The sequence below is a fragment of the Pseudomonas sp. NPDC008258 genome, from assembly GCF_042956345.1.
GTDB lineage: Bacteria > Pseudomonadota > Gammaproteobacteria > Pseudomonadales > Pseudomonadaceae > Aquipseudomonas.
In genome coordinates this window covers 115,344-171,121 of record NZ_JBIBGE010000005.1, presented here as the reverse complement: position 1 = coordinate 171,121, position 55,778 = coordinate 115,344, and the positions used below count along the sequence as shown (strand labels likewise).

Below are 55,778 nucleotides of genomic sequence, written 5' to 3'. Positions count from 1 at the left end.
CGGTGGTGGTGCATCCAATGCCGCCCCCGATGCAGCAGCAGGTGCTGCTGCGCAACAACCGGCCGCCAGTAGCGAGCCCGGTGATCCGGCGAAAGAAAAGCTCTACTACGATGCTGCTTTCGACCTGATCAAGCAGAAAGACTTCGACAAGGCCAGCCAGGCGTTCAACGCCTTCCTGCGCAAGTACCCCAACAGCCAGTACGCCGGCAATGCCCAGTACTGGTTGGGTGAGGTGAACCTGGCCAAGGGTGACCTGCCAGGCGCCAGCCAGGCCTTTGCCCAGGTCAGCCAGAAGTATCCGAAGCACAGCAAGGTGCCTGATTCGCTGTACAAGCTGGCCGACGTCGAGCGCCGCATGGGCCACACCGACAAGGTCAAGGGCATCCTGCAGCAGGTCATTACCCAGTACCCCGGCACCTCCGCCGCGCAACTGGCACAGCGCGACTTGCAGAAGCTCTGAGCCTTGTAGCAGCACCGTTCGAAAGAAACCCGCGCCAGCCGCGGGTTTTTTCGTTAGAATCATCGCCCTTTTTTCGTAAACACGCTGCTGCGGATAACGCTATGTCGAGTCCGCGACAGTGCCTGACGGAGGCGGGCAGCCTGTTTAGCTGTCACGCCCGTGGCGAGCATGCAAGACACATTACGCATCACCGAAGTCTTTTACTCTTTGCAGGGTGAAACGCGAACGGCTGGGCTGCCCACGGTTTTCGTGCGCCTCACCGGTTGCCCCCTGCGCTGCCAGTACTGCGACAGTGCCTATGCCTTCACTGGCGGCACCATTCGTACCCTTGATTCGATCCTTGAGCAGGTTGCCGGCTTCAAGCCCCGGTACGTTTGCGTCACCGGTGGCGAGCCACTGGCCCAGCCCAACGCCTTGCCGTTGCTACAGCGGCTGTGTGACGCCGGTTACGAGGTATCACTGGAGACCAGTGGCGCACTCGATATCTCTGGCACCGACACCCGTGTCAGCCGCGTGGTCGACCTGAAGACTCCGGGCTCCGAAGAGTCGCACCGTAACCGTTACGAGAACATCGAGCACCTGACCCGCAACGACCAGGTCAAGTTTGTCATCTGTTCCCGTGAGGACTACGACTGGGCCGTATCCAAGCTGATCCAGTACAACCTGGCCGAGCGTGCCGGCGAGGTGTTGTTCTCGCCTAGCCACCATCAGGTAAATGCCAGTGACCTGGCGGACTGGATCATTGCCGACAACCTGCCTGTGCGTTTCCAGCTGCAGCTGCACAAGCTGTTGTGGAACGACGAACCCGGACGCTGATTGAGGAGCAAGCACACATGACAGAAAAACGCGCAGTAATCCTGTTGTCCGGTGGCCTGGACTCGGCCACCGTGGTTGCCATGGCCAAGGCCCAAGGCTACAGCTGCTACACCATGAGCTTCGACTATGGCCAGCGCCATCGTGCCGAACTGAATGCTGCCGCCCGCGTTGCCCGTGACCTGGGCGTAGTCGAGCACAAGGTGATCGGCCTGAACCTCGACGGCATTGGCGGCTCGGCGTTGACCGACAGCAGCATTGACGTGCCAGAAGCCCCAAGTGAAGGCATACCGGTCACCTACGTGCCGGCGCGTAATACCGTATTCTTGTCCTTGGCCCTGGGTTGGGCAGAAGTGCTGGAGGCGCGGGACATCTTCATTGGTGTGAACGCCGTGGACTACTCAGGCTACCCGGATTGCCGCCCCGAGTTCGTCGAATCCTTCGAGCGCGTGGCCAACCTGGCGACCAAGGCGGGTGTTGAAGGGCAGGGTTTCCGCATCCAGGCACCCCTGCAGAACATGAGCAAGGCGCAGATCGTGCAGGCCGGCATGGCCCGTGGCGTGGATTACAGCCTCACGGTTTCCTGCTACCAGGCCGACGATGACGGCCGTGCCTGTGGCAAGTGCGACAGCTGCCGCCTGCGCGCCGACGGCTTCAAGGCGGCCGGTGTAGAAGACCCGACGCGGTATTATTGAAAATTTTTGATGGGCTATTGATTTTTCGTTAGAAATCAGTATTATACGCGCCATCAAATGGGTCGTTAGCTCAGTTGGTAGAGCAGTTGGCTTTTAACCAATTGGTCGTAGGTTCGAATCCTACACGACCCACCATATGCAGTACGTCAAAGCCCGCGACCAGCAATGGTCGCGGGCTTTTTCGTTGTGTGCCCTATGCGATGGTGGCATCACCGCTGGTGCTCTACAACCGCGTCACATAGCACTGGGAAATTTACCGAGTTGGCAATGAAGCATTCATGGTGGGCCTGCTCGTGTAGGCGCATGGCAAGGTCGATGTCCGACCCGCTTGCTACGACGACTCTTGGGCACAAGGTCACCTGCCTGAAATGCCCCTTGCGCTGATTGTCGCCCTCAGACATAAAACCCAGCGGCTGATCGACATACTCCAGCACGTTCACGTCATTGACCGCACACAGGTGCAAGTACCACAGCTTATGGCAGGCCGAGAGCGAAGCGACCAGTAGATCCTCAGGGTTCCAGCGCGAGGAATCGCCGCGAAACGCGGGGTCCGCAGAGCCGGCAATGGGGCGTTTGTTGCCTGCTGTTATATCGAAATCGCGTTGGTAGGACGTGTAATGGGTTGTTCCTTCACCGCTGTTGCCGACCCAGTTCACGGTAACGCTATAGGTATGTTCCTTCATATTTGATCCTTTGTAGCCAATTCGGCAGTGCCGAAGTCCACGCTTTGCGGATTTTAATTAGTTCTACTGAAGGTCTATTCAGCCCATTCAGTATCCCCGGTAAACACCACAGTAATCCAGCGGTCCGGCCCTTCACCCCCAACGGCATCGCCCACTTCGTTACGCAGCGCGTCCCACTCATCGATTGTTTTCGCCCCCATGTCTGGTGGCACGATGAAATACAATTCGATCTCCCGTGAGCGTCCTACCTTGGCCACGTAAGCCCGATACGACTGCAAACCGTGCTTGCTGACGAACGCCTTTGCCACGTCATCTACGTGTTCCTTCAGGTCACCCGGCGTGACCAGGAATATTTCCGACAGTGCCTGGCGCACCACCGACATCGGCAGAGGCACGATTACCAGGCAGACCAGTGCCAGTACCGCAGGGTCGATGTACGGCGATACCCACTCCAGTGATGTGCCCTGCACCGCGTAACCAAAGCAGAACGCGATCAGCAGTGCAGCGGTGATGCTGGCCGACATCACCCAGCCCTTGACGTCCATGCGCACGAAATCCGAGCCCAGCTTGCGGTTGGCGCGGGCTTCGACGATAGCGATGGTGACGCAAGCGATCACGGTGAGTACGGCATAGACCATGGCAATGCCGAACTCCAGGTGACGGCCGCCTTGCAGCAGGCTGCTGACCGCGTTGATCAGCGCATAGATGGCCACGCCGCTGAGCAGGATGCCATTGAGCGCCAGTACCATGGGTTCCAGGTGCCAGAAACCCATGGTGAAACGCTCACGTAGTTTGCGTGACATCTGCACGCTGGTGGTGTGCGAGGTAATCAGCTTGACCACCACCAGCGACAGCCCGCTCATGCTGGCGTCGACCAGTGAGTACACGCCGTCGAACATGATGGAAAACGAGCCAGAGGCGATGCCAAAGGCGATGCCGATGGTGGCGATGAACAGGGTGACGGCGATTGAGGTGCGTAACAGGCCCTGTTCGCTGGTGATGTCGAAGAAGGTGGATCTGTTTGGGTTGTGCATGGGTTGTGCTCAGAATTAACAATGGTGCGGTGCCTTTGAGGGCCTCTTCGCGGGCTTGCCCGCTCCCACAGGTATGGCGCCACCCTGAAGGGCAGTGCAGTTCCTGTGGGAGCGGGCAAGCCCGCGAAGCAGGCGCATTGGCCCTTACAGGCTAGACGCGAAACTGCTCCATCAGCGCCTGCTGCTGGTTGGCCAGCCGGTTCAAGGCCAGGCTGATGCGTGCCGACTCATCCGCCTGGCCCGCCAGCGACTCGGTGACATCACGAATTCCTGCCACATTGCGATTCACTTCCTCGGCCACTGCGCTCTGTTCTTCCGCCGCCGAGGCAATCTGCAGGTTCATGTCGCTGATCACGGTCACCGCTTCGCCAATACGCTGCAGGGCTGGCAGCGCCTGTTCCATACGTGCCGCGCTGTCCTGAGCCTGGCGCTGGCTTTCGTGCATCGCGCCCACCACATCCTGGGTGCCTTGCTGCAGGCCTTCGATGACCTGGCGGATTTCCTCCACCGACACCTGCGTGCGCTGCGCCAGCCCACGTACTTCATCGGCGACCACGGCAAAACCGCGCCCGGCCTCGCCAGCGCGGGCGGCTTCGATGGCGGCATTGAGCGCCAGCAGGTTGGTCTGCTCGGCGATGGTACGAATCACTTCCAGCACCGAGCCGATCTGCCCGCTGCGTCCTTCCAGTGCACGCGCCTCGTCCATGGCGGTGTTCATGCCGGCTGCCAGGCGGTCGATGCCCTGGCGGGTGCTGTCGATCAGTTGCAGGCCTTCGCGGCTGGCCTGGTCGGCGGCGCGTGCGGCCTGGGCGGCCTGCGAGGCGTTGTGGGCTACATCCAGGGCGGTGGCGCTCATTTCGTTGGCCGCAGTGGCTACTTGCTCGATTTCGCGGTGCTGCTGCTGCATGCCACTGCTGGTCTGGCTAGCGATGGCGGCTGACTGGTCGGCAGTGCTGCGGGCTTCCTGCAGCGAGCCTTTGACTTGGGCAATGATCGGCTGCAGCTTGTCGAGGAAGCGGTTGAACCACCCCGTGAGCTGGCCCAGTTCGTCCTCGCGGGCGTAGTCCAGGCGGCGGGTAAGGTCGCCTTCACCGCTGGCGATGTCTTCCAGGCGTGCGGCCACGGCCAGGATGGGGCGGGTAACACCACGTGCGGTCAGCCACACCAGCAGCAAACCCACCACTGCGGCGCCCAGGCCGATCAACAAGCTGGTGAGATTGGCACGCTGGTTGTGCGCGTCCAGGCGCTGGTTGAGGGCCACGGCCGGCTCCTGCAGCACGCTTTCAGGTAGCTCAAGTAATACCTGCCAGGGAGCGGCGTCCGGGATTGGTGTAAAGGGGTGGGCCACTCGCAACAGGCCGTCGGCTACCGCCTTGTCCATTGGCTTGCCAAGCGTGCCGGCGTCGCGGCTGTTGCCAGCCAGCAGGCCGGCGGCGCTGGCAATACTCACCTGGCCCTGGCCGTCGAACAGCTCGCGGCGGCCGTCCACGCTCAGTTGCTGCAGGTTGGCCAGGCCGATGTCCAGGCCAACAACGCCCACTACCTTGCCGTGCTCGAGCAGTGGCACGGCAATGCTGGTCATCAGCACCTGGCGGCCGTTGACCTCGTCCAGGTACGGTTCGAGCATGCAGGTTCTGGCCGTGTCCTGCGGGCAGGTCAGCCAGCGGTTTTTCGCCGCGCCGTTGCTGCCGATGCTGGCGTCACCGAGCATCGATTCCGGCATGGCCTCAAGCTCCAGTGTGCCGGGGCTTGGCTGCGACCAATACAGCGAGAAGCGCCCACTTTCGTTGCTGCCAGCGGCATCCTGGCCGATGAACTGGCTGTCCTGCTGGTCCAGGGCGTTGGGCTGGAACACCAGGTACAAGCCGATCACATCCGGGTTGCCGGCCAGGCTGGCACGGGCCTGGCGGGTCAGTTCGGCGCGCAGGTCGCTGCCGCCACGAGCCTTGAGCACCTGCACCAGGCGGGCAAAGCCATTGCCGTACTGGTAGGCGTCCATGAAGTAACGCTGGATTCGCAGGGCCTGGGTTTCGGCGTGGGCCTGCAGGCGATGGCGTGCGCTGGTGTCGAGCATGGCGGTGTTGGCCTGGTTGACCAGCGCAGCGCTGCGCTGCGCTTGGGCCAACGACGTGGCCACCAGCAAGGCGACGATGGCCAGCAGGCACAGGCCGGCGAGCAGGGTGATCTTCCACTGGATGGAGAGGCGACGCAGCGGCATGAGGGCATTCCTTTTCGAACAAGTACAACGCCCGCGGTCAGGCGCGGGCGTTGTTGGCAGCGTGGGTCATTCGGCGACGTAGTTGGGTGGTGCTGCCCGGAAGGCTTTGGTCAGCCAGCCCAGGTAGACCAACCCGAGCGCAGCCCAGATGCCGCCAAACATCAGCGAGTGTGCGTTCAGGTCCAGCCACAGCGAGACAATGATGCAGAAGCCGATGGTAGGCAGCACCAGGTACTTCAGCTGGTTGGCCAGGCCTTTGCGGTTGCCTTCGCGCAGGTAGCAGTGGTTGATCACCGACAGGTTGACGAAGCTGAAGGCGACCAGGGCGCCGAAGTTGATGATCGAAGTGGCGGTCACCAGGTCGAAGAAGATCGCTGACAGCGAGATCAGCCCAACTACCGCAATGTTCAGCACCGGTGTCTTGTAGCGCGAATGCAGGCGGGCGAAGACACCGGCCGGTATCACGTTGTCGCGGCCCATCACGTACAGCAGGCGCGACACGCTGGTTTGCGAGGCCAGGCCCGAGGCGATGGTATTGATCACGGTGCAGGCGATGAAGATTGACTGGAACAGCTTGCCACCGACGTACAGGGCAATTTCCGGCAGGGCCGCTTCGTGGTCATGGAAGCGCGCCATGGTCGGGAAGTAGGCCTGGATGAAGTACGACACGGTGATGAACACCACGCCCCCGATCAGCGCGGTCAGGAAGATCGCCTTGGGGATGGTCTTGGCCGGGTCGCGGGTTTCTTCGGACAGGCAGGTAACCGCGTCGAAGCCCAGGAACGAGAAGCACAGGATGGTTGCCCCGGCGGCCAGTGCGCTGAACTGGGTCTGGCCGTCGGCGAACGGCAGCAGGCTCCAGGTAGTGCCCAGCCCTTCACCCTGGCCCAGGCCGCGTACGCACAGGTAGATGAACACGGCGATGATTGCCACCTGCACGCCCACGAACAGCAGGTTGAAGTGTGCCACCAGGTTTACGCTGCGCATGTTGATCAGGCTGATCAAGGTGACGAAACCGACCACCCAGATCCACTCCGGTACTTCGGGGAACATGGCCGAGAGGTACAGCTTGGCCAGCAACGCGTTGACCATCGGCAGCAGCAGGTAGTCCAGCAACGATGACCAGCCAACCAGGAAGCCAACGTGCGGGTTGATCGCACGTTGGGTGTAGGTGTACGCCGAGCCCGACTGCGGGAAGCGTTTTACCAGGGTGCCGTAGCTCACGGCGGTGAACAGGATGCCGACCAGCGCCAGGATGTAGGCGCTGGGCACATGGCCGGCAGTGATCCCGCTGACGATGCCGAAGGTATCGAACACGGTCATCGGGGTCAGGTAAGCCAGGCCGATGATAATCACATGCCAGAGGCGCAGGGTTTTACGGAGTTGGCCGTTGCCGGTTGCGCTGTGGTCAGGCTGCATGCTGGCATGGCTCCTGCGGCTGGGCGTAAACGTCGGGCACGGTGTATTGCGCATGCGGCAAGGGCGAGCGGGTGGGCTCCATGTTGTTCACCTTTTTTGTAGGAGCGGCGGAAGGCGCGTGGGGGGACGCGCAAAGTGGTGAAAATAAAAAACGATGGGTAGGTTGGTGTCAAGTTAAACATGACAAGATGTTGCTGAATTGAAATATTTATCGATTTAAACGGAGATATGTTCGGTTTTTGCGCGTTTTTGTGCGGTTATGATCAATTTGAATGTTCGTAAAAATTAACAAATAGTCACTCGTCAACAGGGTTGTCAGGCCCTTCCGAAAAAGTGTTTTTTCGCGTTTCGGGCTGACCTTCGTTTACTGTCGCAGTGGTACTCTTCGCTTTCTGCGTAGCCTTTTGCTGCCCAGGCAGCCCTTACGGACTAACGGTTCTATTCATGAAGAAATCAGTAGGCATCCTTTCCGGCCTGGCTATCGCCATTGCCGTCGTAACCACCGCTGGCGCCTGGTACACCGGCAAGCAGTTGCCTGCCGAGCTGGACCATGCCCTTGAGCGCAGCAACGCGGAGCTCAAGAAGGCCCTGGTGACCACCGGCGGCAGCATGAGCATCGAGCGGGTGTCGCTGGAGCAGCATTTCTTCAGCAGTACCGCCCAGTACCGGCTCAAGGCCCGTGACATCAACGTGGGTGAAGGTGAGGTGGTGAGTTTCGACGTGGGCGTGACTGACCAGATCGAGCATGGCCCGTTCCCTTGGTCACGGGTCAAGGCGTTGAAGCTGATGCCGGTCATGGCAGTCAGCAACAGCACCCTGCAAAAGGACGATGCCACTGAGGCATGGTTTGCCGCCGCAGGCGAGCAGGCGCCTGTCAGCGCACAGACCAGCCTGGGTTACGACGGCAATGTGGTCAGCCAGGTCCGGTTGGCGCCGGTCAAGCTTGACGAGGCGGACGGCAACAGCCTCGATTTCTCGGGCATGCAACTGGAGGTCAGTGGCGACAAGGAAGGCAAGGCTTCGAAGTTCCACGGCCAGGCCGACCGTTTCGTGATGAAACTTGTGCGCGACGACCAGCCGCCAGCAACGTTCGAGCTGACCGGCCTGAAGGTGGGTGGCAACCTGGCGGCCACTGCACACGACGCCGTCTATGTAGGTAACGTCGACCTGTCCCTGGCCGAAACCAAGGTCACCCTGGGGCCGAAGCAGCAGGTGTTGCTGATCAAGGGCCTGGAGCAGAATGCGCTGCAAACCCTTGATGGCCCGGATACCGTAGGCGGTCGCGTGGACTACAAGGTCGGCGACATCACCTGGGATGGCCGTGCGGTGGGCAAGGCGCAGATGGCGATCAGTATTGCCTCGGTCAACGCACCGGCGCTGCAGGCGTTGTCGAAGTGGTACCAGGCGCATTTGCCGGAGTTTGAGGCCGCAGCTGCAGCCGGCCAGCCGGTGCCGCAGATCCAGATGAGCGACGCAGAGAAGGCCATGTTCCAGGGTGACCTGCAGAAGCTGCTGGCCGCCAAGCCCAAGGTGGCAATAGAAAACCTGTCGTTCAAGACCGCCAATGGCGAGAGCCGCTTCAACCTGTCGATGGATTTCGCTGCCCCGGCCAGCTTCGACCTGCCGCCGGACCAGTTGAGCAAGCAGCTGATCACCGAAGTGAAGAGCAAGCTGTCGCTGTCCAAGCCGATGATGGGTGACCTTGCGACGTTGCAGGCGCTGCTGGATGGCCAGACCGACGCCCAGGCGATTGCCATGCAGTCGAGCCAGGCCGGGGAAATGGTCGGCATGATGGCGCTGCAGAGTGGCATGGCTACTGTCGAAGGCAACGATGTGGTGAGCAGCCTGCACTATGCCGATGGCATGGTTGATTTCAACGGCAAGAAAATGACCGTGGAAGAGTTCGCCATGCTCATGGCCGCACACCTGGCAGCCCTGTCGCCGCAGGGTTGATTGAACCTGTACCGGCCTCTTCGCGGGCACGCCCGCTCCCACAGGTTACTCATTGCTCCTGAGGGCAGCGCCGTACCTGTGGGAGCGGGCATGCCCGCGAAGTGGCCAGTGCAGCCAACACAAAAACCACTTTAGAATTCGCTGGATTCTCTGTAGCCTTCGGCCTCCGATAATAATCCGCGCCCGCAGAGGGCCGTGGCGGCCTGCGTGCCGTCCGGCACCCTTAGCCGATCTGCCAGGGCCGGGTGATACACTCGATTTGATGCGCACACGCGCCTGCAGGTCCAGCGATCATGACCCAGATTTCCGAACGCCTGTTGGTTCAGGCTCACCTTGATGCCAAGCAGCCCAATCCGCTGACAGCCGAGCAGGAGGCCGAATACCGTGCGGCCATCGCTGCCGAGCTCAAGGCCCAGAATGCCGTGCTGGTCGCCCACTACTACTGCGACCCGGTCATCCAGGCGCTGGCTGAAGAAACCGGCGGCTGTGTGTCCGACTCGCTGGAAATGGCCCGCTTTGGCAAGAACCACCCGGCCGAAACGGTGATCGTGGCCGGTGTGCGTTTCATGGGCGAAACGGCGAAAATCCTCACGCCTGAAAAGCGCGTGCTGATGCCCACGCTGGAGGCCACGTGCTCGCTCGACCTGGGCTGCCCGGTGGAGGACTTTTCAGCCTTCTGCGACAAGCACCCTGAGCGCACCGTGGTGGTGTACGCCAACACGTCTGCTGCGGTAAAAGCCCGTGCCGACTGGGTGGTAACGTCAAGCTGCGCGCTGGAAATCGTCGAAAGCCTTATGGATAACGGCGAGACCATCATCTGGGGGCCTGACCAGCACCTGGGCCGTTACATCCAGAAGCAAACCGGCGCCGACATGCTGTTGTGGGACGGTGCCTGCATCGTTCACGAAGAGTTCAAGTCGCGCCAGCTGGCCGACATGAAGGCGCTGTACCCGGACGCCGCAATCCTGGTACACCCCGAGTCGCCGGAAGCAGTGATCGAGCTGGCGGACGCAGTGGGCTCCACCAGTCAGCTGATCAAGGCGGCGCAAACCCTGCCGAACAAAACCTTCATCGTTGCCACCGACCGCGGCATCTTCTACAAGATGCAGCAGTTGTGCCCGGACAAAGAGTTCGTCGAGGCGCCCACCGCTGGCAACGGCGCGGCGTGCCGTAGCTGCGCGCATTGCCCGTGGATGGCGATGAATACCCTGGAGCGGGTACTGCATTGCCTGCGCAATGGCGGTGATGAGATTTTCGTCGACCCGGCGCTGGTGCCCAAGGCGATCAAACCGCTGAACCGGATGCTGGACTTTACCCAGGCGGCGCGGTTGAAGCTGTCCGGTAACGCCTGACGCCAGACCGCGTCGCCTTCTTCGCGGGCATGCCCGCTCCCACAGGTACAGCGCAACGCTTGCGAGCGTGTGGTCCCTGTGGGAGCGGGCATGCCCGCGAAAGGGCCCTCAACGCCCCATCATCTCCCGAACCATGCGCTGCTGCTCCATGATCTCCCGCTGACGCTGGTCAATCTGCGACGCCAGCGGGAAGTTCCCCCCCGCCCGGCGCTTGGCGTAGTCCAGCTGCTGGATCGCCTGGTCAAAATCCCCCACCAAGGTGAAGTATTCGGCCCGCGCCCGGTGCAAGCCAATGGTATTGCCCGACAAGCCCCGCACTTCAGCCATGTCGTACCACACGTCCGGGTCGTCCGGCCGGCTCTTCACCAGCTCGTTCAACACCTTCTCCGCCTCGGCAGGCTTGTTCTGTTTCACCAGCAAATCGGCCCGCACCTGTTTCAGCGGGTAGTTACCCGGGTACAGCCCCTGCATCCGCTCAGCGCGCTGTTGCGCGTCGGCCAGGCGGTTGTTGGTGATGTCCAGGTCAATCTGCGCCAGGTTATAGGTGATGTCGTTGGGCGCCTTGGCCAGTAGCGGCTTCAGGTTCTCACGCGCCTCGTTCAGCTGGCCTCCCTTGACTTGCGCCAGGGCCAGGCCATAGCGGGCGGCGTCCAGTTTGGGGTCGTCATCGAGTTGGGTGCGAAAACGCTTGGCCGCAAGGCCTGGGGTTTCTTCGTAGATCAGGGCTACGCGAGCGCGAATCAGCTGGTAGCGATGGCTGTCCTCGATGCCGCCTTTGGGCGCCTGTTCGGCACGGTTGCGGGTGTCGGCGATACGTGATTCTGTCACCGGGTGAGTCAGCAGAAATTCCGGCGGCTTGGCGCCGTAGCGATACTGCTGCGCTAGGCGTTCAAACATGCTTGGCATGTTGCGAGGGTCGTAACCGGCCTTTTCCAGGTTTTGAATACCGATTCGGTCAGCTTCCTGTTCGTTCTGCCGCGAGAAGCGCCGCTGTTCCTGAATGGCCGCTGCCTGGGTACCGGCAATCATGCCGATACCGGCATCGCCGGCACCACCCGCTGCCAGCACGATACCGGCCAGCAACGCCGCCATCATTGGCAGTTGCATGCGCTGCTGGGCTTCTACGCCGCGGGCGAAGTGGCGTTGTGACAAGTGCGCCAGTTCGTGTGCCAGTACCGAGGCGTACTCGCCTTCGGTTCGGGCGTTGAGGAACAGCCCGCCGTTGACCCCGACAATGCCACCTGGTGCGGCGAAGGCGTTCAGCTCACGGCTGTCGATGAGGATGAACTCCAGGCGCCGGTCCTGCAGTTGGCTGGTCTCGGCCAGCTTGTACACGCTGCTTTCGACGTAGTCCTTGAGCTGTGGATCGTTCAGCTGGTTGACCTGGCCGCGCAGCAGGCTCAGCCAGGCACGGCCCAGCTGGTGTTCCTGCTGCGGTGAAACGATTGCAGAACTGGCATCACCCAGCGATGGCAGGTCGTCAGCCTGGCCGGGTAGGGCCAACAGGCAGGCCAGCGTCAGCAGGGTAGGGCGCAGTAGATTCATGCATGAAGCTCGCGTCGGTCAAAGATACCTACTGTAGCGGGCTCACACGTTGGCGACCAGTGGCGCTATCCTAGCCGACCCTGCCAGCCAGCAGTCTGGCAATGCCTTTGGAGACCCTGCAATGAGTGACACCCTGACCTGCGACGCCGAACTGGACGCCAGCGGGCTGAATTGCCCTTTGCCGCTGCTGAAGGCCAAGATGGAGCTCAACCGCCTGGCCAGCGGCGCGGTGCTCAAGGTGATCGCCACGGATGCCGGGTCACAGCGTGACTTCCGCACTTTCGCCCGGTTGGCCGGTCATACCCTGCTGCAGGAAACGGCCGAGGCCGGCACCTACACTTACTGGCTGCGCAAGGCCTGAGTCTTTTCCAAGGATCGTCAATGTTCAAAGTGCTTCGCGACTGGATGCAGCGCTACTTCTCCGATGAAGAAGCGGTGGTGCTGGCGGTCCTGTTGTTTCTGGCTTTTACCGCGGTACTGACCTTGGGCGGCATGCTGGCGCCAGTGCTGGCGGGCATGGTACTGGCGTTCCTGATGCAGGGCCTGGTCAACGCTCTGGAGCGGGTGCGGGTACCGACCCGGCTGGCGGTGATGCTGGTGTTCGCCCTGTTCATGGGCGCGCTGGCAGTGTTCATGCTGGTGTTGGTGCCGCTGCTGTGGCACCAGCTGATCACCCTGTTCAACGAGCTGCCGGGCATGTTGGGCAAGTGGCAGTCGTTGTTGTTGCTGTTGCCCGAGCGCTACCCGCACCTGGTCTCGGACGAGCAGGTGCTGCATGCCATCGAGTCGGTGCGCGGGGAGATCGGCAAGTTTGGCCAGTGGGCGCTGACCTTTTCGCTGTCGAGCCTGCCGTTGCTGGTCAACGCCATGATCTACCTGGTGCTGGTGCCGATTCTGGTGTTCTTCTTCCTCAAGGACCGCGAGCTGATCGGCCGCTGGGTCAGTGGTTACCTGCCCAGCCAGCGTGCCTTGCTGAACCGGGTGGGCAGCGAGATGAACCGGCAGATTGCCAACTACATTCGTGGCAAGGGCATCGAAATCCTGATCTGCGGCATTGCCACCTATATCGCCTTCATCAGCCTGGGGCTCAACTACGCCGCGCTGCTGGCGCTACTGGTGGGGCTGTCGGTGGTGGTGCCGTATGTGGGCGCGGTGGTGGTGACGGTGCCGGTCACGCTGATTGCGCTGTTCCAGTGGGGCTGGGGCGACCAGTTCATCTACCTGATGACGGTGTACGCGATCATTCAGGCGCTGGACGGCAACGTGCTGGTGCCGCTGCTGTTCTCCGAGGCGGTCAGCCTGCACCCGGTGGCGATCATTTGCGCGGTGCTGCTGTTTGGCGGGTTGTGGGGGTTCTGGGGGATTTTCTTTGCCATCCCGCTGGCGACCTTGATCAAGGCCGTGCTGGATGCCTGGCCGCGGCAGGAGCCTAGCGTCTCACCGATGCTTTGATGTTATTGGGGCCGCTTTGCAGCCCATCGCGACGCAAGGCCGCTCCCACATTGATCGGCATACGCAGGGCCTTGTGGGAGCGGCCTTGCGTCGCGAAAGGGGCGCAAAGCGCCCCCGGCAATCTCAAGCCTTGCTCAGGGCCTGGGCAGCCGCCAACACGGCATCCACATGCCCGGGCACCTTCACCCCACGCCATTCCTGGCGCAGCACACCGTTCTTGTCGATCAGGAAGGTGCTGCGGTCAACGCCCATGTATTCCTTGCCGTACAGCTTCTTCAACTTGATGACGTCGAACAGCTGGCACAGGGCCTCGTCCTTGTCGCTGATCAGCTCGAACGGGAAGCCTTGCTTGGCCTTGAAGTTCTCGTGCGACTTGATGCCGTCACGCGATACGCCGAACACCACGGTGTTGGCGGCGGCAAAGGCGTCATGCTGGTCACGGAAGCCCTGGCCCTCGGTGGTGCAGCCCGGGGTGCTGTCCTTCGGGTAGAAGTACACCACCACTTGCTGGCCCTTGAGCTCGGCCAGGCTGACGGTTTGCCCGCTGGTGGCCTGGGCCTGGAAGTCGGCGACGGGTTGGTCGAGTGCTACAGCCATGGTGGTTTCCTTACATGGGGTTCTGTGGGCGCCAAGGCTCGATCAGCGCGTCCAGGTTCAGGGCATCGGCAAAGTCCAGGAACTGGTCTCGCAACCAGCTGATCTGGGTGCCGGCCGGCAGGATCACGGTGAACTGGGCGTTGAGCATGCTGCTGCCGGTCTGCGGGGCCAGGTAGGTGTCGCAGGTCATGGCTTCCAGCTCGACGCGGTGGTCGAGGAAGAACTGGCACAGCTCGTTGATGATGTCCGGGCGGTAGGCGGCGCTGACGTAGGCCACGTACGGCAGGGCTTGCGGGCGTACTTCCTGGTCGGCGCTGCGCACCACGTCCAGGGTCAGGCCGTGCTTTTTGCCCAGGCCCGGCAGGGTGGACTCCAGGCGTGCAAGGGCGTCCCAGCTGCCGCCCACCTGCAGCACCAGGGCGCTGGTCTCGCCGTGGCGGCTCAGGCGCGAGGTGACCACCGCGCAGCGGTTCTCGAAGGCAGCGCGGCTGAGGACGTTGGCCAGTTCCATGGGGTTTGGGCCCAGGGCACTGATGACAAGGAATTGTTCGCGGACGGTGGGGGTGGACATGCAGCGTTCCTAAAGCGATGAGCGGTCGGTACAGGACGGGCGAAAGCCTCCTGTCGGCAGGGCCCGGGGCTCGCATGCGAGGTTGTGGACGCTGGCGGGGAGCAAGGTCGACGGCCCGGCGGGCCGCGCTGCACCGATCAAAGCATCAAGGGTAGCGAAATAAGGCGCCGAGGGGAATGCTCCGCCCGCCTGCTTCGCTTGTGCAAGGCCGATGCCCCCAGTACCATTACGGCTCTCTTTTTCCGGCAGGAGCAGTTACATGATTGCGGGCAGTATGGTGGCATTGGTCACACCCATGGATGCACAAGGGCGTGTGGACTGGGGCAGCCTCGACAAACTTGTAGACTTCCACCTGGAAAACGGCACCCATGCGATCGTCGCTGTCGGCACCACCGGTGAGTCCGCCACGCTGGATGTCGAAGAACACATCCTGGTCATCAAGCACGTGGTCGAGCGCGTCAAGCGCAGCAGCCGCCGTGTTCCGGTCATCGCCGGTACCGGTGCCAACGCCACTGCCGAAGCCGTGCACCTGACCCAGAACGCCAAGAGCGCCGGTGCCGACGCCTGCCTGCTGGTGGTGCCGTACTACAACAAGCCGACGCAAGAAGGCCTGTACCAGCACTTCAAGCACATTGCCGAAGCCGTCGACATTCCGCAGATTCTCTACAACGTACCCGGCCGCACCTCCTGCGACATGCAGGCCGAGACCGTGATCCGCCTGTCGACCGTGCCTAACATCATCGGTATCAAGGAAGCCACCGGCGACCTGGTCCGTGCCAAGGCCATCCTCGATAGCGTCAGCAAGGACTTCATCGTCCTGTCCGGCGACGACCCGACTGCCGTCGAGCTGATCCTGATGGGCGGCAAGGGCAACATCTCTGTTACTGCCAACGTCGCCCCGCGCGAAATGGCCGATCTGTGCGAGGCCGCCCTTGAGGGCAATGCCGAGAAGGCCCGCGCAATCAACGAAAAACTCATGCCGCTGCACAAAGACCTGTTCTGCGAAGCCAACCCGATCCCGGTGAAATGGGCGCTCGTCGAAATGGGCCTGATGCAAAAGGGTATTCGCCTGCCACTGACCTGGCTGAGCGAAGGCTGTCACGAAAAAGTCCGTACTGCCTTGCGCCAGTCCGGCGTACTGGTTTAAGAGGAAGTACACCGCATGAAGCGACTGGCTGGTCTTTCCGCCCTTGCCCTGATTATCTCCAGCACCAGCGGGTGTGGCTGGCTGTGGGGCGAAGATGGCTATTTCCGCGACCGCGGCAGCGACTACCTGCAGGCGCACCCGACCGCGCCGATGCAGCTGCCGCCGGACGCCAGCAACGTCAAGCGCCTTGATCCGCTGCTGCCAATCCCGCGTAACGTCGCCGACGATCACGTCGCAGGCGAGTTCGAAGTGCCGCGCCCGCAACCGCTCACTGGCGGTGCTGCCCAGGTAACCGACTACAGCCTGCAGCGCAGCGGCAGCAGCCGTTGGGTGCTGGCCCAGCATTCGCCGGCCGAAGTGTGGCCAGTGGCCCGGCAGTTCTTTGAAGACAACGGCTTCCGCATTGCTGAAGAGCGCCCGCAGACCGGTGAATTCAACACCACCTGGCAGCGCTTCGACGAGCTGTCGGCATCGCTCGGTCAGCGCCTGGCCAGCACTGCCAGCAGCGGTGACAGCGAAGTGCGCGTACGTGTGCGCATGGAGCCTGGCGTGCAGCGCAACACTTCCGAGGTGTATGTGGTCAGCGTCGAGCGCCCGGCCGGCAGCACTGCCGAGCCTGGTTTCCCGTCCACGTCCAGCAACACCGGCGCCGATGCCCTGCTGGTCGACGAAATGCTTGCCAGCATGAACCGCAGCGCCGAGAAGGGCGGTTCGGTGTCGCTGCTGGCCGCGCGTGATTTCGACGCGCCAAGCCGCGTCAGCCTGAGCGAAGACGGTAGCGGCAACCCTGTGCTGTACCTGGGTGCCGACCTGGACCGCGCCTGGTCCGGTGTGGGCCGTGCCCTGGAACAGGGTGGCGAGTGGCGCGTCGAGGACATCAACCGCAGCCTGGGCCTGTACTACATCAACCTGTCTGAAAAGCCTGACGACAAGCAGAACCAGCCTGGCTTCTTCAGCCGCATGTTCGGCAGCGAGCCAAGCAAGGAAGAGCGTGAAGCCCGTGCCGAGCGCTATCAGGTTCGCCTGAGCAAGGTGGGTGAGAGCGTGCAGGTCACGGTCGAGAAAAACATCAACACCGTGGCTCCGGCCGATGTCGCCCGCCGCGTGCTGAGCGCCATTCAGGACCACTTGGGCTAAGTGCGCTTCGCGGTACTCGGAAGCGGCAGCCAAGGGAACGGCACGCTGATCGCCAGTGGTGACACGTTCATCCTGGTCGATTGCGGGTTTTCCCTGCGCGAAACCGAGCGGCGCCTGGCGCTGCTCGGTGTATCGGCAGCCCAGCTCAGTGCGGTACTGGTGACCCACGAACATGCCGACCACGTGCATGGGGTGGGCTTGCTGTCACGGCGCTACAATGTACCGGTCTACCTCAGCCAGGGCACTTTGCGCGGCATGCGCAAGCCGGTGGAGGTGGCCGGTTTTCTCGCTTGTGGCCAAAGCCTGCGTATCGGCAGCCTGGAAGTGACCGCGGCGCGGGTTGAGCACGACGCCTACGAGCCGTTGCAATACGTGATCAGCGATGGCCAGCGGCGCTTTGGCATGTTGACCGACCTGGGTTCGTACGACGCGCTGTTGCTGGAGCGTTACCAGGGCCTGGATGCACTGTTGATCGAGGCCAACCACTGCCGCGACCTGCTGGCACGCGGTCACTACCCGGCCTTCCTGAAGCAGCGGGTGGGTGGCATGCAAGGGCATTTGAACAATCACCAGGCTGCGCGCCTGGTACACGAGTTGGGCTGGAACAACCTGCAGCACCTGGTGCTGGCCCACCTCAGCAGCAAGAACAACCTGCCACACTTGGCCCGCCAGTGCTTCGTCGACACCCTTGGGTGCGACCCGGACTGGCTCCAGGTGGCGAATCAGGAACACGGGCTCGACTGGCGCGAAATCGCCTAGCCCAACACCTCAAGCAAGCGGAGCCCAATCATGGAAAAACGCGACGAACTCTACCGCGGCAAGGCCAAATCGGTTTACAAGACCGACGACGCCGACCGCTTGATCCTGCTGTTCCGTAACGACACCTCGGCGTTCGACGGCAAGCGTATCGAACAACTCGACCGCAAAGGCATGGTGAACAACAAGTTCAACGCCTTCATCATGCAGAAACTGGAAGAAGCCGGCGTGCCGACCCAGTTCGACAAGCTGCTGGGCGACAACGAGTGCCTGGTGAAGAAGCTGGACATGATCCCCGTCGAATGCGTAGTGCGTAACTACGCTGCCGGCAGCCTGGTCAAGCGCCTGGGCGTGGAGGAGGGCATCAAGCTGGAGCCGTCCACCTTCGAACTGTTCCTGAAGAACGACGAGAAGGGCGACCCCTTCATCAACGAATCCCACGTTGTTGCGTTCGGCTGGGGCACCGCCGAGCAGCTGGTCGAAATGAAAAAGCTGTCGCTGAAAGTCAACGAAGTGCTGAGCAAGCTGTTCGATGATGCCGGCCTGCTGCTGGTCGACTTCAAGCTGGAGTTCGGCGTATTCCACGGCCAGATCGTGCTGGGCGACGAGTTCAGCCCGGACGGCTGCCGCCTGTGGGACAAAGAAACCCGCAAGAAGATGGACAAGGACCGCTTCCGCCAGGGCCTGGGCGACGTGATCGAAGCCTACGAAGAAGTTGCCAAGCGCCTGGGCGTGCCGCTGTAAGCGGCGCGTTCACGCAAGCGCCTGATACCACGCGATTTTTTTGAAAAAAAGATTTGCGTTTTCAAAAAACGCTGGTAAGATGCGCGGCATTGGAGAGATGCCGGAGTGGTCGAACGGGACGGATTCGAAATCCGTTGTACTGGCAACAGTACCTAGGGTTCAAATCCCTATCTCTCCGCCATTATACGTGAAGCCCCGCAGATTAAGGTCTGCGGGGCTTCTTCGTTTCTGGATTGTACGTAGCAATTGTACGTAGTCGTACCTACATCCCTAGTCCGATTTACCGGCGAATTGCTGCCCCCTTGGTTCCGGCCCCAGTGAACAGGTTTCCGCAGATGCGTCTTGGCGGTTAGGATGGGCGACATCCAGCCACGAGATGCCCTTCTAATGAGAAATCCAAGAGCACTTACTGTCAGCCTCGAAGCTGAGTCTGTTGAACATTTGCGTAAGCTCCTTGAGTTGGCTTTGTTCGACTTGGACAAGCTAATAGAGAAGTCTAGGGATCGGGAAGAGGGGGAGTCTGTCCCAGTTGCTATGGCTGGGGATATGGGAAGTTACAAGATTGTATATAAGTTGGGTTCCCACGCAGCGGTGGACGCTCACGCCGGTTTGCTTGAGCAAGGGTATGAGCGAAGGGAGTCAGCAAGGTGGACTGGCCGGGGTTACAGTGTCTACAGGCACGCGGAACAAGCGGCGGTACGTTTGTATATCGATGATGGTCGGATCACAGAGCATGATGAGGCTGAGCACGAGGCCAATATCTTTGCATTCTGACTTGCCGCCACCGTGCCGGACCCATGTACTGACTTCTTCAATGACTACCTGAAACGCAGTCTGTTTCATTAGTAGTATTGGCGCGCTTCACCGAATGCTAGCCTCTCGCCAAGGGATTACCTCCTGAATTTTCAAACGCGACCTCTGCCTTTCGTAAATGGCACTTGCGGATTCAGGGACGGAATATAGGGGGGGGGCTGGGCAAACGGCTGAAATCAGGCTGAATAGCGGTCGAGATTAAGCCCCATGACCCATGCTATTGGCATCTCTAAAAGGTGCCTATGAAATATGGCCTATTGCCATCACTGTCGTAGCCGCTCTATGGCCGACGCAAGGGCTTCAGCATTGGTATCCATCGCCTGAAGCGCGACCATTGCGTTTTCAAAGGTGTTCTCTGAGCCTCTGGCCCTCAACCACAGGGCTATTTCTTCAGTGCTCGCCCGTATAGCCTGCTGGTTCATATGCAGGGCCTCAAGGGCATCTGCGATTGCCGCGTCCCGGTCTTCCATGGCTTGCTCACTCTAGGGCTGATATCGCAGCGTAGGGCCTTACAGCACCTTGTTCCAGTGTCGTTTGATCGTAGCAATACCTACTTTCATCGCGGCAGCAGCTTCGCTCTGAGACAGCCCTTGGGCTTTCTGTTCTTGCACGGCCTTGGTTGTGCGCACAGCGGCAGGACGCCCCAGAATCTTGCCGTCGTTCACTGCCCTCTTTAAGCCTTCCTTTGTACGCTCTGTGATGCGGTCACGCTCGAAGGCTGCAACGGCTGCCAGTACCGTTAATTGAAGCTTTCCGGCTGCACTGGTGAGGTCTACACCTTCTAGATCGAGGCTCTTTACATGGATGTTGCGGGCTGCCAGTACCTCTATGGTTGCAAGAACGTCTTGCACATCACGACCCAGGCGGTCGAGCTTCAGTACTATAAGTGAGTCCCCAGCTTCCATCCGGTCTGCCATCTTTGAGAACTCGGGACGGTGAAGGGCAGGCATGCCACCAGAGACTTGCTCTGCAAACCAGCGTTGCGGCTGGATGTCGAATCCCTTCTGCTGCAAGGCGAGTAGCTGATTGTCAGTTGACTGCTCCAGCGTGCTCACGCGGCCATATGCGAAGGTGCGGCTCATAGATGTCATCCTTGGTATCAAATAAAGTGGGATCATTATCTATTGGTATCAACTATATGTAAACCCCCACTTTATGATGCCGATTTACCCTGCTGATTAATGGCATCAACAAACGGTCGTTTAGTGATCCCTCCCGCGTTAGGCAATGAGCCGCAGTAACAGCAGACTGGCCGCTATGCTCAGCCCCACTACAGCCACCACACTAATGACGACGGCAAGGAGCAGGTAACGATCATTGTTCATTGCGACCTTCCAAAAATTGCAAACGGGACTAAGGCCAGGCTACCCAGCCCGGGGACAAATGTGTACCCGCATATGGGGCTAGGGCCTGATCCGCAGGTACATGAAAAGCGCCACTCCATCCACGGCTAGCACGGTCGCAGTGATGAAGAATAGGAGGCAGTGGTCCATAGGCAGCATTTGCACGCTTCTCCTGCTCCCCGATGTGTGAGGCTTCACTCTGACAGAGCAATCTTCGTTCCACTTACACCGTGTGGCGACATTGGCTTGACCCACCTGTAGCGAAAGCCCCGTAACTAGGGGCTCAGGCGTTTGCCAGGGGTGTCATTACCGGAAGTGAGCCCCAGAAGGGATTAGATAGTAGCTAGTTCTGTGATTAGTAAACGAGGGGTGCAGGGAAGGCGCTGAGCGCACATTTGCGTCGAGCTTAACGCCTGATGAGCCTGAAGAGTCGAGGCCCGTCTAAAAGGAAGCCCTAGTCAACCTCGGATGATCGTTTCAACGTCCGCGATAAGGGCGGATGGCTTGCATCCCAGAGCGTCAGCTAGCTTGAAGATAATCGTGATCGTGGGTTGGTTGATGCCCCTCTCAATTAGACTCACGTAGTTCCGCTGGATACCAGCCTCAAGCGCCAACTGTTCCTGAGAGAGCTTGGCGTGCTTTCGACGCACGCGAAGAGCCTTACCGAATGCCAAGCCAGCGTCCACACCACATCCCCTCTATCTGAGGGGTGAACTCTCCGATTCAGTGGCGCATAGGTCTTCACAGTATATTGTGAATTTACAGCTTGCCGTGGCATCATCCGCCCTGAGCAATAGCACGGTGCTATTGCGCGGGCTGGAGTGTTGTTGGTGAAAGGACGATTGCAGGGCTTGGTGGTTGCAGGGGCGGCGCTACTGATCGCTGGTTGTGCTCAGCCGCAGTACAAGATGGTGAAGCCAGGGGCATCAGATGAAGTCGTGATGCAGGATGATGCCAAGTGCCAGAACCAGGCTGCCATGATCCAAGTGGCAGACTGGGAGTACCGTGGAACGTTTGCTGAAGGCGCCAACATCCAGATGAAGCAGAACAAAGCCTACCAGAACTGCATGGTAGGCAAGGGCTATAGCTCGATCAGGGTGCAGTAGGGAAGATGACCATGAATCGCAGTGTTAAAGCCGTGGCTGCTGCCTGTGTATTGGGTCTACTGTCGGCCTGTTCCCAATCACGATATGAGCCAATCGTGTACACAGATGCTGCACCTGCCGAGCGGTGGACGTTCACGCCGATTGAGGTCAAGTACAAAGACGCCCAGTCCCCGGCCTGGAACTTTGAAACGGTGCTTCAGGCGAGAGCCTGGGAATGCAGTCGGCAGGCAGATATGGGTTACATCCTGTACAGCCAGCTTCGTGGGTATGGATCGAGTAAACGGCCAGATGAGAATGCTCAAGCCCTAGCTGATTGCCAGCAGTACGCCTACCAGCAGGGGAATGAGGCTATTGCTCGCCTCAAGCAAGCCAAGGTGTCTGCAAAGACCCTGGATCTGAGCAAGGACCTGTATGCGAAGTGGTCGGCCTACCTGGCAGGGATGTCTATCTCTGCTCCGAAGGACCGCCTAGCAGCGAATCAGTATGAGGCCAGTAGACGTGCCCTGCTGGCAGAGGACAAATTCAGCCAGTAGCTCGCACGCAAGGTGCGGGTGAAGCCAGATCGTGAGCCCTGCAAGGCAGCAGTTGAGTAAGACCCGAGGAAGACCCTTAGTAAGACCACACGTAAGACCTGGGAAGACCTTGAACCTAACTTATTCAACTGAGCTAAATTGAAGGAGCTTTACATTATGAACGACCAGTACATACCGACCGACAGCAGTGACGACAACGAACCACCATTCGTCTACCTGAGCCAACTCATGTTTAGCAAGCTTGCCGAAGTGGGCGTTGCAGCTCCTAGCTTCATACAGGTGATGTTAGTACTTATGAAGAGCCTTGACCCCGATGGATGCGTAGAGGTATCCCTGGCGGAGGTGGTGCAGCAGTGCAACACTCCGTTAAAGAAGGTTAAAGCAGGCATCTTGGGGCTCGCTGGAGCTAAACTTATTGAGTCGCTGAATCTTAGCGCTCTGGCGGAAGGCACCGTAAGTTGTAGAATGAGCCCCGATCTTGTTCGCTACGGTAAATCTAAAGGGCCGAGCTTCCCACTGGGAACCCCAACGCAAGCTGAGTGATCATTTGCTGGCAGTAAGCTGGCATCATCATATTGCGGCCTAGGATGTGGCCGCATTTCAGCTTCATCGTTGCAAGGTCGAGGTCTAAGGATTAGCACTTCGGCCTCGATGGAGCTCACATCCCCCAGCGGGGGATATTGGCCGGGAACCGTTCTGATGGGCGGGAGAGTAGATCCCCGCAATGCGAAGGTTAGAGAATTGTACACGCTAGCCGCATAGCGGCTTTCCGTTCGTGGCTTAGCCACTCACTCACGCGAATACCGTCCACTCCGTTCCCGGTATATCGCGTAACCCTAACCATATATATAAAAAGACGTAGTGAAAGCGTCACGAGCGTCACGGATGCCCCAGACCCCGTGAATCCTGGGGTTTACCGGCGTGACGCTTTGTTTGTCGAAGCGTCACGGTAGCGTCACGAGTGTCACGATAAGCGTCACGCGGCATAAGCTTTTTGAAGCTCGGCAGGCGTAGAAGTCTCGGACAACCCAGCAGCCAGCCCAGTCGGCGTAATCCACCAGCGGGCAAGATTTGTACGCTTCTGCTTGCACCCCAGCTTCGCCAGTTCCTTGCCAATGGCGTGGTTTGAAACGTCGGTTGTCGAGGCCAACTTGTAGGCATCCTCGATATCAGCAGCCTTTAGTACCCGCACATCACCGACGTATTCAGCCACAAACTCAGCTAGCTCTTCGCGTGGGCTAAAGCCGATCATCTCTTTCTTGCTAGTCGTCATAGGGGCCGAGCTAGTTGGGTAGAAGTTGGTCAGGTCGATCTGCTCAAGGTAGTCACGTACAAGCTGGAAGCCATCAGCCTCTAACCATGGGCGTAGCTTAGCGTTAAGGAAATGCCCAGTCTCACTAATGTCCACCCGATGTTTGATGAACTGCGGCACCCAGAACCGGCGATCTTCGGCTTCAAGGTCAAGCGGAACAAGGTCGTTACTGGTAACAATGAAATTAAGGTAATTCTCCACGCTTACAACCGGCTGATGCTTACGGTTGAGCGTAAACGTACTATTGCCTTGGATCGATTTTAAAGCGTTCGCTGTGGCCTCGCCACTTCGGTACAATTCGTCAATTACGACAAACGTCTTGCCTTCCAGTACTTCATTAAAGTCGCCAACCACGCTCTTTAAAGTTGTGTTGGCCACGCTCTTCCTGCCCAGCAGACCAGTCATAAGGCACTCAGCAAAGAACCCCTTCCCTATAGAGTGATCGCTCCGCAGTAGGGGGGTAACGATGAGGCGGCGGTTAGGGTAGCGTACCGCCCAAGCCATCCACCGAGTAAAATACGCACGCTCTTCGTGATCAGGGAACCAGCGGGTCAGGAACTCAAGGAATGGTTCTACTTGATCCTTTGTTACTTTCTCGCCAGACGGTTGTAGCTCAGGTGCCTGCCATAGATTCAGCAGGTTACCGGGTAGGATGTGTGGCGCTAGCGGCTTGAAACTATCGCCAGTGACAAAGTTGAGCGGCAAGGAGTCGCCTTCCTTGAGTTTTGAGCCGCCTTGGGCCCTGTAGTAACTGAGCAAGATAAACGGATCAGACTGGATGATCCCAGTCAGCACATCCCGGTAACTTGCATAGGTGGTTTTAGAGGGCACTCGGATATAACGATCCTTGAGTGCTTGAAGGGCTTGCTCTTCTTTCGCCTGTGGGGCGAGTTGTACTACGGTTGCAGACATATCCTCTCCTTAGTGTGAGATTGTGTACGGTGATTAAGCCTTGCGGCGTTGTGCGTGTGTGGTTAGTAGGCGAGCAATATAAGCAGGCACGCTGATGCCAGCGGCGGCTGCTTCAAGTTGCAGGCTTGCGTAAACTTCTGGAAGAAGTCGGAGATTCAACATTATTAATTCCTCAATGTGTGGGGCAGTTAGAAGCGGGAATTTCCGCTTTCAATCTCGCTGGGCCAGCATCACTGGCTAATGGCTGGCTCTGCATACGCACGACGAAGGTCGGCCAGGGCGGCTGCTTCTTCACTTGCTTGTTGTGCGGCCATTGTTGCTGCTTGCTCGGCTGCTGCCTTTGCTTCTGCTTTACGGCGCTGCATAGAGATGGTGAGTTCAACTTGGCGGGCAGTTTCAGCAGCATTACGCTCATACCGACTCTGTTCATACTCAGTACGCACCAGCTCTTCTAGCTTGCGTAGCTCGGCTTTAATTACCTTCTCGGGCTTCCGCAGAATGGCCTTGAAGAACAGAGACTCGGCATTTGCCTTTACAATTCTATAGCCTTGCAGCACCTCTTCTTGAAGTTCGATAAGGGACATCTCAAGAGGTTTGTGGCGAACAAAGTCCACATTAGCCGCCATCCCCTTATGGCTGAGCCCTTCCGAATTACTGTTATATCGGATGACTCGCTGGTCAAGTAGTTGCTGTAGCTCTATATCATCGTATTTAAAGAACTCCACAACATCGAGTCCATAGGTGTATGTGGTCATTATTAATTTCCCTGTTTGGTCGGCTTATCGACCTTCTTGAAACCCGACATAAACTCTGCCTTGGAAAGCTTCTTGGTTGCACGTTGCTTATTATCAGTACCCTCTGCAATGCTCTGTGAGGGCTTCTTGCTCGACCCTGTGGGTAGGGGCAGGCTCTTCTTCTTTGCTGCTTGCAAACGCTCTCTGTGGTCCACAAGGTCATCTAGAGTGGCTACCATTCCAGCTGGGAGAATGAAGTCTTCTAGACTATTCAAGTACAGAAGTTCGTCCTTGGTGGCTTGGACGTAATCCACTGTGGCTGAAGGGGCTGAAGGCTTATTCAGGTAGTAAGATAAGATAGCCCCGTTATCCTTGCGAACTTCGAGCCAGACAATATTACTGCTCATCAAGCGGCATCCTTTTCTTGCTGGGCTGATTTATCGGCTTCTTGGGCAAGGTACTCTTGTTCAAGTTGCTCTTGGGTGGCTTTGTTATTCTGCCGCCAAGTGCGACTCTGGCAAGTTGACCCACAGAAGCGGGTAAGGGGGGATCGGGAGTAGTGGATTCGTCCACATCCCGAGCAGGTGTTACGTTTTAAAGGGCGCTGGGCCATAGTTATTATCTCAATGAATTAAAGGTTTACAGCGGGCAAAGTAAACCCCTGGCTCTGTTAAGAGCTTCGGGGTCAAGTTGGAATTAAGGCGTACTGCGCTTCTAAGTTGAAGTGCGGGCTCCCCGTTGCCGGGAAGGCTTATAAAGTAGTGGCTAGTTGCGTTGCTTCCCTAGCCGAGAAATACCTCGAAGTTAAGACTCCCGAAGCCTAATTAACTTCTTGGTACAACTTACGACCCAATGAGGTCTCGATCATCTGCCCTGGATCGAGCAACAGGTTATGCCGCACTGACAGAGCCGTTCTTCTCAGTCGGTACACTAGCAGTCGGGGATATGGGTATCACGGGGGAAGAGGATCGAGTGGGATTTACCACTGAAGGACATAGATTACCACGGACCTAGAGAATTGTCAAGCACACATTCAGTCATGATGCAAGTATTTTGTTCGATTTCCGGATGTTCGGTAATTGGCTGGCGCCCGCAAGGTTGGAAAGCTTGCGAGCGGGGCAAGTGGCTGTGAAGTTAGGCGGGCTGAATGGCTGGAAGCTCTGGAATCTTGGAGATGGCCACTAACTTCTGGGTGGCGCTTGCGCCTTGGCTATATGTGTCGAAGGTCACAGTGCCTGTCTCGTGGCCAACTAGCTCAGCGATCATAGGGCCGGATACGTCGGCACGCACGAGCTGCGTGATGACAGTCTTCCGTATGCTATGAAACACATGGCGGTCGCTGAACCCCAGCGACTTCTTCAGCCTGCCGAACGCCTTGCTATGGAGATCGGACCGATTGCCGTATTTGTTCTTTGAATCAGACGGTACAAGGTAGCCGTCTCGTGAGTCCGCAATAAGGCGCTGCACCAAGGTAGTAAGGGTAGGGTGAACTGGAACGACACGGATGCCTGCTACGGTCTTGCTATCGGTAATATCGAAGCTCTGCACGCCATCAGCCTCTATGACGTGCTCGGCACGAAGCTGGCAAAGCTCCTCGATCCGACCGCCAGTGTATGTGCCCAGCAGGATCAGGTCAGCAAGGGCATTATGGCCTTCTGTGCTTGCGGCAAGGTGCAGTCGAGAGAGTTCAGGTAAGGTGAAGTCAAGGCGCTGGGAGTCGGCTTTTGCCTTGCCTTTCAGGACAGGTAGGTCGTGATTCTCGAACGGATTGGTGGCGCCCTTGAAGCTCTCTCGCCATTGGGCATCGTACTTCATAGCCCACTTCCAGAAGGTAGTACCAGCATTAATGTACTGGGCCTTCGTCTTCGCGGAGACGGCCAGGGAGTCCAGCCACTCAGCTACCATGTCAAAGTCAAGGGTTTTGCCCGCGTCGGCTAGGAAGGCCGACAGCTTCTGAAGTTTCGATTCCTGCTGGTCAACGTTCTTGGAGGAAATCTTCCTCTCTTCGCGGGCTGCACGGAACGCGGCTAGCCGGGGCTTGGTTATTGGTGACCTGGGCTTATAGCTGGTTGGGTCGTTGAGGATGATCGAGGCTTCGGATGCCTCGGATGGCGTTAGCCCGAGCACGAACGCGGTTATTCGCGACGAGTATTCTCGGGTAAGCGCGGCTGCCTGCTGAACTGCTTCTACATGGGTCTCCGCAGGATCTTGCGCGTTATCCGCATCGAGCAGTTCCACCAGCCCTTTAACCCCTCTGCCTTCCCACTCAAAGGCGTCCAAGTATTGGGCGCTAATCAGCTCGAATAGCTTTCGCTTTGCCTCATCAAGGTCATCAGGGGTATGCGTTCTTATTGTAGGTACTCGTTTCGCTGCGGCCAACAAGCGAGTGTCAACTAGCTTGTCGAGGGCGGCGCTACGGGCTGCAAGTTCAGGGCGCCAGTTCTCTTTCAGTGCCTTCACCTTTGCCCTGGCGTCTGCGATCTGGGCCTTCCACTGGGCGAGATAAGGTAGGCGAAGGTTCATCGCTTCGGACCGCTGGCGAGTTTCCAGCGACTTGGAGAGGACCTTCCTCCCGCCGAAAGCCTTCTGCACGTCCGCTGGAATGGCGAGGCGAACGTGCCATGTTCCGCCTTGTTGCTGAAGGTTGTCTGCCATGGGGGCTACTCAAGATGATTGTACGTAGCAATTGTACGTAAAACCCCTCTTCAAGCCAATGATTCCAGTGTTTTCAGGGGGTTGCGTTCGTATGTGGTGAGTCCCTATCTCTCCGCCATACAAGATCAAGCCCCTGGAAACGAAAGTTTCCAGGGGCTTTTTCGTTCGCGAGAGTTTGTTGGTGAGGGCGGGTGTATTGCCCTCATGCGCTCCCGAGGCGGTCTGTTCGATTCGAAGCGCTAAGTGCCTACCATTGAAATCTGTAGAGCCCCAGCATTGAGTGGGGCTTTGTTGTCTCTAGCGACCCAGCTTTTCCATGGCTGCATCGGCCAGGAACGAAGACCGGCTCTTTACGTTGTGATCACGCACGTACCGGTCGATCTGTTGGATGACGAATCCTGGCAACGTGACGTTTACTTTCTCGGTCTTGCCCAGGTACGGCGTGATGTCGAGTTCCAGCATCCCCCAGCCCATGCCAGCGAAATCCGGATTTTTCCGGTGTAATGCCGCGCTAGTAGGCATTGGAATGGCCTGCCCGCTGCTGGCAATCTCCTCCAACATGATGTGGGCCACCTCAATAGCTGCCGCATAGGCCTCTTCGAAGGTGTCGCCCGCAGTTACCCCGCCAGGGATATCAGGAATCTGAATACCAATAGCGGTGTTTTCGTCGCCCCATTCAATGCAGATTGGGAATTGCATGGCTTTCTCCTTCAGCGCAACGCAGAGGGTATGACCGGGCTAGATCAACCCGGCGCGTTCCCTGATACTTTTCACTGTGCCGATCGGTAGATCTTTCTTCGGATGCGGCACTGGGATGGTGTTCGGATTGTTGGGGTGCTTGAAGATGTGATGGCTTCCAGTAACACGTTTCAGGATCCAACCGGCTGCTTGAAGCTCCTTTATCAAATGCCTGCTCTGCACCTACATCTCCTTGTGTTGCCACGTCAAAATCATACCTCCAGGCGCATAATCCAACAATCGGAGCTTTCGATAAGCCGACAAACCTGAAGCCCTTGGTGTTGCTCAAGGCCAGTCCGATTATTGGCAAATTCCCGCTCATTTTTTCATCCCCAACTCAGCATCATCCAGTAGCGCCTTGGCCATCGCACTCAGGTAATGCGAGGCCCAGATCAGTTTCTGGTCGCCGTCCATCAGGCCGGTGATGATCAGGTCGCGCACGTAGCCCATCAGCTCCGAGGCCTGTTCACGGGCGTCCTGGCAGGGGATGCCGGCTTCGATGCGGAACAGGGGGTGGGTGTTGTTTTCGCCTTGGTAAAAGCAGGTCTTGCCGAGGGAGGTGGGTTCTTTGGTGTTGTCGGTGGGCATTGTTTTTATCTCCCTGGAATCTTGGTTGTCTGGGCAGGCCTCTTCGCGGGCTTGCCCGCTCCCACAGGTACGGTGCAGTGCTTGAAGGTTATGGAACCCCTGTGGGAGATCTCCCAGCCCTTCTGGCTGCGCTGTCGCGCAAGGAACTCTGCCCGCAAGCCCGCTGCCTTCGGTGTGGGAGCCGCGCTTGCCGGCGATGGGCTGCGCATCGGCCCCAAAGTCTCAAGTCAATTCCAATCCGTCAGAATGGTGCCGCCTGCATTGGGGCTGCTTCGCAGCCCATCGCCGGCAAGCGCGGCTCCCACAGAGACCGTGTCAAATCAAAGAATTACGATTTGTTCCATGAGAGCGGGCGCGCCTGCGAAGAGGCCGGACCTGCTAATGCAAGGTGTAGGGCTCAGCAGGTAAATGCGGCCGCATCTGTAATTGCATCAAGGCCGACTCGACCAGCCCCTGTACGGCCTCCATTTCATGGATCACGGCCTGCATCACGATCGAGCTGTGGGCAGTGGGCTTGAGTTGCACCGACTGACGGGCCACGGACAGGGCGCAGAGTACGTACTCTGAGGACTGGACGAGGGGGGCTTGCAGTACTTGGGTTGAATCGAGGGAGTGGGGTGGATCGGGGACCATCTTGCGCATAAGTAACTCCAGAGTCAGTCGGGCTGCTACGGACTTGCTGTCAAACAAGAGGGGTGGCAGCGGTACGCGGGTTGACAGACCGAGGACTCCGGAGACTCGGCGCACACAAGGTGCCCCACGTACTGCCGCCATAACGGATGTACGTGCACGGAGAGTTGTCGGCCTGTCAAAGCCGGTCGTTGGATGGCAACGACAAGCCGAGACTAGGGCGCGACACAATACGTCGCAAGCGTTTGAGCGGTTTGGCAGTATGTTTGGGAAACGGCCTACAAGGAAGGGGACATTTCCGAGCTTTTTGTTGTAGGGCGGGGCCTTATCGCGAAAACCGGCAGATTTCGAGGGCATTTGACCCTGTGCGTTTAGTAACCGCTTCGCCTTGGACCGGCGGCGCAAAACGGTTGACGGATGTACCGGCATTCCCCAAAGTTGCTCGCGAGGGCTCGATAAGAGCAGGGCTGATCCGGTTCATGGCGATATAGGCGGGTTAGTGTGGATTGTGCGAGTCGCCACTCGTACGGTAGCGGTAACCGGCAACAGTGGTTAGCTTCCGACCCCTTCCAGGTGTGTTTCTGGACGTGCTAAGCAAGCGCTTCGACTACCAGCCCTCATGATTTCCCGAAAGGCACCTATGGTGCCTTTTTTGCTTTCAGCGTACCGACCCTCGTGGCGTCGCGACCGCGATGCACTTTGTAGGCAGTGACTACCGAGTAGTGATTGACGCCGCGATTATCGACTTGCGGCGATAGCACTGCGCATCTCCTGGAACCACGCACTATCGCTAATCGGTATCCTTCTCTTGTCTGATGAAATTCGCACAGGACCTGAGCGCCCCTGTGCTCGGGTGCGGCACACATTGGTCTTTTAAGGGGCGCTCCACTCGCCTGCAATGGCTTAGCAGGGCTGTGCGCTGGATTCAGAAAAGGACTACGAGTAGGCCAATGCAGATTAGCTCTAAGCTCGGTGCATGAGCTCGGAGCAGATCGGTCCCTTCGCAACATTTTGTCTTGAACTGCCAATGGCACCTTGCGCTACAATGCGCTCCTCTAATACGCCACTCACGCCCAGGCCAAACGCCGTAATGATTACGCGCGCTGGGCGATGAACTCTTCCTGACATGGATTCGTTGGATGCTTTGCGCCGTACTGGTCTCCCCCTGCGCCCCTCGCTGGACGGCTGAATTGCCGTCTGCGGCCAGTGCTGCACCCTCTCTGAAAACCCCGCACAACGTCGAATGCTGCTGCCAGACACTGGCTGCGGTACGCGGCTGTGCGCCCCACCGAAAATGGAGTGCTCCACTTGCGTAAGAAATTCGTCGCGTCCGTTCTGGCGGTCGCCATCGCCTCTACCACGGCCTGTGCACAGCTCGGGATCAGCAAAGAGCAAGCGGGCACCGTAATCGGTGGCCTGGCCGGTGTGGCCATCGGCTCGACCATGGGCAGTGGCAACGGCAAGATCGCCGCGGCCCTGATTGCAGGTGGCATTGGTGCCTACGTGGGCAACCGCATCGGCCACATGCTGGACGAGAAAGACCAGCAAGCCCTGGCGCTGCGTACCCAGGAAGTGTTGAGCCAGCAGCAGACCACCGCCAGCGCCCAGCCGGTGACCTGGACATCCGACCACTCGGGCGCCACCGCGCAGATCGTGCCGGGCAAGGAATACACCCAGACCAAGAAGGTCGAGGTGAAGCGTGCACCGAAGATCCAGGCGGTGCCGTCGATGAAGCTGATCAACGAACCGTACGTGACCATCAGCGACAACCTGAACGTGCGCGCCGCACCCAACCAGAACGGCGAAAAGGTCGGCAGCCTGAAAAACCACACCGAGTTCACCGCCGTTGGCTCCAGCGGTGACTGGATCCTGGTCGGTCGCAAGGGTGTAACCGTTGGCTATGTGCACAAGAACTACGTCGAACCCAAGGCGCAAGCCGTGGCCAAGCGCGTGACACCGGCAGTGAACCTGGACGAGCTGGACGTTGCCGCCAGCAAGGAAACCCAGGGCTTCGACCTGGATTCGATGCAGTCGCTGCCTACCGAAACGGTCGCTGCCGAAGCTGCCTGCCGCCCGGTCACGGTCAACCTGAAGTCGCAAAGCGGCAAGACCGAGCAAGAGCAGAACACCTTCTGCAAACAAGCCAACGGCACCTGGGAACTGATCTGAGGAACTCCATGAAAAAGCACGCGCTCGCGCTGGCCGTGATCGGCGCTTGTGGTCTGGTACCACAGGCGTTCGCCCACGAGCTGGCCTTTTCCAAGAAAGACAACATCAAGGTCGAAGTGCCTGGGGATGCCACCACCTGGTGCAAACCCCAGGTCGACCTCACCATCACCCGCCCGGCCTGGGACAACCAGGAACTACTGTCAGGCCTGCTGACCAAGCTGCCGTTCGTGTTCGCCAAGGACTGCTCGACGGCCAAGGTGAGCTGGAAGGCGGTCGATGCCAAGGGCAACCTGTACGCCAGCGGCTCGGGCAATGCCAGCAACCTGGGCCTGGTGACCCTGGCCGTTGCGCCTGCCGCTGTCGCCGCTGCCCCGGCACCTGCTCCGGCTGCACCAGCAGCACCAGAGCCAGCGCCAGCGGAAGCCCCGGCGGCCGCTGCTCCAGCCCCAGCGCCCGAGCCAGCTCCTGCGGTAGTTGAATCAGCACCCGCGAAAGTAGAAGCAGCTCCTGCTCCTGCTCCTGCTCCTGCTCCTGCTCCAGCGCCGGCCGTTGCCGCAGAGCCAGCACCAGCACCAGCTGGCGAAACCCCGGCCGCAGCACCTGCCGCTCCGCCCGTCGCGGCCCCTGCCGCCGCAGTAGCCGCAGCCCCCACCTCGGACTTCGGCCGCTCCGTGGTCCTGGAGAACCGCAACCTGATGCAGGTAACGGACGGTGCCGGCTGCAAATGGGTACTCAGCCGCGAGATCATCAGCAACGGTGACACCCTGTCGTTCGGCACCACCCCGGCCATGCCGTGCCCGGCGTCCGGCTTTGGCGAAGGCAACTTCGAAAAAATCAGCTGGAAGGCCGTGGGTACCTACCGTGGCGATAACTGGAACCGCGTGTACGTTCACCCGAGCGGCTTGATCTTCAACAAGGTCTTCGAGCCTGCGGTCAAGGACAAGGCCGTTTCCTACCTCACGGGCGAAGCTGACCAGGCCGCATTCCTGGTAGGTGAGATCCCCAGCCGGCAGATGAAGGTCTACCTCACCTTCACCCGCAGCAGCTACGGCGTGCGCCGTCCATTCGGCAGCGACCCTTACTACGTGGCGGTAACCCCGGACGAGTCGTTCGCCCTGGACGCGGCCAAGTACAAGGCAGCCGCACTGGAAATCTTCGACCTGATCAAGACCACCTCGCCGACCACCACCGACGTGGCCAACCTGCTCATCGTCAAGGACATTGCGGCGATCACGAACAACATGTGGGGTAACGACGCGCAAAAGATCACCCGCAACCGCATCGGCATTAATCGCCAAGGCCTGTTCTTCGATGTGCGCGATGGCGCGAACTGGGCTGTTCAGCGCGAAGAGCAGCGCGTGCGCGAGGCGCGTCAGCGTCAACAGGAACTGGCCCGCGTCCACACCCGTGTGCTGGAGCGCTACCAGCAGCTGCAAGACGGCATGAGTGAGTTCAAAGGGCGCGAAACCGAAGCCCTGGCACAAATGGCCGGCATCAAGGTGCGCTTCGCTTCGCCGCTGGAGCAGCAAAACCCGGCAACCTCGGCCCGCGTGGCGCCAATGATGGTGCATGTCACCGGCAAGCAGGGCGACTTCTACGCCATCGACTTCCCGAGCAAGGGCCGCCTGGTGGCCGACGAGGAATACAGCGAAGGCTGGTACGTGGTCCAAGTGGCCAACGCCACGCCGTACTACCCGCTGGACGATGGCCGCGCCGTGCCGACTTACCGGGCCTACACCGCGGGCGAGCCCCAAGCGTGCAAGCAGGACAAGTGTGCCGACCTCGTGTCGTTCGGCGCCGTGCTGGCCAAGGAATTCCCTAACGCCGGTATCGATTTCAGCTGGACCCCCGAGGTCTCCCAAAAGTACGTGAACGACTGGAACAACGCTTCCGCCATGGTCCAGTGAGGCAAACACCATGATCAAACAGATGAACAAGAAGCAGCTGCTGATTGGCGGTGTGGCCGCAGCGGTGCTGGTGCTCGGTGGTGGTTACGCGATGGTTTCCAGCTCGGGCAAGAAGGCTGCGATGGCCTACTACGACGACTTCAAGGAGCGCTACTTCCTTGAGGACGTGTTGTCTGAAGGTGACATTTCCTACTCGGCGTTCTCTGGCAACCTCACAGTCGCCGACCCTGAGATCCGCGTGGCGGCCGCGCAGACCAACGGTGCCCAGCAGTTCATGCGTGGCCTGACCGGCCTGATGGAGTCGGTTCGCGGTAGCTCGGCGGAAGAAGGCCTGGCCGGCTGGGCCAAGTACCAGCTCAACGCCAGCGGCAACGTTGCAGGCGTTTACCTGAAGGCCGATGCGCTGAAGCTGGCGCACGACGGTGACAGCAAGGACGGCACGATCCACATCCAACTGCTTGGCATGCAAATGGGCAACCCTTTCGTTGCCAGCAAGGGCGCCGAAGTAGTGCTGGTGTCTGATGTCAGCGACGAGATCCAGCCGCGTGCCGAACTGGCCGCCAATGGGCGTGCCACCCAGTCTGACTTTGACTGGGGTAGCAACATGGCAGTGCGTCAGCCGATGACCGGTGCATTCCTGGTCAGCAGCACCGGTGATTTCGGCACCACGGTCGACGTGGACTTCACCCTCAAGCGCTCCGGTGACGGCGAAGGCTCGATGGCATTCGTGGTGACCCACCGCAACGATGGCTCCAAGGTGGGTGAGATCGTGCGCAAGGCCGAGTTCCAGTCGCTGCCGGAGCTCGACGATGTCGAAACCCAGCTCAAGAGCGCTTTGAGCGCCATGCTGATCGGGGCGTACAGCTCGTACTCCGGCCAGGCGGTATTGGCCGAGGCGGTGAGTGGTTTTGCGCGCAAGGCCAAGGTGGAAAACTACAGCGTGAGCTACAGCGGCTTCAAACCGCTGAAAGAGGCTTACAGCGACTACCAGCAGAATGTGCCGAAGGCGAAGTTCGCTGCCTTCTGTGAGCAGGTCGGGCTGTCGACCTGGAGCAGTGATTTCGGTGCCAAGGGCAAGAACCACAGTGACTCGGAATGTGCCATCGGGCAGAAGCTGGTGGAAGATGGCAAGTTTGAAGAGCAGTACACCTTCAAGGAAGGCAAGAGCCTGTTTGCGGCGTTGTTCGTGAGCAAGGCGTATGAGCTGGAAACCAATTGACGGGTTGATGGCTGATAAACAAAGCCCCCGGCAACGATGAGTTGCCGGGGGCTTTTTCAATTCTGCGAGTCAGCGGTTTCAGCGCATCGCTGCCAGCTTGATGCCGAACCCTACCAGGCAAGCCCCCGCCAGCCGCTCGAACATATTGGTAATGCGAGGGTTGGCGCGCATGCGTTCGGCCAGCCGGTGCGTCAGCACCACGGCAATCAACCCGTACAGGAACGTTATCACCGCCACCGTCGCAGCCATGAAGCCGAAGGTCACCAGCCCTTGGTGCTTCACCGGGTCGATGAACAACGGGAAGAACGCCATGTAGAACATGATCGCCTTGGGGTTTAGCAGGGTAATCAGCATGGTCTGGCGCAGGTACTGGCCATTGTCCATGCGGCTGGCCCGCGGCGCGTCACCGGGTTTGCTCAGCAGCATGCGCAGGCCCAGGTAGGCCAGGTACGCGGCGCCGGCCCATTGCACGATGTGGAAGGCGGCAGGGTAGGTGGCGAGCAAGGTGGCGACGCCGGCTACCGCCAGCCACAACAGTACCTGGTCACCCACGATCACCCCGAAGGTCGCGGCCAGGCCGGCCTTGATGCCGCCCTTGCCGGTAGCGGTGATCAACGCGAAGTTGCCCGGGCCGGGGATGGCCAGAAGAATGATGAAGGCGATGACGAATGCGCCGTAGTCGGTGACACCGAGCATGGGGAACTCCTGTTGGGCAGTGCGAAGGCAGGTATCAAGACTATCTTGCTTTCGCTTGCCCGTCAGGTAGTGGGGCTGCACAGCAGCCCTGATTACCTGTTCAGCAGGTCATTCCTTGATCTCGCGGGTCAGCTTCGACGACCAGGGGCACCAATGGCCCCCCGGCAGGAAAGCACCACCGGCTTCGTCAAGATGGTCTTCGACATATTGGGTAGTGGCATCGCAGACTTCGATTGCCACCTCGAAGAAGTTGATGGTGTCTGGGTCCAGATAGAAACTCCAGCGCGGGTTGTAGGGCTGTTGGCGTTTGATCAGGCGACCATGCACATGGATTCTGCTCTGCTCTTCACCGGATAAAATCCGGCGGGCTTCTTCGATGCGCGCTTGATCGGTCAGTTTGAAGATGAACTCCGGGGCGTTATCGGCAGTGGTCAGTGCGAAATAGGCTTCCATGCTGCTGCTCCTTGATAATCAGTTGGGTGCCGAAGTGGCAGTTGCGCTTTCAATACTAGAAACCGGGCTGCACCGCGCAAACGCCTGATGCAGACAGCGTCACGTTTTGGCGGCGGCACTTGCTACGGTCTGTGATACGTTTCACGCGCGCAGGAAGTTTCCTGCAACAGCAACTTGTTGTTGCACGACTGCAACGAACTTGTGCTACTCGCGACTTGGATCCAATACTCAGGTCCGGTATCATCCCGCCGCCATCAGACGATGGCCGAAGATGATTCATTTAAAGGACTTAGTAATGAAAAAGCTGTTCAAGGCCACCGTAGCCGTTGCTGTCGTTTCGGGTGTTGCCCTGCTGTCGGGTTGCACTGGCCAGGTTTACAACCAACCGAAAAACTGCTCGTACGACTACCTGTTCCACCCTTCGGTTTCCATCTCCAAGATCATCGGTGGCTGCGGCCCGATCGATAAACTGCCTCAGCAGCAGTAATCTTGGCGGTACCCTGATCGCGACGTTTGCGGCGTGATCCAAGGCCCCCGGTCATGTACATGGCCGGGGGTTTTTGTTGATGGGCCACTTACCAGCGCAGCGATACCGTTCCCAGCAACGTGCGCTCTTCACCCCAGTAGCAACGGCCGGCGTTGTTGCAGCCTGCCACATACTCCTTGTCGAACAGGTTGCGGGCATTGACCTCGACCGACCAGTTGTCGTCGATCTCATAGCCGACCTTGGCATCCACCAGCGTCACATCACCGCTATCCAGCTTGCCGTACAGGCTGGCCGGGGTATAGGCGAAGGTGCTGTCGAAGTGACGCACGCCGCCACCAATCTGCAGGCCTTTGAGCAACCCGTCACGGAAGCGGTAGGTGCTCCACAGCGAGGCCTGGTTACGCGGCACGCCGGTCATCTGGTGGTCTTCATACAGCGACCCGGCCACGTCCTTGGTGATGCGCGAATCGGTGTAGGTGTACGCGGCAGTCACGTTGAGGTTTTCGCTCAGGTCGCTGTTCAGCTCAAGCTCCACACCCTTGGCCCGGCTGGCGCCGACCTGGCGGTAGTCGCCGCCCTCGAAAATCACGTCGTCCTTCTTGCGCAGGTCGTACACCGACGCGGTAAAGGCAGTGTTCCAGCCTTTGGGTTCGTATTTGATGCCCACTTCATACTGTTCGCTGGTGGTCGGGTCCAGTGGGCCGTTCTTGCTTTCGGTCTGCTGGGTCGGGGCAAACGCGGTGGAGTAGCTGAAGTACGGCGACAGGCCGTTTTCGAACTGGTACATCACCCCGGTCTGCCAGGTGAACTTGCTGTCCCAGCTGTCCATGTCGGCCTGCGCATTGAGGGTGCCGGCTTTGTTGCGGAACTGGCTGTTGACCCGGTCCAGGCGACCGCCCAGCAACAGTACCCAGTTGTCGACCTTGGTTTGTAGCTGGCTGTAGAGGCCATACATGGTCTGCTCGAGCAAGGCATTCTGGACGTGGAAGGGTGTAGTGGGCTTGCCGTTCCAGACCGGGTCGAACACGTTGATGGTACCGCCGTTGCCAGCATCCCAGTCCTGGTTGAACGAGGTGCGGTCCAGGCTCGCCCCCACCAGGAAGGTGTGGTCGAACGCGCCACTGGTGAAGTGGCCTTCGAACTGGTTGTCCAGTGAGTAGGCGATGGACTTGTTGTAGCGGTCGTAGGCCTGGTTGCTCAGGGTGGTGCCGAAGCCGCCGTTGTTCAGGTTGCCCGGCCACATTTCCTGGCGGTCGATGCGCGATTGCATGTAGCGCGAGTTCTGGCGGAACTGCCAGGTGTCGTTGAACTGGTGGCTGAACTCGTAGCCCAGGCTCCAGGTTTCCCGCTCGAAATTGTCCCAGTCCGGGTTGCCGGACAACTGGTCCTTGTCGATCTTGCCGTTGGGGTTGTGCAGCAAGGTGCCGGCCGCAGGGAAGCCCAGTTCCATCAGGGTGCGGTCGCGCTGGTAGGTGGCCAGCACTGTCAGGCTGTTGAAGTCATCGAAGTTCAGGGTCAGCGAGGGCGCGATGTACAGGCGGTCATCGGGCTGGTGCTCGATTTGGGTATCGGACTTGCGGCCCATCATTACCAGGCGGCCAAGTACATTGCCTTCATCGTTCAGCGGGCCGGAAACGTCCACGCCAAGCTGGCGGCGGTTGTGCGAGCCGTAGCTCAGTTGCACTTCGCCGCGTGCCTCGGCGGTAGGCCGCTTGCTGACCAGGTTGACCACGCCACCGGGGGCGTTCTCGCCATACAGGATCGAGGTTGGCCCGCGGAACACTTCCACCCGTTCCAGGCCGTAGGGCTCGCTGCTGGTGTCGTAGCGGTTGCCCTGCACCCGCAGGCCATCGCGCAACAGGCCATAGCCGTAGTCGGTGGCGTTGAAGCCACGGATGAAGAACAAGTCACCTGCCTGGCCATCACCGCCGGCAAACGGCGGGGAGAAAATACCTGGGACATAGCCCAGCACCTCGGTGAGGGTTTGCGATTGCTGGTCATCCATGCGCTGGCGGGTTACCACCGAAACCGAGCGTGGGGTGTCGGCCAGGGCGCTGCTGGTCTTGCTTGCCGTGCTACTGGCAACGGCGCGGTAGCCGCTGTCGCCCTGGCCGTTGCTGGCGAGCAGGGCGGCGGCGTTGATCGAAGTGGCGTCCAGTTGCAACGCGGTGCCATCAGCCAGTGGCTGCAACACGTAGCCTGCGCTGCCTTGCGGTACCGCTTGCAGGCCGCTGCCCTGTAGCAGCCGCGCCAGGCCTTGGGCGACGCTGTAGCGGCCTTGCAAGCCCCGGCTGGTCTTGCCCGCGGCCAGTTCGTTGCTGCCGGCCAGGTAAATGCCGGCCTGGCTGCTGAACTGGTTGAGGGCGCTGGCGAGTGAGCCAGGTGCAATGTTGAAGGTCGTTTCGGCGGCCTGTTCGGCGTGGGCCGGGGTGGCCGGCAACATCAGCGGTGCGGCGGCACACAGCGAAAGGGGCGCGGCAAGCGCCAGGCGAAGCGCGGGTCGGAAGGGCGTCGGCATGCGGGTCTCTGGAGTCGAAAGGGTGAGTTGGGAGGGCTATGCCGGGTTAACCGAACGAGATTGGAAAAAGGGAACTGGCCTGGCAGATTTTTTTGTCGGCTCCAATGAATTTGCCAACACCACCACAGCTGGAACCAAATACCGCGTCGCCTGCTTCGCGGGCTTGCCCGCTCCCACAGGTACTGCGCAGGCTGCGGGCTCACACTGCACCTGTGGGAGCGGGCATGCCCGCGAAGAATCCAGCGCGGTGTACCGGTATCAAACCGGCTCGACCGTCACCCACCACGGCGTCAGCCGCTGCACCCGCACCGGCAACGCCGCTTGCAACAACTCCAGCGCCCGGTCGGTATCGTTGAGCGGGAAGGCCCCCATCACCGACAGCCGTGCAACATCCGGGTGCCAACCCAGATGCCCATGGCGATAGCGTCCAAGCGTTTGCAGCAACTGCGCCAAGGGCATGTCTTCGGCATTCAAACGGTGATGAATCCACGACTCACCCGCGCTTTGCGCCGCGCGGGTGCTGCCGATGCCCCGGGCACTGAACTCCACCTGCTGGCCCGCCTGCACGATGCAGCGCTCACCGCTGTGCGCAGTACATACCTCCACGGCGCCGGCATACACGTCCAGCCGGGTGTTCTCGCCCTGCTGGCACACCGCAAAGCGTGTACCCAGCGCCTGCATGCGCCCTTGCGCGGTGTCGACAAAGAAGGGGCGACGCGGGTCGTGGGCGGTTTCCACCAGCAGTTCGCCAAAACGCAGTTTCAGCACCCGGCTGAATGTGGAGAACTCCATGTCCACGGCACTCTGGGCGCCCAGCCACAGGTGGCTGCCATCGGCCAGGCGCGTCTCGTGGATTTCCCCGATGCCCGTGGCAAAATCGGCGCCCAAGCCCGACAAGGGCGCACCCTGCCAGGCCCGCCAGCCCAGTAGCGAGCTGGCACCCAGCACCAGCAGCGACTTGAGCCCGGTGCGCCGGCTGAAACGGTGTGCGTCGTGCTCACGCAGTGCCCGGCCCGCCGCCGCGCCTTCGCCCTGCAAGGGGGTAAAACGCTGGCCGACACGTTGCACATAGTGCCAGGCCGCCTGATGGTCACTGTGCTGGCCCAGCCAGTGTTGCCACTGGGCGCGCAGGTGAGGGCTGACGTTATCGTCCTGCAACTGCACATACCACTGCGCGGCTTGTTGCAGGCTGGCATGGCTGAGCTTTTGTGCGGATGAGGTCATGGCATCACTCCACCAGCAACCCGTCGAGCTCGGCTTCGAGAATGGCGCAGTGCAGAAACGCCTGGGCCAGGTACTTCTTGATCATGCGTTCACTCACCCCGATATGTGCAGCAATATCGCGGTAGGCCAGGCCATCGATCTGTGCCAGCAGGAATGCCTGGCGTACCTTGGCCGGCAGGCGCAGCAGCATTGCGTCCACCTCGTGCAGGGTTTCGACAATGATGGCGCGCTGTTCGGGGGAGGGCTGCAGGGCTTCGGGCTGCAAGGCCAACTGCTGCAACCAGGCCTGTTCCAGCTTCTGCCGCCGCCAGTGGTCCACGCACAGGCCGCGGGCGATGGTGGCCAGGTACGAGCGCTCACCGCGTTCACCGTCAAACTGCCTTGGGCGGTTGAGGATGCGCACAAAGGTGTCCTGCACCAGGTCGGCAGCATCGCAACGGCTGCCCAGCCGACGGTACAGAAAACCCAGCAACCAGCGTGAATGGCTGTGGTACAGGGTATGGAGCGAGGTGTTCAACTCAGGGATCGAAACCACGGCGGCATCCGGCGCGAGCGCATACTGGTGTAAATGAGAAGTGATCGCGATAGTAGGGGCGTCGGACGAATACTGCAATCGGCAGGGCGTTTTGCCCTTTGGCCATGGGACAACCTGCCGCCTTGACGCACAGGCCTGCAATTTGTTTGTGCTGGCATTTCAGATACAATCGGAAAAACGATTCAGCCCTGTCGGTCAATTCGACAAAAGGCCGGGTCGTTTTCTGGTTCTCTGGCTGCTGAACAATGACCAACAAAAAGCCTGCGCTGAAGAACAAGGAACACCTGGGCCAGCCACAGGCCCTCCCTCCGTTCTCCTGACTGGAATTGATCAATGTTCAAGAAAGCTGGCAAGACCTTGCTGGGTCTGGCTGTCGCTGCAAGCGTCATGCAAGCGCACGCCGCAGAAACCAAGAAAGTAGACGTGCTGCTGGTCGGCGGCGGCATCATGAGCTCCACCCTGGCCGTGTGGCTGCACGAGCTGGAGCCGAGCTGGTCGATGGAAATGGTCGAGCGCCTGGACGGCGTGGCCGAAGAAAGCTCCAACGGCTGGAACAACGCCGGTACCGGCCACTCCGCGCTGGCCGAACTGAACTACACCCCGGAAGACAAAGACGGCAACGTCAACATCTCCAAGGCCATCGAAATCAACGAAGCCTTCCAGATCTCCCGCCAGTTCTGGTCGTGGCAGGTACGCCAGGGCGTGCTGAAGAACCCGCACTCGTTCATCAACACCACCCCGCACATGAGCTTCGTGTGGGGCGATGACAACATCAAGTTCCTGAAGAAGCGTTACGACGCGCTGCAGGCCAGCCCGCTGTTCCGCCCGATGCAGTACTCCGAGGACCACGCGCAGATCGCCAAGTGGGTCCCGCTGATGATGGAAGGCCGCGACCCTAACCAGAAGCTGGCCGTGACCTGGACGCCAATCGGCACCGACGTGAACTTCGGCGAGATCACCCGCCAGTTCGTTGGCCACCTGCAAACCCAGAAAGGCTTTGACCTGAAGCTGTCCAGCGAAGTGCAGGACATCACCCGTAATAAAGACGGCTCCTGGCACGTCGAGTACAAGAACCTGAAGGACGGTACCGAGTCGGCCACCGATGCCAAGTTCCTGTTCATCGGTGCCGGCGGCGGCGCACTGAAGCTGCTGCAGAAGTCGGGCATTCCGGAAGCCAAGGAATACGCAGGCTTCCCGGTGGGCGGTTCGTTCCTGGTAACCGAGAACCCGACCGTGGCCATGCAGCACATGGCCAAGGCCTACGGCATTGCTTCGACCGGCGCACCACCCATGTCGGTACCGCACCTGGACACCCGTGTGCTGGACGGCAAGCGCGTGATCCTGTTTGGCCCGTTCGCTACCTTCTCGACCAAGTTCCTGAAGAACGGTTCGTACCTGGACCTGCTCAGCAGCACCACCACCCACAACGTGTGGCCAATGACCAAGGTGGGTATCGAGCAGTACCCGCTGGTCGAGTACCTTGCTGGCCAGCTGATGCTGTCGGATGACGACCGCTTCGAAGCCCTGCGCACCTACTTCCCGAACGCCAAGAAAGAAGACTGGCGCCTGTGGCAGGCCGGCCAGCGCGTGCAGATCATCAAGCGTGATGCTGAGAAGGGCGGCGTGCTGAAGCTGGGTACCGAAGTGGTTGCGTCCGAAGACCGCACCATCGCTGGCCTGCTGGGTGCATCGCCAGGCGCCTCCACGGCTGCGCCGATCATGCTGAACGTGCTGGAGACGGTGTTCAAGGAGAAGGTGGCTACCCCTGAGTGGCAAGCCAAGATCAAGGAAATCGTACCGAGCTATGGCACCAAGCTGAACGATTCGGCGGCGGCCACCCAGAAAGAGTGGAACTACACCGCTGAAGTGCTGCAACTGGAGAAACCGCCGGTGATTGATGCCAGCGTCGACTTCGGTGGCGCTGCGAGCGAGCCGGTTGAGAGCAAGCCTGAGAACGACATGGCGCTGTAATCGGCCATTGTTGTGACAAAAAGCCACGGGGGTGACCTCGTGGCTTTTTTGTTGCTTGTTCGGGCCTCTTCGCGGGCTCGCCCGCTCCCACAGGTAAAGTGTTGCCAGCAGGTCTGCGCGGTTCCTGTGGGAGCGGGCAAGCCCGCGAAGAGGCCGGCACAGAAAACCACTGATCGGAAACCTGCACAGCAACCGATAAAAACATATTTTGATGCTTAAATTAATCTTGTCAGTCGATCCCCTCCAGGAGGGTGCCGTCATGAACACCAAGATTGCTGCCTTACTGCTGCTCGCCCTGTGCGCCCAGCCGGCATGGAGCCAGAGCTACTCCTCCCCGACCCCCGCCGCCAAACCCGCAGAATCCGCTGCATTGACCACGCGCATGGCCCTGCGCGACCTATGGGTCGAGCACATCTTCTGGGTTCGCAACTATGCCGTAGCCAACCAGGCCGGCAACGCCAAACAGGCGCAAGTCGCCGCCAATGAAGTGGTCAGCGACGCCACACGAATCGCCAGCAGCATCGCCCCGCTGTACGGCCAGCCCGCTGCTGACCAGTTGTTGAAACTGCTGGCCGGCCACTGGGGCGCTATCAAGCATTACAGCGACGCCACCGTGGGCAAGGACAAGAAGGGCCAACAAGCCGCTGTCGATGAACTGACCAGCAATGCCAAGGCCATCGCTGCGTTCCTGGCCAAGGCCAACCCGAACCTGCCCGAACCGACCCTGCTGACGTTGCTCAGTGCTCATGGCGGCCACCATGTGGCGCAGATCGATCAACTGGCGGCCGGTGACTACGCCGCCGAGGCGCGCACATGGGGAATGATGCGTGAGCATATCCTGACCTTGTCCGATGCCTTGGCTGCAGCGCTGGTCAAACAATTCCCGGACAAGTTCTGATGCTTGAAGGTTTGGGCCGTACCCAACAGGACCTGCTCCACGCGTTGCTGCACCAGCCAGCTGGCATGAGCATCGACGACCTGGCGCAGGCCCTGGCGATCACCCGCACGGCCGTGCGCCAGCACCTGGCCGCACTGGAGCGTGATGGCCTGGTCAAGCGCGGCGCTACCCGGCCTACCGGGCGTCGGCCGGAACAGCTGCACGAACTGACCGATCTCGCCCGCGAACAGTTCCCCCGCCAGTACCCGCTGCTGGCCAACCTGCTGATTGGTGAAGTGGCTGGTTTGCTTGGGGAAGAGGCGCTGCTGGCGCTGATGCGCCAACTGGGGCGCAAGCTGGCAGCAGACCTGGAGCACAAGGTGGTGGATGAAGCGCGTATCGTCGAGCACATGAACACTGCCGGGTATGAGGCGCAGGTGTTCTTTCGCTCGTCAGGTGAACCCGGGATCGTCGCGCACAATTGTGTGTTCCATCATCTGGCCAAGGCGCATCCGGTTGTGTGCGAGCTTGATCTTGCGCTGATCGGGGCTTTGGGTGGGGCAGAGGTGAGTCATGAGGAATGCATGCTCAGGGGAGGGCAGGTGTGCCGGTTTGCGCTGGCTCATGCAAAACCGGCAGGTTGACATGGCCTATGTGGGAGCGGCCTTGTGTCGCGAAAGGGCCGCGTAGCGGCCCCAGGTTTCCAGCTTCGCAGCACAAACTGCCGGGGGCCGCTTTGCGGCCCTTTCGCGACACAAGGCCGCTCCCACAAGGGCCGCGTATAGCCTGACAGGTCAAACTTGCCGCAGGATGCACTCCAGCAACCCGGGAAACCGCTCGCCCAGCATTTCGCTGCGCAGCGAATTCATGTGGGTCGTGCCCACATTGCGGGTATGCACCAACCCTGCATCACGCAGCACGCGAAAGTGATGGGACATGCTCGACTTCGGCCGGCCGCCATCCAGCTCGCCGCAGCTGGCTTCGGTTACACCGGCCAGATGGCGGACGATTTCCAGGCGCACGGGGTCGCTCAGCGCGTACAGCAGGCGTTCAAGGATCAGGTCTTGCGCGGTGGGGTGTTTATAGGCTCGCATGGCTCACATGATAACGGGGGTTTCATTAATTGCCATAGTTCGATTATGATCGAACAATAGTATTCAGATGAATCCGGAGTTTCCCATGTCCGCACTGTTCGAACCCTACGCCCTCAAGGACGTCACCCTGCGCAACCGCATCGCCATCCCGCCAATGTGCCAGTACATGGCCGAGGACGGCATGATCAACGACTGGCATCACGTGCATTACGCAGGTCTCGCCCGTGGTGGTGCCGGCCTGCTGGTGGTCGAAGCCACGGCGGTAGCGCCGGAAGGGCGTATCTCCCCCGGTTGCGCCGGTATCTGGAGCGATGCCCATGCCCAGGCCTTCGTGCCGGTGGTGCAGGCCATCAAGGCCGCCGGCTCCGTGCCAGGTATCCAGATCGCCCACGCCGGGCGCAAGGCCAGCGCCAACCGCCCGTGGGAAGGGGATGACCACATTGCCGCCGACGATGCCCGCGGCTGGCAAACCATCGCCCCGTCTGCCGTCGCCTTTGGCGCGCACCTGCCGAAAGTGCCACGCGAGATGAGCCTGGATGACATCGCCCGGGTCAAGCAGGACTTCGTCGATGCCGCCCGCCGTGCGCGTGATGCCGGCTTTGAGTGGATCGAACTGCACTTTGCCCACGGTTACCTGGGCCAGAGCTTCTTCTCTGAACACTCCAACAAGCGTACCGACGCCTACGGCGGCAGCTTCGACAACCGCAGCCGCTTCCTGCTGGAAACCCTGGCCGCGGTGCGTGAAGTGTGGCCGGAAAACCTGCCGCTGACCGCGCGCTTTGGTGTGCTGGAATACGACGGCCGCGACGAGCAGACCCTGGAAGAGTCGATCGAGCTGGCGCGCCGCTTCAAGGCCGGTGGCCTGGACCTGCTGAGCGTGAGCGTTGGTTTCACCATCCCCGAGACCAACATCCCGTGGGGCCCGGCATTCATGGGGCCGGTTGCCGAGCGTGTACGCCGTGAGGCGAAGCTGCCGGTGACTTCGGCATGGGGCTTTGGTACGCCGCAACTGGCGGAGGCTGCGTTGCAGGCCAACCAGCTGGACCTGGTTTCGGTCGGGCGTGCGCATTTGGCCGACCCGCACTGGGCGTACTTTGCGGCCAAGGAGCTGGGGGTGGAGAAAGCCTCCTGGACCTTGCCAGCGCCATACGCGCACTGGCTTGAGCGTTATCGCTGAGTTCAGATGGGGCTGCCATGCAGCCCAATCGCCGGCAAGCCAGCTCCCACAGGTCATCACAGGCTTCGAGCCCTGTGCATTACCTGTGGGAGCTGGCTTGCCGGCGATTGGGCCGCATAGCGGCCCCGAATCTAGAACCGATCCAACCGGTAGGCTCCCATCTCAACCCCGCCGGCCCGCTCAGCCAACCTTCCCACCCATTGCGCCGTCACCGCCGCCTGGGTCAACCCCAGGTGCTGATGCCCAAACGCCAACAGCACCCGCCCATCACACACCCGGTCGATCACCGGCAACGAATCCGGCAACGAAGGCCGGAAGCCCATCCACGGCGTAGCCCCTTCAGCACTCAAGTCCCGCCGGAACAACCCCTTGCTCAACCGGTGCAACTGCCACGCCCGCTGCATGCTCGGCGGTGCCTCCAGCCCGGCAAACTCCACCGTGCCCGCCAGGCGCAAACCTTCGGCCATGGGCGTCATGATGAACTTGCGCTCCAGCGACGTGACCGCAAATGGCAGCCGTTGCTGCTCACCCGGTAACATCAGGTGGTAGCCGCGCTCTGTATCCAGCGGCACCCGTTTGCCCGTCAGCGCGGTCGTCAATCTGGCAGAATGCGCGCCACAGCTGATCAGCACCTGACGGGCATTGAACGTGCCTTGCTCGCTGACCAGGCTGACCCCGCTGCTGTGCAACTGCCCGCCATCGACTTGCGCCTGGACAAAGCGCACGCCACTGGCTTTGGCTGCTTCATACAGCTCACACACCACACGGTAGGGGTCGATGAAATGCCCGGTGCGTGGGAAGTACAACCCACCCAGCAGCGAGGGGCTCAACTGCGGCGCCGCCTCGTGCACCGTTTCGGCCGCCCAGAAGTCTACCGGCACTGCCTGCTGCTCCATGCGCGTGCGCAGGGCTTGCAGGGCCTGGCGCGACTCAGGCTTTTCGAACACCAGCAACGAGCCATCTTCCTGGAACAGATCGCTGCGCCCTATTGAGCCCAGCAACCGCTGCCAGGCACCCAGGCTGCCTTCGTTCAGTGTACGGATGCCGGCCACGCTGCGCTGGAACGGCGCCGGGCGCAGGTTGAGCAGCAGGCGGGTGAACCACGGCATGGCCTTGGGCAGGTACTTCCAGTCCAGGCGCAGGGGGCCCATTGGGTCCAGCAGCATGCGCGGCAGTCGCTTGAGGATGGACAGGTCGGCAATCGGAAACACCTGCTCGGTGGCCAGGTGCCCGGCATTGCCATAGGACGCACCGTTGCCGGGTGCCTGGCGGTCCACAAGCAGCACCTTGCGGCCCTGGCGGGCCAGTTGCAGGGCGCAGGCGACGCCGACAATGCCGGCGCCAACCACGGCGATATCAGCTTCGTGGGCTTCTACCATGTTCAGCCTTCCCGTTTGCCGTCAAGCAGGCGCCGCAGGTGGAGCGGGTTGCTGTGCTGCACAGCCTGCGGCAGCAGGGCGTCTGGGAAATCCTGGTAGCACACCGGGCGCAAAAAGCGCAGGATCGCCGCCGTGCCCACCGAGGTGGTGCGGGCATCGGAGGTGGCCGGGAACGGCCCGCCGTGGACCATTGCATCGCATACTTCGACGCCGGTCGGCCAGCCATTGACCAGAATGCGCCCGGCTTTGCGTTCAAGGGTCGGCAACAGGGCCCGGGCGCTGTCGATGTCGGCATCGTCCAGTTGCAAGGTCGCGGTCAACTGGCCTTCCAGATGCTCGGCCACCTGGCGTACCTGTTCATCGCTTGCGCAGGCCACCACCAGCGACGCCGCGCCGAACACCTCGGCCTGCAACGCAGGGTCGGCCAGGAAGGCTTCGGCCTGGGTCACGAATAGCTGCGCCTGGCATTGGTTGGGGCCTTGCCCGGTTTGGCCGCTGGCCACGGCCTGGGCATTGGCGTTTTCTGCCAGGGCGCCGATGCCCGCCTGGTAAGCGTTGAAGATGCCAGGGGTGAGCATGGTCTGTGCGGCGGCCTGGCGCACGTGCTCGCTGGCGGCGTCGATAAACTGCTGCAACGCAGGGCCTTGGCGGGCAATCACCAGACCGGGGTTGGTGCAGAACTGGCCGGCACCTTGGGTCAGCGAGGCGACAAAGCCTTGCGCCAGCGTTTCGGCACGGGCTTGCAGGGCTGCTTCGAACAGGAACACCGGGTTGATCGAACTCATTTCGGCATACACCGGGATCGGCTCCGGGCGCGCCTGGGCAGCCTGGCACAGCGCTACGCCACCGCTGCGCGAACCTGTAAAACCAACGGCTTTGATGCGTGGGTCGCTGACCAGCGCGATGCCGACCTCACGGCCAGAACCGTACAGCAACGAGAACACGCCGGCCGGCAAGCCGCACAGCTTTACCGCTTGCGCCACAGCGTGGCCAACCAGTTCACTGGTGCCGGGGTGAGCGCTGTGGGCTTTGACCACCACCGGGCAGCCAGCGGCCAGTGCCGACGCGGTGTCGCCCCCGGCCACCGAGAACGCCAGCGGGAAATTGCTGGCGCCAAACACGGCCACCGGCCCCAAGGCTACCTGGCGCTGGCGCAGGTCGGCGCGGGGCAGCGGTTGGCGTTCGGGCTGGGCATTATCGACCCGCACATCCAGCCATTCACCGGCCCGTACCACACGGGCGAAGGTGCGCAGCTGGGTGCAGGTGCGGCCACGTTCGCCTTGAATGCGCGCCTTGGGCAGGCCGGTTTCGGCCACGGCGCGGTCGATCAGTGCATCGCCCAGGGCTTCGACCTGCGCGGCGATGGTTTCGAGAAACTGTGCCCGCTGTTCGAGCGAAGTTTCGCGGTAGGCGTCGAACGCAGCCCAGGCCAGTGCGCAGGCCTGGGCCACGTGCTCGCCGGTGCCGCCGAGGTAGGCCGGCTCCAGCGCCTGGCCGGTGGCCGGGTTGATGGCGTGGATGGCTTCGCGGCTGCCGGTTACCGGGGTTTGGCCTATCAGCAGGTTGCCTGTGAGGGTCATGGAGCCTCCTTGGGAAATCAGATTCGGATATCAAGCGAAACCGCGGCCCCTGTAGGAGCGGCCTTGTGTCGCGAAAGGGCTGCGCAGCAGCCCCGGGGTTTCCGCGCAGACGCACAAAATGCTGGGGCTGCCTTGCAGCCCGATCGCGACACAAGGCCGCTCCTACAAGGGGCCGCGCAGGGCATAAGTCAGGCGACGTTCTGCTCGGCCGACCAGCTCGCATACCAACTGCGGAACAGCGAATACTGCTGCTCGGCATAGTTGCGCTGCGCATCGGTCAGCACGTCGGTCTCGTTGAAGTGCAGGCCGTATTCACGGTCGCCGTTCAGCACCATCAGGTGCTTGTAGTACAGCACCAGGTCGCAGCCTTCATCGAACGACGACAGCACCGCCAGTGCGGCCTCCAGCTCGCGGGCCAGGCGGCGGGCCTTGGCGTCACCTTTGGCGGCCTGCTTGCTCAGGCTTACCAGGTGCAGCACTTCACGCGGCAGGGCGTTGCCGATGCCGGTGATGGCGCCAGTGGCGTTGCAGTTGACGAAGCCATGCACCACCTGGGTGTCCACGCCGACCATCAGGGTCACATCGTCATCCTTGGAGGTGATGTGTTCGGCGGCGTAACGCAGGTCGGCACCACCGCCGAATTCCTTGAAGCCGATCAGGTTGGAGAACTCACGGCGCAGCTCGAAGAACAGGTCGGCGCGGGTGGCAAAGCCGTAGTAGGGGCTGTTGTAGATCACTGCTGGCAGCTTTGGCGCGGCAGCGAGGATGGCCGAGAAGTGGTGCTTCTGGGCAATCAGCGAAGCGCCGCGGCTGAGCACACGAGGGATGACCATCAGGCCAGCAGCGCCGACCTTGGCCGCATGGGCAGCGTGGGACACGGCTTCACGGGTGTTCACCGCGCCAGTGCCGACAATGGTCGGGATGCCGGCGGCCACCAGGCGTGCCACGCCTTCCTGGCGCTCGGCCTCGGTCAGCAGCGGCCAGTCGCCCATCGAGCCGCAGTACACCACGGCGCTCATGCCGGCCTCGATCAGTTCGCGGCCCTTGCGCACCAGGGCGTCGAAGTCCGGCTTGCGCTCGGCGGTGCACGGGGTCATCAGGGCGGGCATGGTGCCGGTGAAGATGTTGTTGGTCATTGTTGTTACTCCTCGCGAAATTCGGTTTGGGAGAAAAAGGGCCGGGGCTCAGATGCCCCAGGCGAACGGGTCCTGTTCGTCGATCAGCAGGGTGCTGTCGGCGGTCATGTAGGCGCGGCCGGTGATGAACGGGCGAATGCGATCGCCGTCGTGCTCAAAGCGGCCATGGAACTGGCTGCCGGTGATGCTGGCCTGCACCCAGGTCTGGCCTTCGGCAAGCTTGCCGTCGGCGGCCAGGCAGGCCAGCTTGGCGCTGGTGCCGGTGCCGCAGGGCGAGCGGTCGTAGGCTTTGCCTGGGCACATCACGAAGTTGCGGCTATCGGCGTGGGCGTCGTCGGCGAACAGCTCGACGTGGTCGATAGGCTCGCCGTTTTCGCCGGTGATGCCCTGGTCTTCCAGGGCCTTGAGCATGGCCCAGGTGTAGTCGGTCAATGCCTCGCGGTTGTCCAGCTCGATACGCTGGCCGTGTTCGGCAACCAGGAAGAACCAGTTTCCGCCCCAGGCAATGTCGCCGTGCACCACGCCATGCTCGGGCACATCCACCGCCACCTGCTGGCGGTACCGGTAGGAAGGGACGTTACCCACGGTAATGGCGCCATCTTCATGCAAGGTGGCGCTGACCTGGCCGACCGGGGTATCGATCTTGTGCACGCCCGGTGCGATCAGGCCCAGGTGCTGCAACGAGGCGACCAGGCCGATGGTGCCGTGGCCGCACATGTTCAGGTAGCCGGCGTTGTTGAAGAAAATCACCCCGCAGGTGGCGTCGGCCGACACCGGTGGGCAGTACAGCGCGCCCACCAGCACATCGTTGCCGCGTGGCTCCAGCAGGCAGGCGCGGCGCCACGGGTCGTGCAGCTCGCGCAGTTCGTCGCGCTGCTCGGCCATGCTGCGGCCGTGCAGTTGCGGGAAGCCCTTCATCACCAGGCGGGTAGGCTCACCGCCGGTATGGGAGTCGATGACGTGAATCTGTTTCATGGGCTTGTCCCTTGGGTAAAAGATCAGGAGGCGACGGCGGCGGGGCGGCCGGCATAGGTGTCAGCGCTGGTCTCGCTTTCGTCCTCGCCTTCCAGGCGCACCAGATGAGCAGGCACACCTGTGGCCGCACCCCAGTAGTAGATGCCCAGTGCACAGGCCGCCACGGCCACGGTGTCGAGCGGGTGGCCGATGACCCCCAGGCCGCCGAAGCTGCCCAGCCACGACAGCAGGATGGTTACCGCGTAGAAGCCGATCAGCCACGCCGACGAGCGCACTTGCTGGCCCAGCGACAGGTGTTGGGTGGGCACGAAGCGGCCGCACAGCAGGTACAGCACGAACATCACGATTTGCAGGGCCAGCAGCCAGGACACGGTGTTCCAGCCAGACCAGTACACAATCAGCGCGGCGATGATGAACGACAGCGGGCCGAGCACGCCCATGCCCTTTACCCGGAACGGGCGAGGCATGTCAGGGGCATTGCGGCGCAGGGCGGCGACGGTGACCGGCGCCACGGCATAGCTCAGTACCAGGGCAGCGGATACCACGTTGATCAGTGCTTCCCACGACGGGAATGGCAGGGTCCAGAACACCGACAGGCCAAAGGTCAGCCACAGCGCCGGGCGTGGAATGCCGGACTCGGCGTCGATGCGGGTGAAGTACTTGAAGAAGGTGCCGGTCTGCGCCCAGCCATAGACCACGCGCGGGGTGGCGTTCATGTAGATGTTGCCGCAGCCGCTGGGCGAGATCACGGCGTCGGCCACCACCAGGTAGGCCAGCCAGCCCACACCCAGGGCCAGGGCGATGTCACGGTAGGGCAGGGCCAGTTCCTTGGTCACGCTGGCCCAGCCGTTGGCGAGCATTTCGGTTGGTACGCTGCCGAGGAAGGCCAGTTGCAGCAGGGCGTAGATCGCGGTGGACAGCAACACCGAAAGGATCAGCGCAATCGGGATGGTGCGCTGCGGGTTTTTCACCTCGCTGGCCACCGAAATGATCGGCGTCAGTCCCAGGTAGGCGAAGATGATGCCGCCGGCCGACACGGCCATTTCAACACCGGACAGGCCGAACGGGGCAAAGCCCTGGACCTGGAAGTTTTCTGGCTTGAAGAAGGTGAACAGTACGCCAATCACCAGCAGCGGCACGATGAACTTGAACACGCTGACCAGGTTGTTGGCTTTGGCGAAGGTTTTCACGCTGCGGTAGTTGAGGAAGAAGAACAGCCCCAGCAAGGCGAATTGCACCAGCCAGCCGAGCACGGTCGGGTCGCTGGAGCCGGCCTTGGTCAGCCCGGGGAACCACGCGGCGGCGTACTGGCGCGAGGCGACCACTTCGATGGCGATCAGGCTGGAGAAGGCGATCAGGGTGATGAAGCCCATCAGGTAGCCCAGCAGCGGGCCGTGCGAGTACACCGGGTAGCGCACTACGCCACCGGCGCGGGGCAGGGCGGCGCCCAGCTCGCAGTAGACGATGCCCAGCAGCAGCACGGCGAAACCGCCGAGGAACCAGGACAGGATGCCGGCCGGGCCGGCGATGGCCGAGACGTGGCTGGCGGCGAACAGCCAGCCGGAGCCGAAGATGGCCCCCAGGCCGATGAAGGTGAGGTCCAGCAATGACAACTGTTTCTTGAATTTGCCTGACATGGGTTCGCCTTTTTGTTGGTTATTGGATAGGCAGGTCTGATGTCACGAGATGCGGCTTTTTGGGCCGCGCTCTTGTTGAACTTGGGCGGCTTGCGTGGGGCATAGAGTGAACCGCTCGGGGCGGCGGTTCTTGATGGTTTTCTGCAAGGGGGATGACGAAATCGGCACAGTTACAGAAAAAACTGGCGCCGATGGTGGGCTGATGGATAGGCTGTAGGCCAAGCCGCACAAGGCCTGTAGGGGTAATTTGATCGTGCCGGCCTCTTCGCGGGCATGCCCGCTCCCACAGGTATGGCGCAGAATTCGAAATGTGTGGAGGACCTGTGGGAGCGGGCGCGCCCGCGAAAGGGCCGGCACAGCCAGCAGAGAACTGACAGATGACCGACATAACCCTGGCAACCCTCTACCAGTCCTTGGATCAGCACCGCCCCGCCAGCCTGGAGGTCCTGCTCGCCGGTGTATCCCTGCTGCTGCCGATCCTCGACGCCATCCCCAACGCCGCCATCTTCATCAAGGACCCGGCCGCCCGTTACGTGCTGGCCAACAACACCCTGGTCCAGCGCTGCGGCCTCAAGCGCTTGCAACCGTTGCTGGGGAAGACCAGCGCCGAAGTCTTCCCGGCACAGCTGGGCCCCGGCTACACCGAGCAGGACCGTCGAGTCCTCAAGGAAGGCCGGGTGCTGGAAGATCAACTGGAGTTGCACCTGTACGGCAGCCGCGAGCCCGGCTGGTGCCTGACCCACAAGCGCCCGCTGTACAACCAGGCGGGTGAGATCATCGGGTTGGTCGGCATTTCGGTCGACCTGCAATCAGCCGCCGACAGCCACCCCGCCTATCAACGCCTGGCTGCGGTGGACGAGCACATTCGCCAGTATTTCCACCAGCAAATAAGCATGGGCGAGCTGACCCGCATCGCCGGTATTTCCGTGGCCCAGCTGGAGCGTTACTGCAAGCGGGTGTTCCACCTCACACCCCGGCAGATGATCCACAAGGCGCGCCTGGAGCACGCCCACCGCCTGTTGCATTCAGACATGCCGATCACGGAAGTGGCGATGTGCTGTGGCTACACCGACCACAGCGCCTTCAGCCGCCAGTTCAAGCAACTGACCGGCTTTACACCGAGGCAGTACCGCCAGGCAACCAGCGATCAGGTGGCTTGAAACAGCGCCCGCGCTTCGGCAAAGCACTGCTCGGCAATTGCCGAACGCGGCTCGCTGCGGCGCAGCAGCAGGCCGACCGGGCTGTGGATGGCGGCGTCGGCCACCGGCAGGATGCGCAGGTGCTCGCTGAGGTCTTCCAGGCCGCAGTCCAGAGGCATGATCGCGCAGCACATGCCGGTGTTGATGGCCTGGATCAGCTGGAAGGTCGAGTCGCTCTCCAGCACTGCATGCGGCTCTAGGCCTCGGCTGCGGAAACTCAGGTCCAGCGATTGGCGGTAATGCATGCCCTTGCTCAGCAGGCCCAGCGGTATGTCGCTGAGTGCGTCCCAGCGCAGCGTTTCGCCGCTGAACTGGAAGTGCCGGGTGTCGTGCAGCAGGCCCATGGTGGTAGTGCCCAGTTCGATCACTTCGAAGAAGCTGGTGTTCACTTGGTCCAGGTAGCAGATGCCCAGGTCGAGCTGGTTGCGGCTAAGCCCATCGATGACCTGCTCCGAGCTTAGCGAGCTGAGCTGGAAGTGCAGTTCGGGGTATTTGTCGCGCAGCGGCAGCAGCAGGTGCATGGGGTTGAAGCTGGCCAGCGGCACCGTGCCCAGGCGCAGGCTGCCGACCACCTGGCCGCGGCAGCTGGCAGCCTCGGCCTGCAGGCCGTCATGGGCGGCGAGCAGGGTGCGGGCCCAGGCCAGGATGCGCTCGCCGGCTTCGGTAAAACCTTCGAAGCGCTGGCCGCGCTTGACCAGCACCAGCTCCAGTTCGTCCTCCAGGTTGCGCAGGCGCATGGACAGCGTCGGCTGGGTGATATGGCACAGCGCCGCCGCCTGGCCGAAGTGGCGGGTCTGGTCGAGGGCGATGAGGAACTTGAGCTGCTTGATGTCCATGGAAGTGCCTGGCGTCTGGTTGTGCAGACCTTAACCTACGTCTGCGATAGATGTCATTGATCGCCCGGTACGCCATATTGATTGGACGCCCTCGGGCCATGGCTCTAGCGTGGCGACAATGCCATTCAAGGAGCTTTAAACGTGCGCGTCCAACCCGATGCGGTTTTCGTACCGCTCAACATCGCCGTGCTGACCGTCAGCGACACCCGTACCTACGACAACGACACTTCCGGCGAGCTGCTGGCCAGCCGGTCGGTAGAGATCGGCCACCGCCTGGTGGCGCGGGCGTTGCTCAAGGACGACCTGTACAAGATTCGCGCCCAGGTCGCGACCTGGATTGCCGATGAGCAGGTGCAGGTGGTGCTGATTACCGGCGGCACCGGCTTTACCGGGCGGGACAGCACGCCGGAGGCGGTCGGGTGCCTGCTGGACAAGCGTATCGATGGCTTTGGTGAGCTGTTCCGGGCGTTGTCGATTCTGGATATTGGCAGCTCGACCGTGCAGAGCCGGGCGCTGGCCGGGTTGTCCAACCGCACGTTGGTGTGCTGCTTGCCGGGTTCTACCGGGGCCTGCCGCACGGCGTGGGAAGGGATTCTGGCGGAGCAGCTGGATGCCCGGCACCGGCCGTGCAACTTCGTCAAACACCTGCTGCCGATCGAGGCCTGCGCAAGCCGGGGGTGATCTTTTACCTGTGCTGGCCTCTTCGCGGGCTTGCCCGCTCCCACAGGTACAGCGCAGGACTCAGAATTTGTGAGGACCCTGTGGGAGC

General features: G+C 60.9%; 55 protein-coding genes, 2 tRNA genes and 1 pseudogene (1 of these 58 only partly in view). 26 read left to right on the top strand and 32 right to left on the bottom strand.

Translation table 11 applies throughout. From position 1 onward, the window contains the following. The 4 genes from ybgF to ACFY9W_RS05875 form a co-directional block, all read left to right on the top strand. Positions 1–460, top strand: partial view of a tol-pal system protein YbgF gene (gene ybgF, locus ACFY9W_RS05890; protein ID WP_110743807.1) — the 3' portion only. The gene continues 347 nt to the left of window position 1, outside the view; the window shows 460 of its 807 coding nt (coding positions 348–807); its start codon lies beyond the left edge, outside the window; its stop codon occupies positions 458–460. Between the two features lie 168 nt (positions 461–628). After that, positions 629–1,276: a 7-carboxy-7-deazaguanine synthase QueE gene (gene queE / locus ACFY9W_RS05885; protein WP_391127041.1), complete on the top strand. Its 648-nt coding sequence runs from the start codon at positions 629–631 to the stop codon at positions 1,274–1,276. A 17-nt stretch (positions 1,277–1,293) separates the two neighbouring features. Then, on the top strand, positions 1,294–1,968 hold the full coding sequence (queC, locus tag ACFY9W_RS05880) for a 7-cyano-7-deazaguanine synthase QueC (protein WP_391127038.1): 675 nt from the start codon (positions 1,294–1,296) through the stop codon (positions 1,966–1,968). A 59-nt stretch (positions 1,969–2,027) separates the two neighbouring features. Then, a tRNA-Lys gene (locus ACFY9W_RS05875) sits at positions 2,028–2,103 on the top strand. A gap of 74 nt (positions 2,104–2,177) precedes the next feature. Here ACFY9W_RS05875 and ACFY9W_RS05870 read toward each other — a convergent pair. The 5 genes and pseudogenes from ACFY9W_RS05870 to ACFY9W_RS05850 form a co-directional block, all read right to left on the bottom strand. Continuing rightward, positions 2,178–2,651, bottom strand: a complete 474-nt coding sequence (locus ACFY9W_RS05870) for an OsmC family protein (RefSeq protein WP_391127035.1) — start codon at positions 2,649–2,651, stop codon at positions 2,178–2,180. A 74-nt stretch (positions 2,652–2,725) separates the two neighbouring features. After that, positions 2,726–3,685, bottom strand: coding sequence for a cation transporter (locus ACFY9W_RS05865; RefSeq protein WP_391127032.1), 960 nt, complete (start codon positions 3,683–3,685; stop codon positions 2,726–2,728). Between the two features lie 151 nt (positions 3,686–3,836). Further along, positions 3,837–4,592, bottom strand: coding sequence for a methyl-accepting chemotaxis protein (locus ACFY9W_RS05860; RefSeq protein ID WP_391127215.1), 756 nt, complete (start codon positions 4,590–4,592; stop codon positions 3,837–3,839). A gap of 102 nt (positions 4,593–4,694) precedes the next feature. Then, positions 4,695–5,684, bottom strand: a pseudogene (locus ACFY9W_RS05855) (HAMP domain-containing protein); the annotation flags it as partial. Positions 5,685–5,969: 285 nt separating this feature from the next. Next, positions 5,970–7,322 (bottom strand): amino acid permease, encoded by a 1,353-nt coding sequence (locus ACFY9W_RS05850; protein WP_391127029.1) that lies wholly within the window; start codon positions 7,320–7,322, stop codon positions 5,970–5,972. Between the two features lie 444 nt (positions 7,323–7,766). Here ACFY9W_RS05850 and ACFY9W_RS05845 point away from each other — a divergent pair, with 444 nt between their 5' ends. Together ACFY9W_RS05845 and nadA are read left to right on the top strand one after the other, a co-directional pair. Then, complete coding sequence (locus ACFY9W_RS05845) at positions 7,767–9,275, top strand: DUF945 family protein (RefSeq protein WP_391127026.1); 1,509 nt, start codon at positions 7,767–7,769, stop codon at positions 9,273–9,275. A 293-nt stretch (positions 9,276–9,568) separates the two neighbouring features. Further along, positions 9,569–10,627, top strand: a complete 1,059-nt coding sequence (gene nadA, locus ACFY9W_RS05840; protein ID WP_391127023.1) for a quinolinate synthase NadA — start codon at positions 9,569–9,571, stop codon at positions 10,625–10,627. Between the two features lie 108 nt (positions 10,628–10,735). Here the strand turns inward: nadA and ACFY9W_RS05835 are convergent, their stop codons facing one another. After that, positions 10,736–12,172: a M48 family metalloprotease gene (locus ACFY9W_RS05835; protein WP_391127021.1), complete on the bottom strand. Its 1,437-nt coding sequence runs from the start codon at positions 12,170–12,172 to the stop codon at positions 10,736–10,738. A 121-nt stretch (positions 12,173–12,293) separates the two neighbouring features. Here ACFY9W_RS05835 and ACFY9W_RS05830 point away from each other — a divergent pair, with 121 nt between their 5' ends. Then, on the top strand, positions 12,294–12,533 hold the full coding sequence (locus ACFY9W_RS05830) for a sulfurtransferase TusA family protein (RefSeq protein ID WP_225778857.1): 240 nt from the start codon (positions 12,294–12,296) through the stop codon (positions 12,531–12,533). Between the two features lie 20 nt (positions 12,534–12,553). After that, positions 12,554–13,624 carry an AI-2E family transporter gene (locus ACFY9W_RS05825; RefSeq protein WP_391127017.1) on the top strand — a complete coding sequence of 357 codons (1,071 nt, stop codon included), beginning with the start codon at positions 12,554–12,556 and terminating at the stop codon, positions 13,622–13,624. A gap of 123 nt (positions 13,625–13,747) precedes the next feature. Here ACFY9W_RS05825 and ACFY9W_RS05820 read toward each other — a convergent pair whose 3' ends face one another. Both ACFY9W_RS05820 and ACFY9W_RS05815 read right to left on the bottom strand, forming a co-directional pair. Further along, positions 13,748–14,221, bottom strand: a complete 474-nt coding sequence (locus tag ACFY9W_RS05820; RefSeq protein ID WP_391127013.1) for a redoxin domain-containing protein — start codon at positions 14,219–14,221, stop codon at positions 13,748–13,750. Positions 14,222–14,231: 10 nt separating this feature from the next. Then, entirely contained in the window at positions 14,232–14,792 is a 561-nt protein-coding gene (locus ACFY9W_RS05815; RefSeq protein ID WP_003254741.1) for a glycine cleavage system protein R, read from the bottom strand. Between the two features lie 259 nt (positions 14,793–15,051). On the opposite strand from ACFY9W_RS05815, the gene dapA reads away from it, so the two are divergent. The 5 genes from dapA (at position 15,052) to ACFY9W_RS05790 (ending at position 18,757) form a co-directional block, all read left to right on the top strand. Further along, a complete protein-coding gene (gene dapA / locus ACFY9W_RS05810) occupies positions 15,052–15,939 on the top strand; it encodes a 4-hydroxy-tetrahydrodipicolinate synthase (RefSeq protein ID WP_391127010.1) in 888 nt (295 codons plus the stop codon). A gap of 15 nt (positions 15,940–15,954) precedes the next feature. Further along, on the top strand, positions 15,955–17,076 hold the full coding sequence (bamC, locus tag ACFY9W_RS05805; protein WP_391127007.1) for an outer membrane protein assembly factor BamC: 1,122 nt from the start codon (positions 15,955–15,957) through the stop codon (positions 17,074–17,076). After that, the gene (locus tag ACFY9W_RS05800) at positions 17,077–17,835 is read left to right on the top strand and encodes an MBL fold metallo-hydrolase (RefSeq protein WP_019098480.1); all 759 of its coding nucleotides are present in this window, start codon (positions 17,077–17,079) and stop codon (positions 17,833–17,835) included. Positions 17,836–17,865: 30 nt separating this feature from the next. Further along, a complete protein-coding gene (gene purC / locus ACFY9W_RS05795; RefSeq protein WP_011535129.1) occupies positions 17,866–18,576 on the top strand; it encodes a phosphoribosylaminoimidazolesuccinocarboxamide synthase in 711 nt (236 codons plus the stop codon). Between the two features lie 91 nt (positions 18,577–18,667). Next, positions 18,668–18,757 (top strand) — tRNA-Ser (locus ACFY9W_RS05790). An 895-nt stretch (positions 18,758–19,652) separates the two neighbouring features. On the opposite strand, the gene ACFY9W_RS05785 is transcribed toward ACFY9W_RS05790, so the two are convergent. From ACFY9W_RS05785 to ACFY9W_RS05775, 3 genes are all read right to left on the bottom strand, one after another. After that, positions 19,653–19,859, bottom strand: coding sequence for a hypothetical protein (locus tag ACFY9W_RS05785; RefSeq protein WP_391127003.1), 207 nt, complete (start codon positions 19,857–19,859; stop codon positions 19,653–19,655). Positions 19,860–19,898: 39 nt separating this feature from the next. Then, positions 19,899–20,471, bottom strand: a complete 573-nt coding sequence (locus ACFY9W_RS05780) for a recombinase family protein (RefSeq protein WP_391127001.1) — start codon at positions 20,469–20,471, stop codon at positions 19,899–19,901. Between the two features lie 719 nt (positions 20,472–21,190). Then, on the bottom strand, positions 21,191–21,418 hold the full coding sequence (locus tag ACFY9W_RS05775) for a helix-turn-helix domain-containing protein (RefSeq protein WP_391126999.1): 228 nt from the start codon (positions 21,416–21,418) through the stop codon (positions 21,191–21,193). Between the two features lie 144 nt (positions 21,419–21,562). On the opposite strand from ACFY9W_RS05775, the gene ACFY9W_RS05770 reads away from it, so the two are divergent. The 3 genes from ACFY9W_RS05770 to ACFY9W_RS05760 all read left to right on the top strand — a co-directional run bounded on the left by ACFY9W_RS05770 (position 21,563) and on the right by ACFY9W_RS05760 (position 22,914). Then, on the top strand, positions 21,563–21,838 hold the full coding sequence (locus ACFY9W_RS05770) for a hypothetical protein (protein ID WP_391126997.1): 276 nt from the start codon (positions 21,563–21,565) through the stop codon (positions 21,836–21,838). Positions 21,839–21,849: 11 nt separating this feature from the next. Continuing rightward, on the top strand, positions 21,850–22,371 hold the full coding sequence (locus tag ACFY9W_RS05765; protein ID WP_391126995.1) for a hypothetical protein: 522 nt from the start codon (positions 21,850–21,852) through the stop codon (positions 22,369–22,371). A 156-nt stretch (positions 22,372–22,527) separates the two neighbouring features. After that, positions 22,528–22,914 (top strand): hypothetical protein, encoded by a 387-nt coding sequence (locus tag ACFY9W_RS05760; RefSeq protein ID WP_391126992.1) that lies wholly within the window; start codon positions 22,528–22,530, stop codon positions 22,912–22,914. A 433-nt stretch (positions 22,915–23,347) separates the two neighbouring features. Here ACFY9W_RS05760 and ACFY9W_RS05755 read toward each other — a convergent pair whose 3' ends face one another. The 8 genes from ACFY9W_RS05755 to ACFY9W_RS05720 form a co-directional block, all read right to left on the bottom strand. Continuing rightward, the gene (locus ACFY9W_RS05755) at positions 23,348–24,595 is read right to left on the bottom strand and encodes a DUF5906 domain-containing protein (RefSeq protein ID WP_391126989.1); all 1,248 of its coding nucleotides are present in this window, start codon (positions 24,593–24,595) and stop codon (positions 23,348–23,350) included. 230 nt (positions 24,596–24,825) lie between these two features. After that, positions 24,826–25,350: a hypothetical protein gene (locus ACFY9W_RS05750; RefSeq protein WP_391126987.1), complete on the bottom strand. Its 525-nt coding sequence runs from the start codon at positions 25,348–25,350 to the stop codon at positions 24,826–24,828. A 2-nt stretch (positions 25,351–25,352) separates the two neighbouring features. Further along, positions 25,353–25,736, bottom strand: a complete 384-nt coding sequence (locus ACFY9W_RS05745; protein ID WP_391126984.1) for a hypothetical protein — start codon at positions 25,734–25,736, stop codon at positions 25,353–25,355. A 727-nt stretch (positions 25,737–26,463) separates the two neighbouring features. Then, a complete protein-coding gene (locus tag ACFY9W_RS05740; protein WP_391126981.1) occupies positions 26,464–27,984 on the bottom strand; it encodes a tyrosine-type recombinase/integrase in 1,521 nt (506 codons plus the stop codon). Positions 27,985–28,281: 297 nt separating this feature from the next. Next, a complete protein-coding gene (locus ACFY9W_RS05735) occupies positions 28,282–28,683 on the bottom strand; it encodes a type II toxin-antitoxin system HicB family antitoxin (RefSeq protein WP_391126978.1) in 402 nt (133 codons plus the stop codon). A gap of 39 nt (positions 28,684–28,722) precedes the next feature. After that, the gene (locus tag ACFY9W_RS05730; RefSeq protein WP_119369101.1) at positions 28,723–28,905 is read right to left on the bottom strand and encodes a type II toxin-antitoxin system HicA family toxin; all 183 of its coding nucleotides are present in this window, start codon (positions 28,903–28,905) and stop codon (positions 28,723–28,725) included. A 135-nt stretch (positions 28,906–29,040) separates the two neighbouring features. Continuing rightward, positions 29,041–29,310, bottom strand: a complete 270-nt coding sequence (locus ACFY9W_RS05725) for a DUF3077 domain-containing protein (RefSeq protein ID WP_391126975.1) — start codon at positions 29,308–29,310, stop codon at positions 29,041–29,043. A gap of 378 nt (positions 29,311–29,688) precedes the next feature. Next, entirely contained in the window at positions 29,689–29,952 is a 264-nt protein-coding gene (locus ACFY9W_RS05720; protein WP_391126972.1) for a hypothetical protein, read from the bottom strand. Between the two features lie 1,296 nt (positions 29,953–31,248). Between ACFY9W_RS05720 and ACFY9W_RS05715 the strand changes: the two genes are divergently transcribed. Genes ACFY9W_RS05715 through ACFY9W_RS05705 form a run of 3 tightly spaced genes read left to right on the top strand, consistent with a single transcriptional unit; the run spans position 31,249 to position 35,235 of the window. Next, a complete protein-coding gene (locus ACFY9W_RS05715; protein WP_391126970.1) occupies positions 31,249–32,109 on the top strand; it encodes an SH3 domain-containing protein in 861 nt (286 codons plus the stop codon). 8 nt (positions 32,110–32,117) lie between these two features. After that, positions 32,118–34,016, top strand: coding sequence for a hypothetical protein (locus tag ACFY9W_RS05710; RefSeq protein ID WP_391126967.1), 1,899 nt, complete (start codon positions 32,118–32,120; stop codon positions 34,014–34,016). A gap of 10 nt (positions 34,017–34,026) precedes the next feature. After that, entirely contained in the window at positions 34,027–35,235 is a 1,209-nt protein-coding gene (locus ACFY9W_RS05705) for a hypothetical protein (RefSeq protein ID WP_391126964.1), read from the top strand. Between the two features lie 78 nt (positions 35,236–35,313). Here ACFY9W_RS05705 and ACFY9W_RS05700 read toward each other — a convergent pair whose 3' ends face one another. Further along, positions 35,314–35,931, bottom strand: a complete 618-nt coding sequence (locus ACFY9W_RS05700; protein WP_391126961.1) for a LysE family transporter — start codon at positions 35,929–35,931, stop codon at positions 35,314–35,316. A gap of 108 nt (positions 35,932–36,039) precedes the next feature. Continuing rightward, complete coding sequence (locus ACFY9W_RS05695; protein ID WP_391126958.1) at positions 36,040–36,384, bottom strand: hypothetical protein; 345 nt, start codon at positions 36,382–36,384, stop codon at positions 36,040–36,042. Positions 36,385–36,679: 295 nt separating this feature from the next. Here ACFY9W_RS05695 and ACFY9W_RS05690 point away from each other — a divergent pair, with 295 nt between their 5' ends. Continuing rightward, on the top strand, positions 36,680–36,871 hold the full coding sequence (locus tag ACFY9W_RS05690) for a YhfL family protein (RefSeq protein WP_046616491.1): 192 nt from the start codon (positions 36,680–36,682) through the stop codon (positions 36,869–36,871). 88 nt (positions 36,872–36,959) lie between these two features. Here the strand turns inward: ACFY9W_RS05690 and ACFY9W_RS05685 are convergent, their stop codons facing one another. The 4 genes from ACFY9W_RS05685 to ACFY9W_RS05670 form a co-directional block, all read right to left on the bottom strand. Next, entirely contained in the window at positions 36,960–39,389 is a 2,430-nt protein-coding gene (locus tag ACFY9W_RS05685) for a TonB-dependent siderophore receptor (protein ID WP_391126955.1), read from the bottom strand. A gap of 258 nt (positions 39,390–39,647) precedes the next feature. Further along, positions 39,648–40,613, bottom strand: coding sequence for a FecR domain-containing protein (locus ACFY9W_RS05680; protein WP_391126952.1), 966 nt, complete (start codon positions 40,611–40,613; stop codon positions 39,648–39,650). Positions 40,614–40,617: 4 nt separating this feature from the next. Next, entirely contained in the window at positions 40,618–41,148 is a 531-nt protein-coding gene (locus ACFY9W_RS05675; RefSeq protein WP_391126949.1) for a sigma-70 family RNA polymerase sigma factor, read from the bottom strand. Then, positions 41,132–41,425 (bottom strand): hypothetical protein, encoded by a 294-nt coding sequence (locus tag ACFY9W_RS05670; protein WP_391126946.1) that lies wholly within the window; start codon positions 41,423–41,425, stop codon positions 41,132–41,134. The genes ACFY9W_RS05675 and ACFY9W_RS05670 overlap by 17 nt, the downstream gene beginning before the upstream one ends. A gap of 56 nt (positions 41,426–41,481) precedes the next feature. Between ACFY9W_RS05670 and mqo the strand changes: the two genes are divergently transcribed. The 3 genes from mqo (at position 41,482) to ACFY9W_RS05655 (ending at position 44,640) form a co-directional block, all read left to right on the top strand. Then, on the top strand, positions 41,482–43,119 hold the full coding sequence (gene mqo / locus ACFY9W_RS05665) for a malate dehydrogenase (quinone) (RefSeq protein WP_391126943.1): 1,638 nt from the start codon (positions 41,482–41,484) through the stop codon (positions 43,117–43,119). Positions 43,120–43,378: 259 nt separating this feature from the next. Continuing rightward, positions 43,379–44,017 (top strand): hypothetical protein, encoded by a 639-nt coding sequence (locus tag ACFY9W_RS05660; RefSeq protein WP_391126940.1) that lies wholly within the window; start codon positions 43,379–43,381, stop codon positions 44,015–44,017. Continuing rightward, positions 44,017–44,640 (top strand): MarR family transcriptional regulator, encoded by a 624-nt coding sequence (locus ACFY9W_RS05655; RefSeq protein ID WP_391126937.1) that lies wholly within the window; start codon positions 44,017–44,019, stop codon positions 44,638–44,640. Before ACFY9W_RS05660 ends, ACFY9W_RS05655 begins: the two co-directional genes overlap by 1 nt. A gap of 150 nt (positions 44,641–44,790) precedes the next feature. Here ACFY9W_RS05655 and ACFY9W_RS05650 read toward each other — a convergent pair whose 3' ends face one another. Then, complete coding sequence (locus ACFY9W_RS05650; protein WP_391126934.1) at positions 44,791–45,090, bottom strand: helix-turn-helix domain-containing protein; 300 nt, start codon at positions 45,088–45,090, stop codon at positions 44,791–44,793. An 85-nt stretch (positions 45,091–45,175) separates the two neighbouring features. On the opposite strand from ACFY9W_RS05650, the gene xenA reads away from it, so the two are divergent. Further along, positions 45,176–46,267: a xenobiotic reductase XenA gene (xenA, locus tag ACFY9W_RS05645; protein ID WP_391126931.1), complete on the top strand. Its 1,092-nt coding sequence runs from the start codon at positions 45,176–45,178 to the stop codon at positions 46,265–46,267. Positions 46,268–46,398: 131 nt separating this feature from the next. On the opposite strand, the gene ACFY9W_RS05640 is transcribed toward xenA, so the two are convergent. The 5 genes from ACFY9W_RS05640 to ACFY9W_RS05620 form a co-directional block, all read right to left on the bottom strand. Next, entirely contained in the window at positions 46,399–47,646 is a 1,248-nt protein-coding gene (locus ACFY9W_RS05640; protein ID WP_391126928.1) for an FAD-dependent oxidoreductase, read from the bottom strand. 2 nt (positions 47,647–47,648) lie between these two features. Continuing rightward, positions 47,649–49,226 (bottom strand): aldehyde dehydrogenase family protein, encoded by a 1,578-nt coding sequence (locus tag ACFY9W_RS05635; RefSeq protein WP_391126925.1) that lies wholly within the window; start codon positions 49,224–49,226, stop codon positions 47,649–47,651. Between the two features lie 188 nt (positions 49,227–49,414). Then, entirely contained in the window at positions 49,415–50,362 is a 948-nt protein-coding gene (locus tag ACFY9W_RS05630; RefSeq protein WP_391126922.1) for a dihydrodipicolinate synthase family protein, read from the bottom strand. 48 nt (positions 50,363–50,410) lie between these two features. Continuing rightward, complete coding sequence (locus ACFY9W_RS05625) at positions 50,411–51,337, bottom strand: 4-hydroxyproline epimerase (protein ID WP_391126919.1); 927 nt, start codon at positions 51,335–51,337, stop codon at positions 50,411–50,413. Between the two features lie 23 nt (positions 51,338–51,360). Further along, complete coding sequence (locus ACFY9W_RS05620) at positions 51,361–52,974, bottom strand: amino acid permease (protein WP_391126916.1); 1,614 nt, start codon at positions 52,972–52,974, stop codon at positions 51,361–51,363. A 377-nt stretch (positions 52,975–53,351) separates the two neighbouring features. Here ACFY9W_RS05620 and ACFY9W_RS05615 point away from each other — a divergent pair, with 377 nt between their 5' ends. After that, positions 53,352–54,134: a helix-turn-helix domain-containing protein gene (locus ACFY9W_RS05615; protein WP_391126913.1), complete on the top strand. Its 783-nt coding sequence runs from the start codon at positions 53,352–53,354 to the stop codon at positions 54,132–54,134. Here ACFY9W_RS05615 and ACFY9W_RS05610 read toward each other — a convergent pair. Beyond that, positions 54,122–55,009, bottom strand: a complete 888-nt coding sequence (locus ACFY9W_RS05610; RefSeq protein WP_391126910.1) for a LysR substrate-binding domain-containing protein — start codon at positions 55,007–55,009, stop codon at positions 54,122–54,124. The genes ACFY9W_RS05615 and ACFY9W_RS05610 overlap by 13 nt on opposite strands. Before the next feature lie 141 nt (positions 55,010–55,150). Here ACFY9W_RS05610 and moaB point away from each other — a divergent pair, with 141 nt between their 5' ends. Beyond that, positions 55,151–55,690, top strand: coding sequence for a molybdenum cofactor biosynthesis protein B (gene moaB / locus ACFY9W_RS05605; protein ID WP_391126907.1), 540 nt, complete (start codon positions 55,151–55,153; stop codon positions 55,688–55,690). The last annotated feature ends 88 nt before the right edge of the window (positions 55,691–55,778 follow it).

Coding starts and splice junctions, on each gene's coding strand:
- queE (WP_391127041.1), top strand. CDS start 629: ATGCAAGACACATTACGCATCACCGAAGTCTTTTACTCTTTGCAGGGT.
- queC (WP_391127038.1), top strand. CDS start 1,294: ATGACAGAAAAACGCGCAGTAATCCTGTTGTCCGGTGGCCTGGACTCG.
- ACFY9W_RS05870 (WP_391127035.1), bottom strand. CDS start 2,651: ATGAAGGAACATACCTATAGCGTTACCGTGAACTGGGTCGGCAACAGC.
- ACFY9W_RS05865 (WP_391127032.1), bottom strand. CDS start 3,685: ATGCACAACCCAAACAGATCCACCTTCTTCGACATCACCAGCGAACAG.
- ACFY9W_RS05860 (WP_391127215.1), bottom strand. CDS start 4,592: ATGCAGCAGCAGCACCGCGAAATCGAGCAAGTAGCCACTGCGGCCAAC.
- ACFY9W_RS05850 (WP_391127029.1), bottom strand. CDS start 7,322: ATGCAGCCTGACCACAGCGCAACCGGCAACGGCCAACTCCGTAAAACC.
- ACFY9W_RS05845 (WP_391127026.1), top strand. CDS start 7,767: ATGAAGAAATCAGTAGGCATCCTTTCCGGCCTGGCTATCGCCATTGCC.
- nadA (WP_391127023.1), top strand. CDS start 9,569: ATGACCCAGATTTCCGAACGCCTGTTGGTTCAGGCTCACCTTGATGCC.
- ACFY9W_RS05835 (WP_391127021.1), bottom strand. CDS start 12,172: ATGAATCTACTGCGCCCTACCCTGCTGACGCTGGCCTGCCTGTTGGCC.
- ACFY9W_RS05830 (WP_225778857.1), top strand. CDS start 12,294: ATGAGTGACACCCTGACCTGCGACGCCGAACTGGACGCCAGCGGGCTG.
- ACFY9W_RS05825 (WP_391127017.1), top strand. CDS start 12,554: ATGTTCAAAGTGCTTCGCGACTGGATGCAGCGCTACTTCTCCGATGAA.
- ACFY9W_RS05820 (WP_391127013.1), bottom strand. CDS start 14,221: ATGGCTGTAGCACTCGACCAACCCGTCGCCGACTTCCAGGCCCAGGCC.
- ACFY9W_RS05815 (WP_003254741.1), bottom strand. CDS start 14,792: ATGTCCACCCCCACCGTCCGCGAACAATTCCTTGTCATCAGTGCCCTG.
- dapA (WP_391127010.1), top strand. CDS start 15,052: ATGATTGCGGGCAGTATGGTGGCATTGGTCACACCCATGGATGCACAA.
- bamC (WP_391127007.1), top strand. CDS start 15,955: ATGAAGCGACTGGCTGGTCTTTCCGCCCTTGCCCTGATTATCTCCAGC.
- purC (WP_011535129.1), top strand. CDS start 17,866: ATGGAAAAACGCGACGAACTCTACCGCGGCAAGGCCAAATCGGTTTAC.
- ACFY9W_RS05785 (WP_391127003.1), bottom strand. CDS start 19,859: ATGGAAGACCGGGACGCGGCAATCGCAGATGCCCTTGAGGCCCTGCAT.
- ACFY9W_RS05780 (WP_391127001.1), bottom strand. CDS start 20,471: ATGAGCCGCACCTTCGCATATGGCCGCGTGAGCACGCTGGAGCAGTCA.
- ACFY9W_RS05765 (WP_391126995.1), top strand. CDS start 21,850: ATGAATCGCAGTGTTAAAGCCGTGGCTGCTGCCTGTGTATTGGGTCTA.
- ACFY9W_RS05760 (WP_391126992.1), top strand. CDS start 22,528: ATGAACGACCAGTACATACCGACCGACAGCAGTGACGACAACGAACCA.
- ACFY9W_RS05755 (WP_391126989.1), bottom strand. CDS start 24,595: ATGTCTGCAACCGTAGTACAACTCGCCCCACAGGCGAAAGAAGAGCAA.
- ACFY9W_RS05750 (WP_391126987.1), bottom strand. CDS start 25,350: ATGACCACATACACCTATGGACTCGATGTTGTGGAGTTCTTTAAATAC.
- ACFY9W_RS05745 (WP_391126984.1), bottom strand. CDS start 25,736: ATGAGCAGTAATATTGTCTGGCTCGAAGTTCGCAAGGATAACGGGGCT.
- ACFY9W_RS05740 (WP_391126981.1), bottom strand. CDS start 27,984: ATGGCAGACAACCTTCAGCAACAAGGCGGAACATGGCACGTTCGCCTC.
- ACFY9W_RS05735 (WP_391126978.1), bottom strand. CDS start 28,683: ATGCAATTCCCAATCTGCATTGAATGGGGCGACGAAAACACCGCTATT.
- ACFY9W_RS05725 (WP_391126975.1), bottom strand. CDS start 29,310: ATGCCCACCGACAACACCAAAGAACCCACCTCCCTCGGCAAGACCTGC.
- ACFY9W_RS05720 (WP_391126972.1), bottom strand. CDS start 29,952: ATGCGCAAGATGGTCCCCGATCCACCCCACTCCCTCGATTCAACCCAA.
- ACFY9W_RS05710 (WP_391126967.1), top strand. CDS start 32,118: ATGAAAAAGCACGCGCTCGCGCTGGCCGTGATCGGCGCTTGTGGTCTG.
- ACFY9W_RS05705 (WP_391126964.1), top strand. CDS start 34,027: ATGATCAAACAGATGAACAAGAAGCAGCTGCTGATTGGCGGTGTGGCC.
- ACFY9W_RS05700 (WP_391126961.1), bottom strand. CDS start 35,931: ATGCTCGGTGTCACCGACTACGGCGCATTCGTCATCGCCTTCATCATT.
- ACFY9W_RS05695 (WP_391126958.1), bottom strand. CDS start 36,384: ATGGAAGCCTATTTCGCACTGACCACTGCCGATAACGCCCCGGAGTTC.
- ACFY9W_RS05690 (WP_046616491.1), top strand. CDS start 36,680: ATGAAAAAGCTGTTCAAGGCCACCGTAGCCGTTGCTGTCGTTTCGGGT.
- ACFY9W_RS05685 (WP_391126955.1), bottom strand. CDS start 39,389: ATGCCGACGCCCTTCCGACCCGCGCTTCGCCTGGCGCTTGCCGCGCCC.
- ACFY9W_RS05680 (WP_391126952.1), bottom strand. CDS start 40,613: ATGACCTCATCCGCACAAAAGCTCAGCCATGCCAGCCTGCAACAAGCC.
- mqo (WP_391126943.1), top strand. CDS start 41,482: ATGTTCAAGAAAGCTGGCAAGACCTTGCTGGGTCTGGCTGTCGCTGCA.
- ACFY9W_RS05660 (WP_391126940.1), top strand. CDS start 43,379: ATGAACACCAAGATTGCTGCCTTACTGCTGCTCGCCCTGTGCGCCCAG.
- ACFY9W_RS05655 (WP_391126937.1), top strand. CDS start 44,017: ATGCTTGAAGGTTTGGGCCGTACCCAACAGGACCTGCTCCACGCGTTG.
- ACFY9W_RS05650 (WP_391126934.1), bottom strand. CDS start 45,090: ATGCGAGCCTATAAACACCCCACCGCGCAAGACCTGATCCTTGAACGC.
- xenA (WP_391126931.1), top strand. CDS start 45,176: ATGTCCGCACTGTTCGAACCCTACGCCCTCAAGGACGTCACCCTGCGC.
- ACFY9W_RS05640 (WP_391126928.1), bottom strand. CDS start 47,646: ATGGTAGAAGCCCACGAAGCTGATATCGCCGTGGTTGGCGCCGGCATT.
- ACFY9W_RS05635 (WP_391126925.1), bottom strand. CDS start 49,226: ATGACCCTCACAGGCAACCTGCTGATAGGCCAAACCCCGGTAACCGGC.
- ACFY9W_RS05630 (WP_391126922.1), bottom strand. CDS start 50,362: ATGACCAACAACATCTTCACCGGCACCATGCCCGCCCTGATGACCCCG.
- ACFY9W_RS05625 (WP_391126919.1), bottom strand. CDS start 51,337: ATGAAACAGATTCACGTCATCGACTCCCATACCGGCGGTGAGCCTACC.
- ACFY9W_RS05620 (WP_391126916.1), bottom strand. CDS start 52,974: ATGTCAGGCAAATTCAAGAAACAGTTGTCATTGCTGGACCTCACCTTC.
- ACFY9W_RS05615 (WP_391126913.1), top strand. CDS start 53,352: ATGACCGACATAACCCTGGCAACCCTCTACCAGTCCTTGGATCAGCAC.
- ACFY9W_RS05610 (WP_391126910.1), bottom strand. CDS start 55,009: ATGGACATCAAGCAGCTCAAGTTCCTCATCGCCCTCGACCAGACCCGC.